Source organism: Bacillus salitolerans (genome assembly GCF_042680805.1).
In the GTDB taxonomy this organism is placed as follows: domain Bacteria; phylum Bacillota; class Bacilli; order Bacillales; family SA4; genus Bacillus_CJ; species Bacillus_CJ salitolerans.
Window position 1 is genome coordinate 8623 of record NZ_JBHUEM010000055.1, and the last position, 56965, is coordinate 65587.

The following is a 56965-nucleotide window of genomic DNA, read 5'->3' on the forward strand; positions in this document are numbered from 1 at the left end:
AATTGAAAGACTTAGCAGGCAGTAAAAGAAATTAAAAACCTTTACTGTCTTTTTATATTACTTAAATTCAAAAGTATTTACTAAACTAACGGGTGCGATAATGTAATGGAAGTGGTACTGATCCATGAAGGATTAGTACCACTTTTTGTGGAAGTATAGAGCGGGACTTGGAGCGGGGAATTATGAAAAAGGGTGATAATATGATACGCAGTTATAGATTAGAAGACAAAGATTACATAGTAAATTCTCACTATGATTTATACAATAAAGAATTTGGATATGATTTATCTTTTAGAGATTTTGTAGAGCAAAGTGTCAGAGGGTTTATTGAGCGAGCAAACTCAGACGAAAACATTTTCATTTTAGAGATTGATGAAAGACAAAGTGGTTCGGTTAGTATTAAAAGGGTTAATGACACTACTGCACAATTGGGTTTATTTCTAGTTGAACCTAATGTTAGAGGTACTGGATATGGGCAAAGGTTAGTCGAAAAAGCTATTAACTTTAGCAAAGAAAATGGATTTAAGAGTATAGTTCTTTGGACAAATTGCGAACTAAAATCAGCCAGACGAATTTACGAGAGATTTGGTTTTGAATTAAAGGAAACTCAAACTCAAATGCTGTCAAATAAAGAACTTATCGAAGAGAAATGGGAATTAACGTTAGTGGACAATTAAAAAATACTATTCAAGTAAACCAGCTAATAGTTTGTCAACATCTTTCAATAAAAAGATTAATAACATCATGATATACTAAAATTGAACATGCCAAATAACCTTCCTCAATACTGTAATTGGAAGGTTTTGTTGTATTTAGTTAGATATAGTTCTTAAGCTATATCTTGGAAAGTAGTTCTGCTTTTTAGTAAGGCATAAATCCAATGTAAGAGTTTATTAACACATGCTATAACGGCTACTCTAAAGGGTTTTCCTTCTTCACGTTTCTTATCGTAAAACTCTCTAAGTCTTTTATTGCGTGCAATGATTTCATCAGTTGTTTTCTTTTTACGAGAATCACGAATACCACTTTGAACAGCCATATACAAGGCATGACGAAGCCTACAAGAACCACGTTTGGTAATTCGGTTAACTGATGCTGTAAACTTTCCAGAAGAATAGACACTAGGATCTACCCCAGCGAATGCAACAAGTTTTTTGGCATCATTGAATCGATCTATCTCTCCAACCTCGGAAATAATCGTGGCGGCGATTTTTTCTCCGATTCCAGGGATAGACTGGAGTATATGATATTCTTCAATTTCTTTAGCGAGGGCATCTATTTCATCTGCAATCCTAGATAGATGCTCTTGGTATTGAAGAACAATCTTAACTAACATTTCAAGGTTGAAAATATGACTCTGGTATAAGTTGTTTTGAAACGGGTTACTAAGGGCTGCCTCTCTTAATTTGAGTGCTCTTTCAGCTGCCCATTTATCTGATCGACTTTTACATAAAGAAGCGATTTTCTCAGCTAATTCTTTTTCACTCACACTCATGACAGCTTCAGAAGTTGGAAATGCAAGTAGAGTAAGCAATGATACTTTCGAATACAAGCTGCCAAATACCCCTCTATACTCAGGGAATACTTGGTCTATTAGAGAATGTAGCTGTAACTTAGTTTTTGCTGATATATCTGCCAAACTCTCCTGTTGTCTAGTAAGATTACGAAGGTTTAAGAGTTGTATCCCACGCTTCTTATAAGGCTCTAACTCTTCTTTATAAAACAACTCGCAAAGGTGATAAGCATCAATTGCATCTGTTTTTACCTTCCGTAAACTTGAACTCTTTGCTCTGTGCGAGATAAGAGGATTGACCACAATATAAACATAGTTTTGCTCCTCCAGGAATTGAATGACTGGAATATGGTAGTGACCAGTTGATTCTAAAACGACCGAAGGTTGCCGACCTCCAGCTGAACTCTCTACTTCATGAAGGAAATCTAATAAACTACCTAATCCTTCAGTAGTGTGTTTAATACTAAAGCTCTTACGGTATGGCTTACCTTTATCTAAAAAGGCTTGGATCTGACTTTCTCCTTTTGAAACATCCAGACCAATGACTGGATTCATATACTATCTCCTCCTAGAATTTAAATTAGTCGGTATTCCCCTAAAGGCTTCTTGTAATGTCATAGGTTCGCTTGTTAAACGGGATCACAATGTCCCAACCAGCCTGAAACATGTTTATACAAGTAGGGGGTGAACAGTTTAGCTAACGGGATCAAGTCCCACGGGTGCGACGTTCTACCCCGACTACCGTAATAATAAGACCATATAGAAAAAGGTCAACCAGAAATATCTGGCTAACCTTATATTACGAACGGGTGCGAATGTTGAATAACAAAAAGGGATTAGCTGCTGCTGATCCCTTTTTGTATATTTGGTTGTTTAGTTGAAGAGGAATAGTTAAATTAGTAAAGGAAAAAATGAGGCTAAAGTATCTTTCAGGAGGTAGAGATGTATATAAAGCCAGCGTATATTTATATTTTATTGCTAGTAGTTTCGAGTACAATTTACTTTTTAAAAGAGATAAAAAAAGAAAATTCGCTTTATAATAGGTTTCGAAAATATGCTTATTTGGTTTTTGGATATGGATTTGCGTTTGGATTAATATTAGATCAATATTTCTTTGAGGATATATTGATTCCTTACTTCATTATATTAATGGCAATAGTGTTGGTAATAGCTACATTTTCTGAAAAGAGTTATTATCGTTTAATTAATAAAAAATGAATAATTTTTACTTGTTTTGTATGAGATGAGTACGATTTAAGAAACAGGGGCTGTTTGATTATGAAGGGGTACGACTTGATTAGAAAAATGGGATTTTCTACTTGAACCCTTTGTATTTCAAACAGTTCTTCAAAATGGATATAATATTGATGGAGTGCTTTATGGTATTATTTGGATTATAGGGGTGAATTCATGTTTTTGGAAGAAGAAGTTTACGGAATGCTACATTGGGGATTTCTTATTGTTATGTTTATTCAGTTACTATATATAATTAGTCTTTGGAAGACTAAACAACCTGACAGAGTTGCATTTATATACTTAATAGTTTATTTATCATTATTCTCTCTAGCAGGGGTAAATTTATTACAAGCTATTAATACTTTTGAGCATCAAAACCCAATGGGGTCGGAAACGGCTTCTTTAAATATGGGGTATGCTGGTATTTTATGGTCGTTAAGTGTTTTATTCTTACTCAGAGGAATATCTCGATTAATTTGGATTAAAAGGTAGCTTTAGCTTTGGTATAAAAGTTAATTATTATTGTTATTTCCTCTTCAACAAACGGGTGCGAGTGTTCAATATGAGCATTCGATTTAGACTAACGGAGCAGGATAATGGAATTAAGGATGGTATTATTACTTAAAAAAGGGGAATTAAAAAATGGGAAGTTTAATGGCTTTTGTTGGAGTTTATTTAATGCCAATTCTTTGTATTATATTTATTGTGAAGGGTGTAGAATTAGCGAAACAAATTAAACGAGACAATGAGAATACAGCAAACCTAACGGCATGGGTTGCAATTTCATTTACTCTAATTGTTTATTCTTTTGTTTGGCTCGGAATAGACTAACGGGGGCGAATGTTAAATAGCGGCATAATATATTTCTTGAATCAAGGAATTTAAATCATAAAGTGAAAGGGTGATATTAAGTAGTGGTAGTGGATCAAAAGGAGGGGTATATCTAATGGGAGTAGGAAAAATATTAATAATAGCATTATTCGCAGGGATTTATGGTTTTATTTTTTCCAAATATGAAGAAGATTTGGGGTTAAATGTAATTACACAATCAATATTAATTGGGCTTTTAACAGGTATTACAGCCTATACATTGATTAAATTTAACAATAAAAAATAAGAGTGAATATAACTGTATTCAACTAACCGGGTACCAATTTCTAAAGGCATACCTTTATGTTTTCTTAGAGGTAGATAAAATGATAAAGCATTAAATATCCTTACCTTTCAATCCAACAGGCTTGGAGATACCTATTCTATTTTTTATATTTATTATGTAGTAAAAAAGTTAATTTCAATTATTTATTAAGTTTTGAAAATGTGAAATAGTGTACTTATAGTAAAGGGTGCGAATGTTGAATAACAAAAAGGGATCAGTTGCGTCTGATCCCTTTTTGTAATTGGGTTGTTTAGTTTAATTACATAGGGCGTTAGGTTTATGAAAGTCGATTTGGAATTTAGTTTTAGTCAAAGGGTAAGATACATACAAACTACTTCCAAAGGCGGCGATTACGATGAAAAAGTTAGTCTGGTCAGTCACTATATATGTAATGTTTACTGGATTATTCTCATCAACACAATTAGCAGTCGCAAGTTTTCAACCAACAATAAATCCACACGAAGTTTTATCCATGCAAGTAAACCGTTTAAACGGAGGTCCTCGTATATTTAAGTTTAGTGATGGATATGAAGAAGTAATCATAGATAAGGTAGTTAAATGGATAAACGCATCAAGTCCTACTGAAGGATCAACTGATATAAAACTAAATAACACTCCCATCTCTAAATTGAAAATAAGAATGAAGAATGGGGAAGTTGCAACTGTTGAACCTGCCTATAATTGTATTTCTGAAAAACAAGCGAAGAAATGCATAATAGCAGATAGTGAGGTCATATATACAAAAAATAAAGTGAAAGTCCGATTAAAATCATTAGAACTATTTGATTGGATTTTAGTTGGCTGGAAGTTTGAAAGTGTGGGTGCACCAAAAGAGGAGTTGCTTGAAGAAACCCTATATACAAGGTATTTTGCCCATTTGGACTTGGAAAAATCTTATTCAGATTTTATTATGTGCCCCAAAATAGATAAAGTCGAAAGAATAAATGGTGATACAAGGAGACATATAATCCATGCAAGTGCACTAAATTATAGTGCTCACCACGGTGACAAACCCTATGACAGAATTTATATTACGTTAACTGACACTCCAGATAATGGAGTTAAGTTAAACAAAATTAAAATCGAAAAAGGTATTTCTGGTAAAGAAAGTCGTATCCAATGTAGACGAGAGAATTAAAAAATTAATGAGCTAACGGGACGATGATCCAAAAAGGAGGATTATCGCTTATTTAAATTGAAGTTATTAAACAAACGAAGCAGGTTAGTTTAACAAGTTGTCGAATTGAAAGCGGGGATAAAATGGATGAAACACAATGGGATATACAAGAAGTTAAGTATTTAAAAAAGATGCAATTAGTCCAAGGCAATCTTGTAATGCTGTTGTTATTCGTGCCTTTTGGTTATCTTGCTGAGAACGGAAAGCCATTACTCCTCTTTGGAGCATTTTGTGTACTTTCTTGGATAATAGTAGCTATCACGTTGTACACCCTAAAGACAGGAAGACCTATCGGTACAAAGACGAGTAGACGTGTGCGGGCATTTGACAGAAATCGTTTGGGAGAGAAAAGGTGGAAGCGAAGAAAAATAACTGAGATTGTCTTCATCAGCGTTATAAGCGTTTTTCTTACAGGTTTCATTTTTGTTATGGATTTTGACACTGTAAGATTGGACTTTCCTATCGATGCTTTTCCATTTATCGGTGCTTGGATAGGCTATAACATCGGAGAGATTATCAGAATGAACAATTTGTAAGGGTAACCGAAAAATAAGTAGAAACTCTTCTTCAAGTAACGGGGGCGAATGTTGAATAACAAAATGGGATCATCTGCGCTGATTCTTCTTTATTAGAGTATCGATTAGTTGAATACTAGTGAAATTAATTAATGTATTCGAGGGAAAATAGTCTAAGTTTTTACAAATAGGGGGCGTTGATAATGTTCAAAAGGTATTCTCTTATGGCTATATTGTTCAGTACATTTATATTTGCATCAACTAATGGATTGGTATTTGCATCGGTAAGTGATAAACAAAGACCTTATGAAGAAATATATCCTGAAGTTGGATATAAAACAGTAGAAGAAGCTGTGGCAGAATTTGAAACGCATTTTAATGAAGATTTAAAACTGCCTCTCAGAGTGCCACCGATCAACTTTACACATTACTTTGGAAGATTCAGTAATCTAGACGGTGATATAAATGACTCTTTTGATATTGAGTTTGTTAATGACCAATCACCTCAAAACCATTATAAAATTGATGTTCGTCCTATAAAAAATAAAATCACCTTAAAACCCAGACCCAATCAAAAAGAATATACGCTTAAAAGTGGAGAAAAGGCTATATATATTGAGGATCTGCTGTTTAATTTCCTTTTTGTGGACAAAGGTAATTGGCAATACATATTTGGAATTGATAAAAGAGTTTCCGATAAGGTCACTCCAGAGGTAATGGTTAATATAGCGGATTCTATTGAATGAGCATAATATTAAAGAAGGAATAACGGCTTTACTATGGGAATTATGTCCTTAGAAAAAATTTGAGGTGATATGAGTGGGAATAATTGTTGTTTTGTTTTTATGGCTTTTAGCAGGTGCATTTGCATTAATAATTATTTATTATGGGGTAAAATACGGTATTGATAATTCTCAAACAAGTAAAGACATAAATAGAATTCTTCAGCTCTTGGAAGAAAAAACAAAGAATGATGAAGAGTAATTACAATTAGAGAAGCTTTCTCTAATTGTAATTAAACCAGCTAATAGTTTGTCAAGATTTTTCAATAAAAAGATTAATAACATCATGATATACTAAAATTGAACATGCCAAATAACCTTCCTCTACACTCTAATTGGAAGGTTTTGTTGTATTTAGTTAGATATAGTTTTTAAGCTATATCTTGGAAAGTAGTTCTGCTTTTTAGTAAGGCGTAAATCCAATGTAAGAGTTTATTTACACAGGCTATAACTGCTACTCTGAAGGGTTTTCCTTCTTCACGTTTCTTATCGTAAAACTCTCTTAATCTTTTATTACGTGCTATTATCTCATCAGTCGTTTTCTTCTTACGAGAATCACGAATACCACTTTGAACAGCCATATATAAGGCATGACGAAGCCTACAAGAGCCTCGTTTGGTAATTCGATTGACTGATGCAGTAAACTTACCTGAAGAGTAAACACTAGGATCTACTCCAGCGAATGCAACTAGCTTTTTGGCATCACTGAACCGATCTATCTCTCCAACCTCGGATAAAATCGTGGCGGCGATTTTCTCTCCGATTCCAGGGATAGACTGAAGTATATGATACTCTTCATTTTCTTTAGCGAGGGCATCTATTTCAGCTGCAATCTTAGATAGATGCTCTTGATATTGAAGCACCATACTCACTAATAGCTCAAGATTAAAGATATGACTCTGGTACAGGTTGTTCTGAAACGGGTTACGAAGGGCTGCATCTCTTAATTTCTCTGCCCTTTCCTTTGCCCAAGTATCAGACCGACTTATACATAATGAACCAATCTTTTCGGTCAGCTCTCTTTCACTTACACTTAATACAGCCTGAGAGGTTGGGAAGGCTAGTAATGTAAGCAACGAAACCTTTGAGTATAAACCACCAAATACACCTCTATACTCAGGGAAGACCTGATCTAATAATGAGTGAAGTTGTAGTTTAGTTTTTGCTGATACTTCAGCGATGCTCTCTTGCTGTCTAGTAAGATTACGAAGGTTTTGAAGTTGAATACCTCGCTTTTTATAAGGCTCTAATTCTTCTTTATAAAACAATTCACAAAGGTGATAAGCATCTACTGCATCTGTCTTTACCTTGCGAAGACTTGAACTCTTTGCTCTATGTGAGATAAGAGGATTGACGACAATATAAACATAATTTTTCTCCTCAAGAAACTGAATAACAGGAATATGGTAGTGTCCAGTTGATTCTAAAACGACCGTAGGTTGGTTACCACCAGCGGAATTTTCAACCTCTTCAAGGAATTCTAATAAACTACCTAATCCTTCAGTAGTGTGTTTAATACTAAAGCTCTTACGATAAGGCTTGCCTTTATCCAAAAATGCTTGAACCTGACTTTCTCCTTTTGATACATCCAGACCAATGACTGGATTCATACAATATCTCCTCCTAGAAATCATATTTTGTCGGTAACCCCTAAACCATTAGTGGAAAAGGACCGAAAGTTAAAGACGAATATTAAAAAGAAGCTAAGGGGAATTCGAGATATCGAGAGAAAAATCGAAGAATCAACTTCAGAAAGCTTGGAAGAAGAAATCGCAAGTGAATATGTGGCAGCCATTCGTTCTGTATTATTGGAAGATGGTAAGCCCCCGTTTGAATTACCAGGTACTCGAGTCTTTGAACGTACAAAATCAATCAAAGACTCGATTGAAAAATGCCTGGATAAAAAAGGGGACTCCTTTACTTGAAAAGCTGTTCAGAATAGTCAGTAATGTTGATAACTTTAAATCAGATTATCAGCTTGTGAAACGTTGGGACCTGCGTTTTAAGCGTATTGCCACTATTATGGAACCATCTGAAAATAAAACAAGTTCATGGGTCGAACATAGATTAAAACAGTATCTAGATCAAATTAAACAAGAGCTTAATCGGGAAGAAGATCATGCGTTTGTAGATAACCTTTTAAGATATAGTAATGGCTTTTGGAAGGGTCTATTTACTATATACGAATTCCCTCTCTTACCTAGGACGAACAATGATTTAGAACTTTTCTTTAGACGAACAAAAGTAAGGCATAGGCGGATAACGGGTAGTCGAACTTGGAATCGTTATATTGTTCGTCATGGTGAAAACATTGTATTTGTTGAATGTGTTACTAATGAGCAAGACGGATTGAATAAGATAAAGAATGCCAACTACTCTACCTATAAGAATGAGGCTAGTAAGTGGAATAACCGAATACTTGAACACACAAAACAGCGAAGGTTTAAAAAGGATCCAAATGCATATTTACTCAATATTGAGAGCACATGGAACAAGCACAACTAACTTATTGTGTTAGTTGTGCCGCCTAAGAAAAAAATACCAGTCCTCGGACTGGTTTTTCACTTACTATTCAGTTTTTGGATCTTCCTCTAGAATTGTATCATTGTTCTTCATGGCAAATACAAAGTACACAACCACAATGGCTAAGTACACGAACCAAGTAAGGTTGATACCTATCATCATAAGGAGGATGTCGATAATGGTCGGAAGTGTAATCGCATAAAGCCCCATGCTGTACATGGTTCCGAATGAATAGCCCTTCTTAAAAATAGCTGACACAATTAATCCTACCAAAGCATAGATAAGACCCATTATGAGCTTGCGAATAAAGAACCAGAAGACAACACCGATTCCTAAAAGAATAGGTAGAAATGATAAGACAGGGAGGAAATCGAGCACCATCTGTTTATTTAGATATAGTGCATCTCCTAGGTCTGAGAAACGGAATTCTCTTGTTTCAAACGGTTTAGCTGAAATAAATTCATATTTAGTAAGGAGAGTAACCGTACCGTAATCAGATAACAAATCATTCACGTTGTCACGGGTATACGTACCTGTATCATCGATAATGAACACTGAATTCGGATCCTCTTCAAAGATTAGTGGCTCATCACCTTCTATTTCCAATTCTCCATTTTCTAACACGAAATGAGGTAGATCATCGCTCACATCTTGAAGGAAGCGATTAAAATCCAAGGATGCACGAACGGATTGGAATACTCCGCTAATGAGTCCTAACGTCAACGATAATAAAAGTAAGTACAGAATAGCTCTTCCTGCTCCCTCTCGAGCCATTGTTGGTAAAAGGGAAGGCTTTGTGGTGGAGTACCCCAATTTTTTGAAAAATGAAATCTTCGTTTTTTGCTCCAAACTTCTCACCTCTTAGTCATAGATATTTGTATTATAGCAAAAAGTAAGTAAAGACAATTGTAAAATTTTGTGTAGTTTGATTTGCTTCTTATTTTCAGACAATGTTTAGTTTATCCCGTTCCAACTGGCGCTAAGCCCCACCACTTCAAAACTTTAGATGAATCGAGAAGTTTAAGAATTCTTGTCCCCGAGAAAGTAAGGGCTAGGAGACCAAAAAAAATGTGCCCTTGTACTATGGGAATTGAAATATCTTTGTTTTTTATAAAAAGTAGGTTGTTTTAGTGAAAAAATTTGATGATTTTTTAATAAACTGAGCTTTTTTAGTGGTGCAGTCATTTGGCATCTAGATTCATGGATTTTTTGATTATAGTTGAAAGTCTTATTGGCTGTAATTTTACTCGTATCAGCAACTTATTTAAATTTATCATCAACTTTAGAAAATTTATCAGCAACTATCAAGTTTTATCATCAACTTTACGAATTTATCATCAACTTTCTTTTTTGTCATCAACTTTTCAAACTTTATCAGCAAGTAGAAAAAGTTTATCATCAACTTTGACTTGTTTATCATCAACATCATGTAGAGCAGGCAACCCGGGTCTTTCCTTGAACATTGTTTTCATGAAATAGAATTAGATTTCTTTTCTTCCACCCGCCTTCATTGTACTAGACCACAATAAAACAAACATTCGGAAACATCAGAACGTAAGCATGTACAATAATTTGTCAATTATCTAATACAAACCGGTATGTTATAATGTCCATATTATATTGAATAAAGAGGTTCTAGCACCCCTCGTTAAAAAAACTAAGGAGAAGCAGTACTTCTATCTTGGGAAGTACTGTCTTTTTTTTGAAAGGAGCTTTACTCATCATGAAAAACGAAAAAGCGGTTGTTGTTTTCAGTGGAGGACAAGACAGCACGACTTGTTTGTTTTGGGCGTTAAAGCAATTTAAAGAAGTTGAAGTGGTAACGTTTGATTATAACCAAAGGCATGCGACTGAAATTGAGTGTGCAAAAGCGATCGCAAACGAAGTAGGTGTGAGACATCACATTTTAAATATGGACTTATTAAACCAATTAGCACCTAATGCACTGACGAGAAATGATATCGAGATTAAGGATGGGGAAAACGGAGGTTTACCTTCAACCTTTGTCCCTGGTCGTAATTTAGTTTTCCTATCGTTTGCGGCGATTCTTGCGAGTCAAGTGGGAGCAAAGCATATCATAACGGGTGTTTGTGAAACCGACTTTAGCGGTTATCCTGACTGCCGAGATGCGTTTATCAAGTCGTTAAATGTTACGCTTAATTTATCCATGGATCAGCCATTTGTGATCCATACACCGTTAATGTGGCTAAATAAAGCAGAAACGTGGGAGCTGGCTGATCAACTAGATGTTTTAGACTTTGTCCGTGAAAACACACTGACCTGCTATGATGGAATAATCGGAGATGGGTGTGGGGAATGTCCAGCTTGTGTGTTAAGAAGGAAAGGCTATGAAACATATCAACAGATGAGAAAGGAGTCACAGCAATGATTCAACAATTTTATCCTCAGGTTCAACATGATTTCAGGTATGAATTGAATAAGGATATGAATTTTGCAGCGGCTCATTTTATCCCTCATGAACAAGCAGGTGTTTGTAAAGACATTCACGGTCACACGTATTTTGTCAACATTACGATTGGCGGGGACGAATTAAATGATTCGGGGTTTTTAATTAACTTTAAGAGCTTAAAAGATGCCGTTCACGGACGTTATGACCATACATTATTAAATCAATTGGATGAATTTAAGCAGCAGGATCCTCACCATTTTCCAACAACAGAAGTGGTAGCCAGAACGATTTGGCAAAATATCCAAAACCTTCTAGATACATTGTCAAATCAACCAAAGTGTTTACAGGTAATCGTAAGAGAGACACCAACGAGCTATGTGGTATACAGACCGAAAGCTGGTGACTTTCGTGATTAAGAAAATACCCGTCATGGAAATCTTTGGCCCAACCATTCAAGGAGAAGGAATGGTGATCGGAAGGAAGACGATGTTTGTACGAACAGCTGGCTGTGATTATCAATGTAAATGGTGTGACTCAGCCTTTACGTGGGATGGAACCGGTAAGGATGACATTCAGCTAATGACAGGAGCGGAAATTCTCGAGGAGTTGGAAAAAATAGGCAGCAATTGCTTTGACCATGTCACCATCTCAGGAGGGAATCCGGCGCTTTTATCTTCACTAGGGGAATTAATCTCCCTTTTAAAAGAGAGGAGTATCGAAGTGGCTCTTGAAACGCAAGGGAGTAAGTGGCAGCCATGGTTTACAGATATCGATGACTTAACGATTTCCCCAAAACCACCTAGTTCAGGAATGAATACGGATTTCACGGTGTTAGACGAGATTGTCTCTAACTTACAGGCATTGCACCGGAACTTTAGTCTAAAGGTCGTTGTGTTTGATGAACGCGATTTTGAATATGCGAAGGAAATAAAAAGCAGGTACGACCTTGCTCCATTCTTTTTGCAGGTTGGGAATGAAGACATCAAGACTGAGAACACGCAAGAATTAATACAAACGCTCTTAGCAAAGTATGAATGGCTAATTTCCAAAACGATTGAATCTCCCGAGATGAATGCAGCAAGAGTATTACCACAGCTACATGCCTTCGTATGGGGAAATAAGCGAGGGGTGTAACATAAAACCAGGAGGATGATTCCCCTGGTTATTTAGAAAGTATAAAAGTTTTCAGCAAGAGAAATGGGCTAGTGACTTGGAATATAGCTCCAGCACCCAGCCAAATAACCAGGCATGAATAAATGGGAAAACCACCCTTTTTTCATGCCGGAACATTTGCATGTCGTGGCTAAACGGGGCGCCCCTGAGCCTTTTGTTCTTTGCAAAGGAGTTTTGCAAAAAATAGATAGTTGGGAACATTCCACGATCGTTTCCTATTTTGCCTACCTGACAGAAGTGGAATAGCTTTTTGTGTAATCAGCATTTACTAATCTGATCATATCTCGTCCAGATAACCTTTCTGTTTCCTGGTAACCTTCTTTATCATCGACACTTAAGTACCAGTTGCTATTGTTATCTTCATTTAACTTATATTGCTTATTTGAATGAACATTTGTATAATAGTCCCCATTTTTTAGCCTCATGTGATTCCTCCTCGGATGTGAGTAGTTGTAGTATGCCCAAGATATATTATAAAATCAAAGAAAATGCGACTGGTATTGATTTTGAATTCAAAGATTAAGAATGAAGGTGTACTTACAAATGTATAGTGAATCTATTTAAGTTTTAAAATAATGATTGATCAAAATCTCCTTTTAGCCCTTAAAACAACAAATAGAAAACAGTAATTTTGATTAAAAACCAATTTTATAATAAAGTTTGATTATTTATCTCTTTAAAATATCTTTTCCGATTTCTGCATTTCTTCTGTAGGATCCGCACATTTACGAGCCTCATCCTTTGGGACTTGAAACGTGAGAGATAATAATAAGCCAATAATATAAAATAAACTTTTTCATATTGTCATCCAAGCTGTTTAAAATTACATTTAATTAACCTGGAACTTACTCTTAGCCTCTTTAGCTGAACAAGAATGGTTTTTATATACCACTCAATTCTGCTACTAAATTTACTTGAAAAAACTCCAAATTATTGCAAAAAGAAGTATACCAACAGAGAAAGCATAAATAATATAATCAATTACTAGTATGTCTTAGCTTATTCGGTAGATCTTTCTTTTCAAAGTGAATGGACCCTTCAATTTTTTTCAAAATGGTCTATTACATCATTAAACGGCTTCTTTTTTCTGGTATATATTCCAATTAACTATCCCCTTTTTTCTTACTGATATTCAAAGCCGAACTGAATTCCTGCTAGATAATGAAAGGGCGTTTCCGCTTGTTTCAGAAACGCACCCTGTAGTATAAAAATCTATTTATGCCCTGAATATAATAAATGCACCAATTATGAACACTAAAGGAAATAATACCAGTGTAAATTTAAGAAATAAAATATCTAACATGATACCTAATAGAACAAAAGGTAGGCCAATCATAGCAGTTAGTGATGCAAATTTAGTATAATGAATGATTTCTTTGGATAGTTCCGGTCTTTCTTTATACTTCCACCTTCTACCAAACAATAAACTTTCTACTGGGTCAAAAAAAGTCCATAGTAATATCGCATAGAGAGGTATTATCACAAAAAACATAATAATTATATCAGCTAACATTTTTCCCACCCCCACCAAGAACTCCATAAGATTCTCTTTTAATAATTCAATTCCTTCCTCCACTAATCAACCCTTTATAGTAAGCACAATTTTTTACAATCTCAATAATTTCAATCATAAATATCCATTAAAAACATCTCCCTATGCAATCTTCAGAAGGAGATGTTTTTAATCAAACTTTATTAAAAATGCTCAATCTTTTTACAATGCTACACTATAAGTTAAAACATGCTTTATTTTACCTTATTCCTTTTCGCCATTTCTTCAGAGACAATAAATGCTAGGTCGTCATTTCCAAATAAGGAAAGAACATTGAGTAATGTTTCGTAACTGATATCACCAGCTTCCTCTTTTGGTACGGTTAAGGACAGTGCCTGTTTTAGAGCTGGGTTAGTGGCTTGGTTTGGATAAGCCTTTAAATAAAGCTCCTCCGCATTAAGATTATGGTTCACACACCACTGTGCAAAGACTAGAATCATCATATTTTCTTCATTTTGATAGTTTTCAATTATTTTTTCTTCTAATGCTTTTCTACTCATGTTTTACTCACCTCAATCTACTTGTCTATTATAGTATGGATAGGTGCAAGCATAAAGAGTATTGGAAGCTTGATTTTGGAATGGCGGAGGAGAAAACATGAATAACGTTAATGGTTCAAATGATTCGTGAGGTGTTTTGTAATGGAACGAATAGTTTCAATAGGTAGCAGGGCTCCTCTGAACTGAAAGGTTGTAATGTTTTTAAAAGGCCATAAGTGCAAAAGTGACAAAGTCACATGTGGAAGAAATTGCATCTCTCTTTTCTCATGGGTGAGACATTAGTATATGATAAAATGGAAGAAGTTAGGGGGTGAGGTTGATGAATGTAACAGAGTTAAAGAATATGAGATTGAAACAAATCGTGTTTATGAACGTAATGATCGTAACGGTGAGTATCATCTATTTTATTGTCATTCGTACCTTTGGCGCCACTCAAGCACAGGTTTTTGTCATACTTGGAATTATATTATTATGTCAAGCGGTATATGGACTTGGTAAAGGGAACTCAACTAAATCCTTTATCCCGATATTTGAGAAAGTAGCCATCTATGAACGAGAGAAGATGGGGAAAGAGTGGGATAAACAAAGAAAAACAAGTAGTATCATGAACCTGTTTTTAGGTGCTTTAATGTTTTTTCAAGCCTTTATCAATCGTGATTCGGACGCTTACTTTCATCAAATAGAAGTTGGTTTTATCCTCTTTTTTGGTTTTATGATCGTAGCACTGGTGAACATTGGTCTCTTTATTCACATAAGGAAGGTAGATCGCTCTCATTCAATAGAGGAATTAAAAGGGTACACAAGGAAGTTGTGGATTCAAGCGTTTATTCTCGGCTTCTTATTTACCATTGTGCTCCTTGCGGTTACCTTCACTTATATTTTTTCTTTGTAAGCCTTTCAGCCAAAAGCATTTTTAATGTAGGGCGTGGTGAATGTCACTATCGATGGGGTGTGAAAATTAGCTGGTCTTAAAGCTTTATATGTATGTAACGAATTGCATCTAATAAGGAAGTGAACAACAATGAATATAACAACAGTTATAGTATATATAGTTATCATGGTCATTTTTAGCATCCTGTCTGAAAAGTGGCTAAGATGGAAACTAAAGATGGAAAAGAGAACATGGATTCTTTATCAATGTGTGAATTCTGTTCATAAGTGGATAGAAAGATTCATCCTGATGGGATTCTTAGTTGGAATCTTTTTTGTCGATGTCACCCATCATTGGACATTTTCCTTCTTTCTCGTAGTATTTAGTGTTCGTGCCTTTTTTGAGTGGAAATATGACAGAGAGTCCAAGGAGTATATCTTGACTGCCTATTCCGTCATCCTTTTTCTAGTCTTTATCGGGGTTGGTGTAGTATTTGATATCATAAGCTTTTAAATGGGGCAAATAGGTTTATTTTTCTACCTACTTTTATATTGATGTATCCATCTGGATGGAGTCAAGTCAAGCAAGAGCCTAGCGAACCACTTCGGTATCTGGATTTTTGAACTAACGACTATCATAGCAGCTCCTCCAAACGAACCTGACAATATTACGCCATTAGAGGAAGTTTGTCACGATTATACCAATGGTAAATTTAATCCATACGGAACCAATCCAACCATTAGTAGAATTTTTGTTGAGGGTCAACCGGGGTGTTTAATTTATCCTTTTAGTGATCAGTCATCATATCGAAAATGGACAATATCTCATCCATGTTTACGATGTGGTTGACAACCATACGGCTACAAGAGGTTGGTATTTAGTAGATCCTGTTACAGGGCAGATATCTGAGTTTATATAAACATACAGAGAACAATGGTGAAAACGAACAAAACCATTGTTCTCTGTTTTTTATCCCGCTCCAACTGGCGCTAAAACCCCCACTTCAAAACTTTAGATGAAACGAGAAGTTTAAGTGGGGGATAAGCGCCAGTAAGAACAAGAAATTAGGTCGACAAGAACTCCTCCACCAATTCGTTGAATCGCTGACTATGCTCCCAGAACATAAAGTGGCCACCGAGCACCTGTACAGCAGTTTTAGGTGCTAGTTTTTGCAGGTAGGATGTTGCTGTCTCTGCCCAATGCTCGGCGACAATCGTAAGGGTAGGGACGGATTCACTTGCAAGCTTTGCTTCTTCGCGGTAATCACTGAATAATCCAGAAGCAAACAAGTTGGCCGCAATATAATAAGGGGTTTGCATGGATTGCTCAACAATCCAATTCAGTTCCTCTTCCGTCAACTCTCTTTGTACCATGACACCTTTTGCATAGGCAGAAATGAACTCTCTTTGCCCTTGAGGGTTTCGTAAATAAGCATTATAGGCCCCAGCCAAATCGTCAAGTGGCCCCTCAACCCAGTCCTGATCTTGCTGAAGCGATAATGACTTAGGCGGCATATCTACTAGGACAAGGGACTTGATGTGATCTGTACCAAACTGACGAATATACTCCCATACTGTTAAACAACCAAATGACCAGCCGACAAGAGTAGCATTTCTAACATCTAACGCTTCTAGAACCTTTGCTAAATCCGTGCCGTGCGTTACATAGTCATTTCCATGAAGGGTCATGGTCGATTTACCATGACTTCTAGGATCCACCACAATCGTTCGGTGTGTTTTCGAGAAATGACGAAGCTGTTCCTGAAATACCTCTGTTGTAAACGTAAAACCTGGAATAAAAACAATCGGATCTCCGTCTCCTGCTTCTTGAATAAATAATTCTACAGCAGGGTCCACTTCTATGTATGTTCCTTTTATGACTGTCATATTCGTTCTCCTCCTTCAATTATTTTTTGATGATTGTCTAAACAAAACAAAGCAGTCCTTATACTATATTCAAGTAAACAGAGATAACGACCAATTCATATAGAAGAATGTAAAGAAGGATTTTGTTTAGATTCGAATCTTTGAAGGAAGCGGGAGAACGGTGCTTAAGTGATGATATGGTCTTTAATGGATGTCTGGTTTAATGAAAGAGGAAATGGTTCAAAAACAGTTCAAATTGATTGAACTGATTAGTATAGAGAGTAAGGATATTTTAGTAAGCCGTGATATAGAGGCTTTTTTACTCGGAAGCATTTAAACCATCCCTATCGTTCTTTTTCCATTATGATGGTGTTTACAAATAGCAATAGTACCGTTAGAGAGAATAGATAGATCGGTACAGAATATAAGTATTTGTAGCCATTTTTATATGTAAACAGATTAAAAGATATACATATATACTCAAACAGCATACCAAATAATGTCCAGGCTAAAATATATGCAACCGTTTTAATTCCACGGATCTTATATTTGTCATACATGTAATAAAAAAAATATCCAAAAGGCAAATAGAGTAAGTAAGCGACTACATCCATTATCGTATACTTCGGTCCATCTAAAATATCATAGTAATCAAAGTTGTCTGCACCAATGGAATTGTCAAACACGCTTGCCACGACGACACTAAATAAAAATAAAAGTGTACTAGAACCCTTTGGGATTCTTTTTGGAAAAATAACAATAAGGAAGAGAAAGAGGCATATTAAAAAAAGTACAAATATATCATTCATTCCAAAATTTTTTTCAACAAATGGTATATACGTAGTCAATGGTTTTTGCACATCCTTTGAAATAGCTTAAGGAACCAAAAGGCCATTATCGTCACCAATATCAAAAAGATAACCATTAAAAAGGTATTCCAGTTTTTGTAAGTGAAGAGACCTAATGAATGGGATAATTTAATAATGAACGTAAATGAAATGATAGCACCAATCATCACCCGAATTTTTAGCTTAGTGGATTTTACATGGAGGTAGAAGTGTATTAATAGGGAGATAGTAGCGGGTAATAATGCACTTCTTAACAATAAATAAGCGATATATTTCACGTTTTCTTTCGGCAGTGATATGAATTTAAAGTTAGCAGAAAATATCGTATAAGCATGTGTGGTAATTAATGCAGTAAATAAAAGTAAAAATGCGATATCCTTCTTACAATAGTAGTCTGATTGTGAAAAAAGAATAGCGAATGATAACCAGCAAAGGAAAAGCATGACTACCAACTCCATCACTTTCCACTCCTATCCTTGATAAACTCCTATCATACAACTTTTCCCGAAAAAGAAATGAGTTATACGTTTTAGTACAGACTAGGATTAAGTATAGGGAAAGATATGGTGAAAGGCAGGTATTCAAAACCTGCCTTCTCATTTCATTGACTACTTTCTTTTTTGGCTCTTCAACTTATTCATTTCAAGTTCTGCTGCATATTCCTCATATGATTTTCCTTGTTTTTGACTTTCCGATTGAATTTTTCTGAACTTATTATCATTTAGATTAGGCATCGATACACCTCCCTTTTGAACATACCTATCTTTTGCATATGGAATTATATTCATTCGTTGTTAGAAGCACGGGGAGGTGTTGTGTGCTTCCGATTTAGAAGAAATATTTATAAGACAAAGTAGTCCTCACTTACCTAACATCTTAATAATAATATTAATAGGCATGATGGTGATAATACTAAGAGTCACATGACCGGAGGGTATAGGTATGGTGGTATTTTATTCTCATAAGATTAACCGGAAAGGTCTGAAATATAGAGCCATTATAAAAATAACAACTGATTATTCACTAGTTACAGTTAGTTACGATTTAGGGCTTTATGATTCGGAAGATGAAGCGACAAGGGCTATTGTAATGGCAAAACAGAAGCACGCAGAGGATATAACCGACTCAAACCAAGAAAAGTCAAACTTACATCTAGAGAATTTTATAAAGGAAATGGTGAATCGGAAAAACTAGTTTTTGGGTGGAAGAGCATAAAAGTGAGAGGCTACATTACGTTTCGTAAGGTGGTGAACCATTCGAAAGAGAATATTCAAGAGGAATTCGATAATTGAAGCAGTTAAACAGGTGTAGATTACGATTGAATGTTCCAAATATATACAAATAGAGACAGATTTATCATACTATAAATGCCATATTAAATTACAAAAAAGAGATACTGGAAGGTTTGAACAAATATCAGCTAAATAGCGGATCTATAAGGGATCGAAGGTATCTATTTCGGATAGGGTCTCGGTCCCCTTACCCTCTCGTGTGAATATTGTACGTGCTATAACAAATAATAGTACCGATTAAGTCGAAACAGATGGGAGGTACAACGTTGGTACGCTCGAGACAATGGATAAGGAAGCTACAAATTGTTTGGGTATTTACACTAATAGTAACGGTTGGCTGTCAAAACGAGTTAGAGCCGATTCGTGAAGAGGAGTTACCTGTAACCCCCCTTTCAACTAAAGAAAGCGATAAAAGTAGAACGGTGCCACAATCTATGGGCGAGCAGGAGGTCATTAATAAAGATCTATATTATAGAGTGGTGGACTGGGAATTTGATGACAAGGAAGAGTACATTTATGCAGCCGCTTATGCCACAGTCGACTATGATGAAAATGTGTTATTAAAAATTAATGCAGAGACTCTTGAAGTGGAGCATACCGCTATATTAAAGCCGAATATTCGAGCAGTTGACCTTGAATATGGAAACAACAAAGTGTTCATTGCAACCAAAGATAATCTGATGGTGTATGACACTAAAACAAATATGGTGCCGGATAAGGTGGGTGAAAATTTCTTTTATACTCATGTCAATCAGATTACAGATATAGAATTTGCGGGGGACCGCCTTTATTTTATGAATAGGGCTTATGATAATGGACATATTTATCATCAGCTTCGATATCTTGATCTTACAACGAAGGAAATTGAAATCGTTGCTGCAGATGAAAATAAAGGTCGTTCTTATTACACAAAATTCACTCAGTTTCTACTGCCTGAAATTGAAGTGGACGAAAAGGGAAGACGATTGTTTTTAGGGGAAATGGGGGCAGGAAGGAACCCACGTGTCCTCACTGTTAGTATGGACACCCTTGAAATCTTAGACAGTGCTTCATTCCCACCATATGAAGGATATATTGCTCCAATTGTACTTCACTATAATGGAGGGGATCTTGTCTATGATAAGTACGTACTCAATTCTCAAAAATTAAGTGAAGTTCTAGGGCAATTTCCAGATTTTGAACGGGGCAATGAGCTAAGATATGCAAACGATAAATATGTCGTTTCACTAGATGCAATTTTTAGGCGGCACCCATTGAAAAGAATGGATGAGCATCATTTCGAGCCTCCTTATCTCATTAAAGAGGATACTATTATTTATAATTCGTATGGTTATATGGGTCAAACGACAAAGCTTGAGAAACAAAAAATAGCTAGTGATGTGTTCACAGACCTCTCTAATTATGAGGCTGAAATTACATTTTTACATGAAAAGGGGATTATCAATGGATTTCCCGACGGATCCTTTAAGCCATTACAGCCTTTAAGTCGATTGCAAGCCGTCACAATGATCTTAAGAGCTCTAGACATTGATCCGACCAAGGATGTAAAGAATCCAGGCTTTACTGATTTAAAACCTGGTGAGAATGGGTATGAAGCGATTGCGAAAGCAGTTGAGCTTGGGATTGTGACAGGGAAACCAGATGGTCGTTTTGATCGGTATGGTCAGTTAACACGTGGACAAATGGCGAAAATTTTAGTCAATGCCTTCTCTCTTAGCGGAACCACAACGATTGATTTTAAAGATGTAAAGGGGCATTGGTCGAAGACATATGTGGACAAACTAGCAGGGGCACAAATTACAAAGGGGTATCCGGGGAGCTTGTATAAGCCAAACGAGCAAATTTCTAGGCAGCATTTTTCATTGTTTATGTATCGTGTACTGAAAGAATAAAGCTGGCGTAGGGACAGATTTCCTGCTTCTAATGGAAATCTGTGTTCGCTGTTTTTCATATAACAAGATGTTAAGGGGATAAAGTATAGCTTTTTGGGACAAGTTCTTGAACAGCACCTCCAATAGTTAGTTGTAATAACAATTGGGGTTCAGTTCAATTCTGTCCCTTTTGAACTTTTATTTATCAAATATTGGGACAAAGTTCTTAACCCATGTACTCCCCTAACCCTTGATAAAGACCATATACATCCGCCCAAATTTCTTTTAAAATGACATTATACGACATTTTTTTTGTAGTGCGTTTTTTAAGGGATATAGGGGGGATCGATATGAGTAAGGAACGGCAAAGGATTGAAGAGCTAGAGCACCTTGTGAAGCAATTGAAGAAAGCGCAGGAAGAGAGTGCTTCGGCGATTGCGATGGATGACCGAAAATCGAAATCGTTCCCTTCGTTTCGTATTAAAGCTTGGAAAGTAAAGGCACTGATTCTGGCAATCATCATCATCGCTGTGATTGTGGGTACTGTACTTCTCTCGGGTAGTACGTTTAAGAAGGATACGGCTACATTTGTAGAGCAGGTTCAAGAGATGGCTACGCTTGCAACGGCAGAGGCTCATGTGAAGATTATCATTGAAAAAGAAGATAATAAATTATTCGGCAAAGACATATCCGTTAACTTTCCAGGTACAAAACAGGAATTGTTGTTAATCGTCCCTGCGACCGTTGTAGCTGGAGTGGACTTAAATCGTCTCTCAGATTCTGATATTCTTGTGAACGAAAAAGAGAAACAAGTAAGCATCTCATTACCAAGGGCAAACTTTATCCAGGAACCAGCTATCCAAATGGATCAAGTGGTCACATACTCTCATCAAGGATTGTTCCGAGGAGACGTAAACTGGGAGGAAGGGTTCAACCTCGCTGCAGAGGCTCAAGCGGAAATTAAAAAGGAAGCAATCGCAGTGGGAGTGTTGCAAACAGCGGAAAATCATGCTGAAAAAGTAATAACGGATTTTTTTGGCCACTTAGGTTATGAGGTCAAGGTTTCATATAAATAGCATTTTGGGGAGTTCATATAGGGGACAATTGAAAGGCACAACTAGTGGAAATGCTAGTTGTGCCTTATTACGTCTTTTTGGTAGAAGATTGGAGTAACACTCGTCTACTCATTCCTGAAAACTGTGTTGCTATAAATGTGAAGTTGATTGTACGGATTATTTGGTAGCTACAATCATTTAAGTATACTCAAGTATTCGTTCCACGGCCCAACATCTTCAGAGTATCTCTTCGCCATGACTCTTAGGATTTGGGAGATGTGTGTGAAGTCATGGACCACCCATGTAGATAGCAGTTGTTTAAGTGTTATTTCGCCGAATGCAGGATGGATGCCTTTCATGTTTAGGTGAAGCTGTGGATCAACGAGTTCTTTTAGTAGTAGTACATTTTTTTCTCGATACGTTTTAAATGTAGAGATACTTTCCTTAAAGGAAACGGGTTTGTCTTGTTGTAAGTGTGCGAACCTGTCAAATGGAGGGAGTGGTGTTACTTCATTTCCATCCAAAATTGAATTGACTCGAGGAATCCAATTTGTTTTTTCACATTCGATGAGGTGATCGATGACTTCCTTTACTGTCCAAGTACCTTCTCCTTCATGACATTGAATCCATTCCTCTGATATGTCTGATAAAAGCTGTTCGAGCGAAAAGGGTGTTCGTTGTAATCGTTCTAGTGCTTCTTCAAATTTGAAATTCATAAATAATTCCTCCTTATTCCTGATTAAGCTGAATGATTTTTTCCATACCCTCTTTAATTAGTTTTTCATTCGAAAAAGAATAGCTTAATCGTATCCATGACTTATATTGCTTAGATGGATCGAACACTTGTCCTGGAACAAATGAAATGTAATGGGCGAGTGCTTTTGATAGCAAGGAGTCGGTAGAAATTTCATCTGATAGTTTTACCCATAAATTTAAGCCTCCATTTGGACTATGCCATTGCCAAGTCGTGTTGGCAAGTTCTCCTTCCATCCATTCCTTTCTTATTTGTAAGGCAATTCGTAATTTGTCCAAATGTTGCTGTAACCTGTCAGAATGAAAATAGCGTAGAAATATTTTTTGATTCAATAATGGCGAGCCGTTATCCATTAAAAAGCGTGCGGAGACAAGTGGCTCCATGATGGAATGGTGACAAATGATGATGGACATTCGTAAACCAGGAGAGATATATTTACTAAAGCTTCTAAGGTAAATAACAGTGCCGACTGTATCATATGTGAAAACAGGAGTAGGAGGCTTTTCAGAAAAATAAATATCATGATATGCATCATCTTCTACTAATAAGCACCGATATTTTTCTGCAAGAGCAACCAGCTCTTTTCTTTGAAATGTCGGGACGGTATAGCCGGTTGGATTATTAAAAGTAGGGGTTAAGTAAAACAAACGAGGCTTATGCTGCTTCATGATATGTTCAAGACACTCCAAATCATACCCAGTAGGTGTAATGTCAATCGGTACAATTTTTGCCCCTTTACTTTCAAAAATATCGATAGCTGCACTGAAACAAGGTCGCTCAATGATAACTGTGTCTCTTGGTTTGATAAATGTCTGGGCGACTAATTGGATACCTTGCTGGGACCCCGATAAAATCATAACATTATCTCCATGCACGTAGGTTTTGTATTCTTTTTCAAAATAGGCTGCTAACGATTCACGTAGTTCTTCGTCTCCCTTTACACTGGAATACGTGGATAAAAGTTTCGGATAATCATCAAAAACTTGTTTCACATAGTTTGAAAAGTATTGATTAGGTAATAGGCTGGGGTCAATCAATGCTTGAGAAAAATTGTACTTTACTTTTGCTTGATGAATCTCCGATAAGGCATTTTTTTGAACATAGGCAGTTACAATCGGATTATTCAAATTGTCTAAATCTACAAGGGATGGTAAGGGTGTTTGCACATAGTAGCCCACCTTATCTTTGACATACACTTTGTTATGCTTCTTTAGGAGCTGATAAGCTTTGAGAACGGTTAGCCGATTTACTTGTAGCTCTTCAGCTAGCTGCCTGACAGAAGGCAGCTTGTCGTGTTCTTTCCATTCCTTACTTCCGATTCGATTCACGACATAGTCATACACTTCATGGAAAAGATGAGCCTTATCCTTATAAAGTTTTCCCACCACAAATCCCTCCTCGTTTAACAGCGTATCACACTCTACTTTTCTATCTGGTCTATTCGACAGTACCTGGTCTATTCCTTCTTCGATATGATGAAAGCAAGAAGATTATTAGTAAACAACGAGATGGCTAGACAACTATTTAGTAAAAAGGAGGCTTATTTATGGGGAAGCGTAAGTTAAAAGCTTTGTTAGGTGGGACGATTCTCTTATTCGTTTCTTCTTTGATCGTATTGATGCTTGTTTTTGAGAGTGGTTGTGTTGAGACAAGGAATGAATGTTCTTCTGGTCGTAATGGTATGGTGATAGAAAGATTGATAAATTGGGTTCCTTTAGCGCCTTAGGGTTATCCCGTTCCAACTGGCGTTAAGACCACCACTTCAAAACGTTAGATGAATCGAGAAGTTTAAGTGGGGGATAAGGAAAACCCCCACTGATTGAAGTTTCACTTTATAGGATACACGTGGGAGCTAAAACGACAATTAATAATTTGATTGTTGTTTGTTCCCATTTTTTCTTATGTGTCCAGAGCAAACAATACGAAACTCTATAATTCGGTTTCTCTGGTTCCCTCTGTCTGCTAGGAGACTGTCCAACGATTCTAATGCCTTAGCTTACTTGGAAACAGGTGCCTAGTTGAATATAGTGTTGTTTTGAAACTTTTGGAAATCCCTCCCGTATACCTTATGTGAGAGGAGTGGGAGGTAGTATGTATAAATGGCTTATTAGCTTTGTTATTGCTGTCATTTTGTTAACCGGTTGTTTACCAAGTACGGTAAAGGTATCAAACGAAACTTCTGAAGTGACGTTTACGCTCGTCAATAAAGCGGATTTATCTTCACAAGAAATGGCTGACTATAAAAAGGAAGTCGAAGAAGCCTTTCATACGATTACGAATTTACTACATACAGACTATACACCAGCTAAAGAAATTGAGATCACCTTTTACGCTGAAAGTGGTCCTTCCTATGGAGATGTAGACAAAATAACGTTATATCAAGACCATGGGAGTTATCACATCTATCATGAATTGACACATTCACTGCTTGGACACGGAAAGGTTATTGATGGGGAATTTGGCGGATCATCTGGATTCTTCACGCAGGAAGGCTTTGCGATGTATGTAGAAGATCAATACACTGACATGAAGGTAATTCCAGGATATGATATAAGCTTTCATCAAATGGTTAGACAGTGTATCGCATTGGAACGAAACCTGCCACTTAAACGTCTAACAGACAACTATTTGAGTTTTGAGTATTTTCGTTCCTATACTGACAGTAATGAAGAGTCCCTTCTACAAATGCTCAGCTACCTTCATGCCGGTTCCTTTATCACCTATTTAATCGATCAATATGGTATGAAAACCTTTGAAAAAGTCTACAATACTCCCAATCTACAACTAGCTGTAAAAGAAGTGTACGGAAAAGATATCATCCAACTTGAAGAAGAGTGGCTTCAATACATCATTCAAACAGAAAATGAACTTAGCTTGGAAGAAAGACGTGAGCTTCCAGGCTATCACCATTTGGAGAAAACGATTATGAATATTAGTGACCGGTACTTCTAAGAATTTGGGTGCTTCCCCCGGTACGTTAATGCTTTAGCGTATTAGGGGAAAGGTACCATTTTTTCAATAGTTTCTAGTTGTTTGTTTACTAAATATAGGATAATGTTTAGTTGATATACACGTCCGGAACAAGAGGTGAAAAGAATGATAGATGAAACAGATAGATTAATCATAAAGGCGTTAAAAGAAAATGGACGAATGATGATGAAAGAACTAGGGAAAAGCGTGCATTTAACGGGACAAGCGGCGGCTAACCGTGTAATGAAATTGGAAGAACAAGGTATTATAGAAGGGTATACAATAAAAGTGAACAATGCGAAAATCGGTAAGCCTATTCAAGCTTTTCTAAACATTTATACAAGAGGACTTGAACATAAACCATTGCTAGATTTTTTTCAAAATCAAGACTGTATTCAAAACATATATAAAATCAGTGGAGAAGGTTGCTACATGATTGAAGTATTCAGTTCTTCTCACCAAGAGCTTGATACTTTTTTAGAAGAGCTATCAATCTATGCAAATTATAAGGTTAGTATTATCTTAAACTCCTTAATGGATAAACTATAAAAACAGACATAACCGAATTAAATTGTCTGTTTTTTATTTTCATAAAACAAATCAGCCTTTAAGCTGATTTTTATTGTTGTTGCTTTCGGTAATCATCTGTTAGGATACCGGCATAACCCCAATTTTCATCTTCTATCTCTTGTATGACGATATGAGTGTGTTCTGGCTTTTTACCTAAGACATTTACTAGTGTTTCAGTAAACTCTTTCACAATTTGTGCCTTTTGGTCTCGGCTTGCTCCTTTTGTAATTTGTACATTAATATAAGGCATTAAAAACCCCTCTTCTACTATCGATTTTTAGATATCTTCTTTATGCTACCACCATTTCTCCATCTTCCAAAATAAAAATATTTTTGTTCATTTCCATCTTTAGTAAATAGTTACTTAATTCTTCCCTAGATAATAAACAATGGTTGAGAGCTTCCATATGCGAGACGAGGACTAGTCCAGATCCCATTACCTTGGAGGTTTCTACAATATCTTCCTTTGTCATCGTAATAGGTCCTTCTAAAAATTGAGCCGCTCCTCCATTTACAACCATCACTCCAGGCTGGTACCTTTCTATGGCTTGAGAAACTTCTTCACACCAGATTGTATCTCCAGCCATATATAATGGTTTATCAAGATTTGAATGAAAAACAAATCCTGAAACCTCACCCATTAAGGCTCCTATTTCACCCACACCATGCCTACCTGACGTTCTACTAATTGTGAGTTCTTCCCACATCAAAGAATCAGGGACACCTTGAACATTTGTAAAACCATCTTCCCTAATCGCTTCAACATCACCTGGTTGAGCAAAAATAAGGATATCCTTCCTTAGAAGTTCCTTTGCTTTAGAATCAAAATGATCAGGATGTAAATGGGTGATGATTACAGCATCGACGTTGAGTATTTCGTTTAAATCTATGGAGGGTGGTAAATCTACTGTTGGGTTATTCACATCCTGGTTTGGTGTATGAGGAAACGCAGGAAAAACTCCTTTATTCGCTAGAAATGGATCAACCAATATTTTTTTTCCGCCGTAATGAACTAGTAGGGTCGCATTTCTAATTTGTAGAATCTTCATGGATACCTCTCCTTTCTTTACTTTAGAATATGGTCTGTGACTGTATGAGTACAGTACTTCATTCAAGTATTTCTGCTCTTTTACTTGAACCGTGAAAGTGTTTTGGTGAAGGAAGCTCGTTCTGTCTCTTCAAACCCGTGTTTTCCTTTCAAATGTGGACAAAGTTACCATACGGCTACGAGAGTTGAATTTGATGGCCACCCCAATATACGGTGATTCTATTTATTAGCTAAAAATAGGCCAAGAAGAACCGACCCTACACGTACTCACAATTACTTATCTAAAAATTATGAATTTTATAAAGATTTTGTATTGATATGATAAATTGATTCATATATAATGGGAAAAAGCATAGACTTCATAAAAGGAATAAATATAAAGTGTAGACTTCAAAGTCAGAATTTTCACCATTTTTAAGGAAATTCATAATCAGAAGTGAAATGGAGGTAAACGATGACTGTTCGAAATGACATCTCCTATAGAAGATTGGAAGAGTTAGAGGATATCAATCAGGCTGTCAGGCTCCAAGCTGAAATATGGGGTTTAGAGGTTGTTTCCCCTCAGCCGCAGTTAGTCGCTTCTATTCATCATGGTGGAGTTGTGATTGGAGCTTTTACTGATCACCAGCTAGTCGGTTTTTGCTACGGATTTGCTGGCTATAAGGATAAAGAGGTCTATTTAATCTCTCATATGACTGGGATATTGCCAGACTACCAGAATGCCGGAATTGGCTACCAGCTTAAAATCCAGCAGAGAGAATGGGCTATCGATTACGGGTACAAAAAAATCGTTTGGACCTATGACCCTCTAGAAATAAGAAATGGTTACTTTAATATTTGTAAGTTAGGTGCGTATTCAAAGCACTATATTCCCTCTTATTACGGTGAGATGAATGATAAATTGAATAAAGGACTCCCAACTGATCGTTTGTTAATCGAATGGGATATTTGTTCGAAACGAGCCGAAGCTGCCCTTCGTGGCGCTTTCAAAAATCAAACCGAAACCAACTATGAATCCCTTCTAAGCTTTCATCAAAACAGCGATGATCCAACCCCATTACAGCACGAGATACTAGTCAAAGAGAATCAAGGCGGATACCGTGTTCCTGTTCCTTCAACTATTCAACTCATCAAGAAGCAAAACCCAAACGTAGCACATAAATGGAGATATGCCGTTAGACATGCTTTACATGAAGCTTTTTCAAAAGGCTATATGATTACTGGAGTTCAAAGAGAGCTAGATTCAAAGATTCATTTTTACATACTAGAGAAACGAGGAGGCTGAGATGAAAGACAACATAAACCGTTGGGTTACCCAGCACGAAGAAACCATTAAATCTACGTATCATTATTTACATACAAATGCTGAAGTAAGCTGGAAGGAAGTTGAAACGACAAAATTCCTCTGCTCGAAGCTAGAAGAGATCGGCATTCCTTATGAAACATTTGATCACCATACAGGAGTGGTTGGATATTGGGGGAGCAAAGAGGAGGGGCCAATCGCCGGGATCAGAGCAGATATGGATGCTTTATGGCAGCTTGTGGATGGGAAGTGGCAGGCGAATCACTCTTGTGGTCACGATGGGCATATGACAACCGTTCTTCATGCGATTACGTGTTTGAAGGAAATTGGCTATCAACCAAAGGGCCTAATTAAGATTATTTTTCAACCAGCAGAAGAGTCTGGAAAAGGAGCAAAAGCAGTCATTGAATCTGGCGTCATAGCGGATCTCGATTACTTACTGGGTCTTCATGTTCGTCCGATTCAGGAAATGCCTTTTGGCGTTGCATCTCCTGCCATCTATCACGGAGCCACGACCCTACTAAAGGGCGAAGTAAAAGGCGTGCAGGCTCACGGGTCACGGCCAAATCTTGGCATCAATGTTGTGGACTCACTAGGAGCCATTATACAAGCTGTTAATTCGATCAAGTTGGATCCAACTCAATCCGCATCGGTAAAGCTCACCATGGTTCGGGCAGGTGGAGATAATCTCAATATCATCCCGGATTATGCAGAGTTTGGGCTCGATGTAAGGGCAGCACAAAACGATGTGATGGCTGAAGTACTCGAGAAAGTCCATCATGCGGTAAAAGCCGCCGGCTCTTTTAATCATGCAGAGGTACAATTGGAACCACAAGCCTCCATGGTTGCTGCCGAAACGAGTCCGGAGTTGGAGGAAATCGTTAAAGAGGCGATTGTTGAAGTACTTGGGGAGGAAGGACTTGTTCCAGCACCTGAAACCCCAGGGGGAGAGGACTTCCATTTTTACAAAATGACGTATCCAAACCTGCAAGCAACGATGGTAGGACTAGGGACTGGATTATCACCTGGCTTACACCATCCTACGATGAGCTTTAATTTAGATGCACTTTTAAACGGTGTCAAAATCATGAGCCTTGCACTTGTGAAGGTGTTGGAGCAGAAGGTGTAGTCGATCCGAAGTTCTCAAGCGGTTCATCACGAAAAACAGGTAAGAAGAAAGGGTTCACATTCATGGAAAAATATACAGAAAACATAAGAAAAAATTATAACAACATGACGAAGCGCCAAAAGATGATTGCTAAGTATGTAATGGATTTCCCTAAGGATGTGGCGTTTCAAACCGCCAAACAAATTGGGAAAACGTGTGGGGCTAGTGAGACCACTGTCATTCGTTTATGCTACATACTTGGCTATTCGGGATTTAGTGAGCTACAAAAGGAAATTCAAACGAGCTTACTGGAAGACACGACTACTAACACGAATCCCATCGATAATTTCCGAGAAAAGTCCAATACATTAAAGAATACAAACTTAATTCAACATGTGATGGAGCAAGATAGCGCCTATGTGAAAGCCACGTTAGAGGATATGGATGCGATCCAATATCAACAAGCCATTGAAAAGCTGATTGAAGCAGACAACCGAATTGTACTCGGTTTCCGCTCTTCCTATGGTCCAGCGAGCTGGCTCATGTTTGCCCTGAATATCGTCATCGGAAATACGATTCAATATCGTGGAGAAATAGAGGATGCCAATTATTTATTATCCCATGTAGATGAAAACACGGTGATGGTGGCCATCTCCTTCCCGCGATATGTTCAAGAGACGCTCGCATTTGTGAAGGCAGCAAAGAAAAAGGGGGCATGTATTATTGCCATCACAGATGATCGACTTTCCCCTATTGGACAGTATGCTGATTTCGTATTCAGAGTCATAGCCGAGGTACCCATTCCGTTAAAAGGAATCACACCTACATTTTCACTCTTAAATTTGCTCGTAACGAGTATTGCAGCATCCGATAATCCGAAGGTACAAAACCATATGGCCGAATATGGCCAAAGTAGTAGTGAATTTTATCCATTTACGCAGAAAGAAAAAAAGGACGTGTAAGTCAATCTTAGTAAGGAGAGAAGACTCATGAACGATTTCCTGCATCACACTTTAGTGATAGATGGTCATTTTGATTTATTAATGGATGTTCAAATTCAACGTGAGAGAGGGAGAACAAAGGTCATTGAAACCGACTACTACCCCAGGTTCATCGAAGGTGGTGTAAATATCATTGTTGCCTCTTTATTTGTAGATAGTGGCTTCTTACCAGAAATGGGACTTCGAAAAGCGCTTAGTCAAATTAGTGCTTTATATGAAGAGGTGAAAGAATCTCCTGATAAGCTCATGATTTGTTTGAACGGAGAGGATATGAATATCGCCAAGCAAAGCCGAAAGATTGGATTCCTTCTATCACTTGAAGGGGCTGAACCAATTGGGACAGATCTTAGCTTGTTACGTGTCTTTTACGAGCTAGGCGTTCGGAATCTAGGACTTGTATGGAGTCGCCGTAATGCCGTAGCGGATGGAAGCTTCTTTCAGCAGACGAAGGAAGGGAGAAAAGGTGGGATCAGTAGCTTTGGAGTGAAGGTGATAGAGGAAGCGGAACGCCTAGGGATGACGATTGATGTATCTCACTTAAATGATGAAGGCTTTTGGGATGTCATCCAGCTCTCAAGTAAGCCCGTCATTGCTTCACATTCGAATGCTCGCGCGCTTTGTTCTACGATGCGAAATGTAACCGATGAGCAAATCGAAGCGATTGCCAAAACGAATGGGGTAATTGGTGTCAATGCGGCTAGTATGCTCGTTGGAGATGATGACGAAAGCTCGACATTGGACCATTTTCTAAACCATATTGATCATCTCGTCAAGGTAGCAGGGATTGAGCATGTAGGCCTTGGGCTTGACCTTTGTGAGGACTTTATGAAATATGTCTCTCCTGATGATTTAGCCAGTTTACCTAGAAAACCATTTGATGTCGTGTCAGGTCATTCCTCCCTTCCAGATCTAGTAGAAGGGTTGATGAAGAGAGGCTATTCGAAATCTCAGCTCCAAGCATTGCTGGGTGAAAATTTTAGGCGAATCTTCTTAAGGTAAGTGATACGCGAACGAGCTAAGGAGGAAGTACGATGACCAGTAAACCAATTTCCATACGAGAAGTGACTCTTCACCGTCTCGTGATGCGATTAAAGAATCCCTTCACGACCAGCTTTGGCACCTTCCAGGATAAAGAGTTTTTCGTCATTGAAATGGAGGATGAAGCGGGAGAAAGTGGTTTCGGAGAGTCTGTCGCCTTTTCGAGCCCTTGGTATAGCGAGGAAACGGTTGAAACAAACAAACACATGATGGAACAATTTTTAATCCCATTATTAGTAGAATCGCCTATTGACCATCCGGATGAAGTATCTAAGCGTTTTGAAAAGATTCGTCGAAACAATATGGCAAAGTCAGCATTAGAGGGAGCAGTCTGGGATTTATATGCGAAACGAAATCAGAACCCCTTATACAAGGAGCTCGGTGGAACGAGACAGCAAATCGATGTAGGCATTAGTATTGGAATCGAGCCAACAGCGAAAAAGCTTGTGCAAGTAGTCGAAGGCTTTGTGAATGAGGGCTACAAGCGAATGAAAATAAAAATAAAGCCAGGTGCTGACTACGAGATGCTGAAGGAAGTGAGAAAACATTTTCCTGACATTTTTCTGATGGCAGATGCCAATTCAGCTTATACGTTAAAGGATTTGGATCTACTAAAAAAACTAGATGAACTGGACCTCATGATGATTGAACAGCCGCTTTCACATGATGATATTATCGATCACGCCACCTTACAGTCAGCGCTTTCAACCCCCATTTGCTTAGATGAAAGTATTCATTCCTTTGAGGATGCAAGAAAAGCAGTCGAGTTAGGAAGCTGTAAAATTATTAATATCAAGATTGGTCGTGTAGGAGGACTCACAGAATCAAAGAAAATCCATGATTATTGTGCGCAGAAAGGAATTGCGGTGTGGTGCGGTGGAATGCTGGAAGCTGGTATTGGCCGCGCCCATAACGTTGCCTTAACCACGCTTCCTCAGTTCACATTACCTGGAGACACGGCTGCCTCTACAAGGTATTGGGTGAAGGATATTATTGAGCCAGAAGTCATGGTGGAAAACGGAGTCATTCATGTCCCGAATAAACCGGGAATTGGCTATGAGGTCAACCGCCAGGCACTAGAGTCTTATCGAGTAGACAAAACCGTGTTTTCCAATAAAAATATTTTGGCCTGATGGAAGGGGATGGGTGTGTGAAGGTGTTCATTTCAGCCGATATGGAAGCTGTATTCAACGTCTCTGGTATGTCACCAATGACGTAACCTGTGGCTCAAGTGTTAATGGCCATTTTCTACGTGCCATTCAAGGCTCAAATTCGATGAATGTTTAAAACCAATCACTGGTTGTGAATTGTACGCTTTCGTACAATTTTATAATAAAAAAATGATGGAAAAGGGAGAGGTTATGCATGACTCAACAAACAGTTAACCGTGAATTCGAACAGTATTGCCAAGAGATTGTAGAAGAATATGAGATTCCAGGCTTTTCAATTGGATTAGCGAAGGATGGACAGTTATTCTATGAAAATGGTTTTGGATACCGCGACGTTGAAAACAAACTCCCATTGTCTGCTGATACGGTTTTTGGAATTGGTTCAGTAACAAAATCCTTTACATGTGTGGCCATTATGCAGTTACAAGAGGCTGGAAAGCTGAATGTACACGATCCAGTCGTTAAATATTTACCGGAATTTAAGACGCCAAATGAAGAATATACGAAGCAAATGACCATTCACCACTTTATGACTCATTCAGCGGGACTACCACCATTACCAACACTATTTAAGGCGTTAAGCAAGAGTGTAGCCAATGATCCAACGTTTGATGATGGTGAGAAACCAGGCGGTGATATTGGGTTGGTACAGGAAGAAGCGACGAAGGAACAACCAAGTGTGGACACATATGAAGAGCTAATGGCAGACATAGCGGAGCAGGATTTCACCTTACTTGGCGAACCTGGAACTGAATTTAGTTACTCGAATGATAGCTACGCCATGTTAGGAACGATTATTGAACGGGTAAGTGGTGTGACGTACGAACAGTATATAAAGGATTACATCTTGGATCCAGCTGGAATGAAGAACAGCGTGTTTCATCTCGAAGAGTTAGACGGTCATGACGATATCTCTTGTCTTTATAACTCTCGCAAAAAGGATGATAAAACGATTGTTTTCGAATCGAATAATCCATGGGATGCACCATCCATGCGTGCAGCCGGATTTTTAAAATCTACGGTGAACGATATGCTGAAATATGCTGAAATTTTCCGTAATAAAGGGAGAGTAGGAGAGGCACAGCTTTTATCACCTGAAAGTGTGGAAGCGATTACAACACCACATATTGAGTGTGATAAGGATCGTTACTATGGATACGGTGTGATGGTGACTCCTGACTTTTATGGGTACAAACTCGTGGATCATGGTGGTTCGATTAAAGGGGTTGCAGCTCAAATGCATATCCTACCAGAAGTAGGACTGACAGGGGTTGCATTTGCGAATTTGGCAGGTGTACCAGCTACGAAACTATTATATAGTGCCTTTGCGGACTATTTAGGACAGCCAATTAAAGACTCTCATAAGTCTTATGAGGAAGTAGAGCTTTCAGAAGAGGAGTTAACCCAATATGTAGGTGAATATGCTTCTGGAGAAGGAACGAAATATTCAGTGGTGGTTGAAGAAGGTAAACTCTCGGTTAAGGCAGAGGGTATTACGTTATCTGATATTAAACCAATTGGAAACGATACATTTATGGTCGCCTTCAGAGAATCAGAGCTTGGCCTCAGGTTTGTGAAAGATGCTGACAACAAGGTAATACGCTTAGCGTTTGGATTTAGACAAACACCAAAAGTTCAATAGGGAGGACTTTAATCATGCTTAAGAAGCGTCCAGTCAAATCCTTTTTGTTTGTAACGATTCTCGTTCTTTCCATGCTCTTACTGTTTGGATGTAGTTCTGATTCGAACTCCACCACAACGGACGATGCGAATCCTGACAGTTCATCCACTACAGATGCTAATACAGATACGAATGAGACGGCTTCAGGACCTCAGTCAGGTGGTACAATCACCATTGCTTCCATGCAAGAGCCTGATACGCTAGATGTTCATAAAACAGCGATGAGTATCGCCAGTAATGTTGCGAGTCATTTAGGCGGGACATTGCTTGCCGTAAATCCAGAAACGAATGAATTAGAACCTTATCTAGCCGAAGAGTACAACGTATCAGCAGATGGAAAAACACTTACCTTTAAAATCCGTCAAGGAGTAACCTTCACAGATGGAACGCCATTAACCGCACAGGTGTTTAAAGATACATTTGACCGTATTTTAAATCCAGCTACTGGAGCAACGGTTGCAGCTAGTCTCATTGGTGGAGTAGAGTCCACTTCCGTTCCTGATGAGTACACGTTTGTCATCGAGCTCATAGCTCCATCTGCACCATTTTTACGTAACCTAGCAAGTCAAGGCTATTTACAGCCGTTATCCATGTCAGCTATTGAACAGCATGGGGATGATTATGGTCGAAACCCAGTTGGAGCAGGCCCATTTATTTTCAAAGAGTGGGTCACAGGACAATCCGTCACATTAGTAAGAAATGAAGACTTTAAATGGGCACAAAGATATGCTGAGAACCAAGGAAAAGCGTATCCAGAACAAATTGTGTATAAATTTATTGCAGATGCCCAAACGATGCTCGCTGCCCTAGATAGTGGTTCCATTGATGTAGCAATAGGAGTAGCCCCAAAGGATGTTCAAAAATATCGCGATAATCCTGATTTCTATGTGTTAGAAGCAGATCGTCAAGGCTTAGGATTATTTTTAGAAATGAATGTAGAGGATGAAATTCTAACAGATCTTTCTATCAGAAAAGCGATCAATATGGCGATTAATAAAGATGCCATCATCAAAGCCGTTCTAAATGGTGAAGGATCACCTGCCTATGGTCCAATTCCAGCTACAATTTTTGGTTATGACCCAAATGTTGAAAAGTATGGTCATAAACATAATCAAGAAGAAGCCGCTTCCCTATTAGAAGGTGCTGGATTTACAAAAAACAGTAACGGAATCATGGAAAGGGATGGGAAGGAGCTTTCCTTTGAACTTTCGACTATGGCTCAATATAACCAAGCGGCACAAATGGTTCAAGCGATGCTGAAGGATGTTGGGATTCATGTCAATATTCAATCGCTGGAAGCAGGAACGTTAATTGAAAAGGTATCCCAGGGAGAATATGATTTATCCTTCCTTGCGTACTCATACCCAGACCCTGACATCCTATACATGTTATTCCACTCAAGTCAAATTGGTGGATTAAACCACGCTCGAGTGAAAAACGCCGAGCTTGATGAGTTGTTAGAAAAAGGTAGAATCACGATTGATCCAGAAGAAAGAAAGCAAGTATATGCCCGTGTACAAGAGATTATTGTTGAAAACGCCTATTGGGCTCCCATCTATGCAGAAAAAGTTTTTTATGTTGTAAACAGTAGAGTGCAGGACGTGAAACTATCCAATGTCTCGCTAGAATACCAGGATGCTTGGGTGAAGCAGTAATGAAACAGTTCATTATTAATCGGATATTATCTGGTATTCTCGTTATCTTTGGAATTTCCATCTTTTCGTTCTTTTTGGTTCACTTAATTCCAGGTGATCCTGTTAAAATCATGCTTGGAATGAATGCATCACCAGAACAAGTGGAAAAACTAACACACCATTTGGGGCTTGATAAGCCCCTTTTGGTGCAATATGGGCAATATATGATGAATGTGTTTCAAGGTGATTTCGGGACATCGTTAAAAACAGGTAGGCCCGTATTAATCGAAATTCTCGATCGTTTTCCAGAAACAGTGAAGCTAGCAGTGTTTGGGCTGTTTGTTGCGGTAGTCATTGGAATCTCACTTGGAGTTCTAGCTGCTAGATTTAAAGATTCCTGGATTGACAAACTTTGTACCGCCCTTGCCACATTAGGGGTATCCATTCCAAGCTTTTGGTTAGCCATTCTATTAATCATGGTATTCTCCGTACAGCTCAAGATGTTTCCGATTGCGAATGGGACAGGGTTTCGAGATCTCATTCTTCCGGCAGTAACTCTTGGTGTCGTCGCCTCTACGATGATTATGAGATTAACGAGAAATGGGATGGTTGAGGTCCTCTCGAACGATTACATTCGGACGGCGAGGGCAAAGGGACTTGAGGATGGTCTCATATTATTTCGGCATGCGCTTCGAAATGTATTAATCCCGGTCGTAACGGTCATCGGTTTACAATTAGCCGCTCTACTAGGTGGAACGGTCATCATTGAACAGGTGTTTAATTGGCCTGGCCTTGGTACGTTAGCACTTGGGGCCATCACGTCGAGAGATTTCCCCATTATTCAAGGGACGGTTTTATTTATGGGAGTTGTGTATGTAACGATCAATATTTTAGTAGATCTCTTATATAGCTTCATTGATCCACGGGTGGAAATGGGTACAAAGGAGGCATAAACCATGGCAAAACTTGAAATGTATAAACCCATTCAAGCACGCGTTACACATAAGTCTCCATTGAAGATCAAGTCAGAAACCTTAAGAAAAGTAGCTCAGGATAAACGAGCCGTCGTTTGCCTCCTGTTTCTTTTCATTGTGGCATTAATCGGCGTATTCGCGCCGTTACTTGCACCGTATAATCCTGAAGAGCTATTTTATGAGTCCATTTTAGAAGCACCTAGCAAGGAACACTTATTAGGAACAGATGCGATTGGAAGGGACCTCCTTTCAAGGCTCATCTACGGAATACGTGTCACCATATCGGTTTCTTTGCTGGCGGTGGCGATTACGTTTTTTCTTGGAACATTCATTGGGTTAGTATGTGCCTATGTAGGCGGATGGGTCGACAATGTGTTAATGCGAATTATGGACATTTTGTTAGCGCTACCGAGCATTATACTGGCACTTGCGATTGTGGCGATTTTAGGACCTAGCTTAACGAATGCGATGATTGCGGTTGGAGTTGCTTCCATACCAGGCTTTTCAAGATTAATAAGAGGAGCCGCTTTGACCATTAAGTCATCTGGATTTGTTGAAGCAAGTCAATCGATTGGCAGCTCACACCGCTGGATTATCCTTAGACAGTTTTTACCGAATATAACAGGTGTATTGCTCGTCTTTACCACACTTTTTATTGGGGTTGCGATTTTAGATACAGCTGCTCTAAGCTTTATTGGTCTTGGTGCACAGCCACCTACTCCAGAGTGGGGAACGATGCTGAGTGAAGGGAAAAATTATATGAGCGATGCGTGGTGGCTGGCGACGTTCCCAGGATTAGCGATCACTATGGTCGTATTTGCCGTCAACCTGTTAGGTGATGCCCTGCGCGATATTTTTGATCCGAAATCATCACAGTAAACTAAAGGGAGGTGGGGGAAGCATATGTCAAACTTGTTAGAAGTGACGGGATTAACCACTCAATTTGAAGGGAAAAAGGGTCCATTAACAGTCGTCGATCAGGTGGATTTTACCGTGAAAAAAGGTGAGATCCTCGGATTAGTAGGGGAGTCGGGCTGTGGAAAAAGTGTCACATCCCTTTCGATTCTTCAGTTACTTGATAAAAACGGGAAAATTTCAAGCGGAAACGTCTTTTATAAAAACATCGATCTCGTTCAAAAGTCCGAAAAAGAAATGAAGAAAATTAGAGGAAAAGAGATTTCAATGATTTTCCAGGATCCGATGACCTCTTTAAATCCGGTCTTAACGATTGGGAAGCAAATTGGTGAAGTAATCGAAAAGCATGAAAAGATAAAAGGCAAAGAAGTGAAGAAAAAGGTGATCGAGCTTCTTAAGCTAGTGGGGATTCCACGGGCAGAGGATATTTACGATGAGTATCCCCATCGCCTATCGGGTGGAATGAAGCAGCGTGTCATGATCGCAATGGCGATTGCTTGTCATCCGGCAATGCTGATTGCCGATGAGCCCACAACCGCGTTAGATGTCACGATTCAGGCACAAATATTAGATTTGCTACGGTCGCTGAAGGATGACCTCGATATGTCGATATTGTTGATCACCCATGATCTCGGTGTGGTTGCGGAAATGTGTGATCGGGTTGTTGTCATGTATGCGGGCCAGGTTGTTGAAGCAACGGATACGAGAACGCTCCTTCGGAACCCAAGACATCCTTATACCGTTGGCTTAATCCAATCCACTCCCCACCAATCAAAAGGGGAAAAGCGTCTAAAATCGATTGTCGGGCAAGTGCCAGCTCCTGACCAATATTCTAAGGGCTGCCGGTTTGCCAATCGTTGTCCAAAAGCAATGTCGATTTGTGAGACGGCCGTCCCTCCATTATTGGAAGTAGACGGTCAAACATCCTGTCGTTGTTGGTTATATGAAGAGAAAGAGGTTGGTGTTTTATGACGACAGCTTTACTCGAAGTAAAGAACTTAGAGAAAAAATTCGCAGCTAAATCGGTGTGGTTCCAGAAAAAGCAATATGTTCATGCCGTGAATGGTGTAAGTCTTGCGTTAGATGAAAAAGAAACTATCGGGATTGTAGGGGAATCAGGCTGTGGGAAATCAACGACGGGCCGGTGTATACTCCGATTGATTGAGCCAACGAGTGGTGAGGTACTTTTTCAAGGGAAGGATATCACGACGTTAAGCAAGCGGGAGATGAATGAGATTCGGAAGGATATTCAGATGGTCTTTCAGGATCCAATGGCATCCATGAATCCAAAGCTAAAGGTCAGAGAAATTCTATCGGAGCCGCTAATTGCCCATAAGATTCCAAGACTTGAGCACGAACAGCTATTGAGTGAAACGATGAGGCTGGTAGGGCTATCAGAGGAGCATTTGTCACGCTTCCCTCATGAACTTTCAGGAGGACAAAGGCAACGAATTGGAATTGCGCGAGCGATTATTTTGAGGCCGAAAATAGTGGTATTAGATGAGCCCGTGTCCGCACTGGATGTATCGGTGCAGTCACAAATATTGAATCTCTTGCAGGACCTACAAGATGAGCTCGGTCTTTCTTATCTATTTATTTCGCATGACTTAGGGGTCGTTGAGCATATTGCCCATACAGTGGGTGTGATGTATTTAGGAGAAATGGTCGAAATAGCGAGCAAAGAGCAGCTATTTGAACAGCCCCTTCATCCTTATACAAAAGCCTTACTTTCAGCCATTCCCAAAACCGATCCAGACGAGGTAAAGGAACGAATCATCTTAAAAGGAGAACTTCCCTCACCATCCAATCCTCCAACAGGATGCAAATTCCACCCTCGATGTATCTTCGCCATGGACATCTGTAAAACAGCTAAACCAGACTTGCGACAAGTCGAAGGAAGACAAGTGGCTTGTCATTTAGTTTGATGGTGAAGCATGGGGACGGTTCTATTGCTTTCTTGTTAGGAAGCAGAAGAACCGTCCCCGTGTTTTCGAAAAGTTTAAGAGGGAGTTGAACTTTATTGAACATTCATTTGTTTGATTTTAACTTAAATCAAGAGCAAGAAGATAGAGCGAAACGATTACATGAGGAGAGCATCATTATCGATATGCTTTTTCAAGGACCGATGTCTCCATCTAATTTCAACGATGAAGTAACAGAGGAATTGAAAAAAAGATGTGAGAAGTATAAAAATGATCCAACTGAATATGTGTTTCGTATCATGCTTGAATCGTATAACATGGCATGTATGGGTGAATTACCTGCCTTTAAAGAAACATGGCTCCAATCTGGAATCACGGCCGGGAACAGACAAATATCTGGTGGTAAAGATAGTCGTTCCTTTGAAGATTCGATTAAGTATGTAACAGCCGTACAACAGCAGTTTGACTCATTAGACTGGCTCGTAAAAGCAACAAAAGGCGAACATATTCGTCAAGCGAAAAGAGAAGGTAAAGTAGCGGGAATGGTCACCACACAAGATACAGAGTGGCTCGGCACAAACCTAGATAATCTTGAAATGATGTATAAATTTGGACTTCGAGTGGTGCAACTTACTTACAACATGCACAATCATGTCGGAGCTGGCTGCACAGAACGAAATGATGCAGGTATCTCTAACTTCGGCGTGAAGTTTATTAAGAAAATGAATGAATTAGGAATTGTGGTGGATACAGGTCATACAGGAAGGCGGTCTACTTTGGATGCTTGTGAAATTTCAGATGCTCCTGTCATCGCTTCCCATACAGCATGTAAAGAAGTAAGCGGCCATGCAAGAGGGAAGGATGATTACACCCTTGAAGCGATTGCCAAAACCGGTGGAGTGATAGGCGTGGTGACAGTACCTCAATTTCTAAATCAGGAAAAAGAGAGACCAGATATGAATGACTTCTTAGATCACGTCGATCATTTAGTTAAGCTCGTTGGGGTAGAGCATGTCGGGATTGGAACAGATTGGCCCATGAATATGCCACTACTTGTCCAAGAAATGATTGCCACACAAATCGCCCCAACCATTGGCTTTCGAAAAGAAGACAAATTACCAACAACCGACTCACTTCTAGGATTCGAGCAATACATAGAAGCCATCAACATTACGAGAGGTTTAGTGAGTAGAGGGTACAAGGACGAGCATATCAAATTGATTCTCGGGGAGAATTGGATGAGGGTTATTGAAAAGGTATGGTAAGGAGAACTAGAAAAAAAAACCAGGGAAGGTCCGAATGGGGTCAATCAGAAGTTTTGCTCACTAAAAAGGCACAACTAGCGGAAACATGCGGGTTGTGCCTTCGGTTATTTTTAGGGCGCGATCTCTCATCTACTCTTATCTTATCTACATTATTCGGTTATTTTTTTGATCGTGATTCATCCGTTAGTCGGAGGTGTTAGCGCTTTTGGTATCATTGCTGGAGTATTATTTCGAGGACTATATTTACTGAATTGCATAAATATTAGACTTGTAAAAATCTTCCCAAAGACTGATAAAGTGCAAGATACATATGAAAAGTGTTTAAGTGAGAAGGAAGAGGGTTCTTCATTCCCCTCTTCTTTCTTGTTGGTAACACTTGTTCTGCTAGGCATGAAATAAAAGGTAGACAGGGTACTATTCGCTATACTTTCATATTACTTAGGTTTTAGGACAAAGTCTCTGTCCCCTCGAACCTTTTAACTACCTTACTCATTCCATTCCCTTAACTGCTCATCACTTGGCAACAAAAAGGTTAGCAATCCCAGTAAAGGTAAGAACGAAACACTGATCATGGTCGGCGTTAAACCCACAGCATCAATCAGTGTACCAAGTGCCACAGAACCGATAGCCCCCATTCCAAATGCAAGACCTACAATTAATCCAGACATCGTTCCAATTTTCCCTGGTAACAGCTCCTGTGCATAAACAACCGTAACGGAGAAACTTGATAATAAGATGAGTCCGATTATCGCTAATACAACGAATGATATCGTTGGACCGACATAAGGTAGAGCTAATGTTAGAGGTGCCGATCCTAGTAAGGAAAATACGATTACATTCCTTCTACCGAACCGATCCGCCAGTGGACCTCCAAAGAAGGTACCAACCGCTCCTAATAATAAAAACACAAAAATATAGATTTGTGCCTGTGCAATGGTGACACCATACGATTCCATGGCGAAGAATGTAAAAAAGTTAGAGATGGCGCTACCGTACCAAGAACGCGCAAAGACGATAATGACTAAGATAAGTAAAGCAAGCTTAATTGCTTTTGAATGAGCTACTTTGTTCTCTGTAGAAATCTTCGTCTTTTTAACCGGAGTCTTTAAAGATAGTCTGCTTGCATACCAACTTGCTATATAAAATAGTAGAATTACGGCAACACCGGCCACAAGTGTGAACCAGATGGCTCCAAATTGTCCAAGCGGAACGAGAACAAGGGCTGTAATCACAGGTGCCAATGCTTGACCGGAATTCCCTCCAACTTGATAAATCGATTGAGCTAACCCTCTGCGATGTCCAGCTGCCATATGGGTGACACGTGAACCTTCTGGGTGGAAAATTGCCGATCCAATTCCGATAAAAATCACGCTAATAATGATCATCCAAAAGGAAGGAGCAAGAGCTAATCCTAAGATACCTAGTAAGCTACTAGAAAGACCAATGGGTAAAGCATACGGCATCGGGCGTTTATCTGTGTACCATCCAACCGCCGGTTGCATCACCGATGACACCATGTTTAACGCGAATGCAATCAAGCCAAGCTGCGTGAACGATAGTCCCATTGATTTTTCTAAGATCGGAAACATCGCTGGAACCACTGACTGCAGCGTATCGTTTAACAAATGGCACAAGCCTAAAATAAACAGTATCGAATACGCTGTTTTCGAATTTTGATTTCCTTGTGGGGCTTGTTGGTTTGTAGACGCTAAAGCCATTTTCATCTTCCCCCTTTATATCCCGTTCCAACTGGCGCTAAGACCCCCACTTCAAAACTTTAGATGCATCGAGAAGTTTAAGTAGTGGAGGATAAGCACCAGTAAGAACCTTGTATAGGAACACAGACTAAAGTCGCCACCTCCTGTGGCAACGTCTGTGTGACCCACAGTGTGGGCCTCAACTAACAATCAGTGGGGATGAGGAACCCCCCTGATTGAAGTTTCACTTTATCAATATGTAAAGTATACGTGGTGAGAGGGATGGATGTCACGGGTTAAATATTGCTTAAAAAGTTTAGGTTAATTATCTTTGTCAATAACCAACTAGTGATAGATTGGAGGTTTTTTATAGGAATTGTCGAATTTGTGGTAGAAAGACGATTAAGGTAACCTGGTATAAGGAGGTGGATATGATTGTGGAGTGTTAGTTTCAATATCATAGATTTAGTAATTGGTATTTTTGGATGGTTAACAGTAGGGTATCTAGCTTATCGCATATTTGCGAGACTACCGTATAAACCTAAGGTTTGGAAGATCGTAATCGTTATTGTAGTGGGACTTTTTACTTTTTCAATTAATTGGAATGCGTGGGATACTCTCATAAGAATTCCTATTTTACCTCTAGGTGTCTGGATTTTGTATGCGGTTCTAAAAAGAAAGGAAGGAAGATGGGAAAATTATCGTTTATTCGCTTGGTTAGGATTTGGGGCTAATTTCATTTTTATCTGTTTTCATTTCATTTCTATTCCTATACAACATGGATTCTATCCTCCTGATAAGCCGTCCACCTACATATCAGATGTAACCGACGCTTCAGTTGTTCAATTCCATCCATCAGCTAATGATTGGTCACTACATCAAGAAATACTTATGGAACAAATGGATGAGTTCAAACCAGATAGAATTATGAATCAACAATGGTATGAAGAGACTTATATGAATGCTGAATCAAACAATAGAAGAGAACGATTTCCATACCTTTTAGCCAACTCTAAACCAAAATGGGGTAGCGGTATTCATTGTACCATTTATATTGAGGATGATGGAAAAGGGATTTTAATTGGAACCGCTAAACAACAGCTTTATTTTCGCTCCGAACGATCCATCTTAAGGGAGGGGAAGCAAAGTGAATAAGAAAAAAATAGTATATTTTGGAAGTGGAATCGTAGTCGCATTATTTTCCGTTATGATTTACAGCTTTTATTTTTCATCCCCTTCTCCTTTTCCATCAGAAGAGGAGTTAATTGAAGAGATGACGAAGGTTTTTCCAGAAGCCGAAGTAAGTCAAATAAGAGAAGTTATTGATGTAACTGACCGTGAAAAGTTCGTTCCGATCGTTACAAAGAAAGATAGCTATGGCAAAAGCTTCTGGGTATGGGACAAATATAAATGGCAAGTGACCTATATTGATATGACTGGGAATCCACTTATTTGGAAGGCGAATGAAGAAGATCCATCAACGTATCATATTGTTTGGAACATCCATCCTGATGATCAATTGAAACATATTAAATTCTATATGGTTAGAGATAGAGGGTATAGAACAACAGAAGGTACATATGAAACGTACTACCCAAGAGTACAAATGGATCAAACCATTTCACTGGAAAAAAAGTCTTATGGTGTTATGCAAATCCCTAAGGAGTGGTCTGTCTTTATTACCTCTTTAAACAATGCGCAATTTGTTCAGCAACCAGACTTGTTCTTTACTAATTTCTATTCTGAACAGCAGGTTTTTTATGGCTGGACTCCATATGGTCAAGATAACAAATTGAGTTTCCCCGAAAACTCTGTAAATGGTACTGGATATTCAAATGGTGGAGTAAATACAGAGCATGTCATGATATTGGATGAAAATGAAATAGAAATATGGAAGGAAGAATAGTAAGCAGGGACGGTTCTTCTGCTTCCAAAAGGAAGCAAGAGAACCGTCCCTACTTTTTTTCTAGCAAAAAGAGATAATATTCTGATAAATTAAGTAATATAAAGAATATAGATTAGTAGGAAAGAAAGAAGAGGTAGAGTATCGTAGCTAGCTGTTTTTACCGAGGAAACTAAACCCTAAACCCAAAAAACAAGGAGAATCCAAATGATTAGTGATTCCTTCTTTACGTTTATGATCTTCATTGGTGTTATCATCCCTATTGTTAGTATGGCGCTTTTAATGGTGTTAAATCTATTTGAAGAGGAAATGGATGTGCTAGAGGTCGAGAATGCTAGGGTGAAGCTGGAGAAGGAGCTGCAGCTTAGTGAGTATGCTCAGTTAAATCAGCAGATTCAGCCCCATTTTTTATTTAATACACTGAATTCCTTTATTTCGTTAGGTAGATTAGGGCGTTCCAAGGAGATAGTCGCAGCCATGGAAAGGTTCTCACTGTTTCTTCGTTATCGTTATAAAAATAAACAAACGCTCGTTCCATTTCGATTAGAGCTTGAATATACAAAGCATTATTTGTATATCCAACAATTAAGGTTTGGAAAGAAGCTGTTCGTCTATTTCCATATCGATGAGGATGCTATTGAAACGACGATTCCCCCTTATACGCTGCAAACGTTGACTGAAAATGCCTTTAAGCATGGACTTGAAAAACGAGAAGGTGAAAAAGTGCTAGAAATTGAGCTTACGAGAGAGGGGAATTGGGTGCTACTCAAGGTGAAGGATAATGGGGCGGAAAGCATCCCCTCAAACTACGAAAAAAGAGGAATTGGGCTCATCAATCTTAAGAAACGACTAGAGCTGCTGTTTGACTTATATACGTATGTAGATATAAAGAAGGACACTGATGATCATACGGTCGCAGCGGTGTTATTTCCGTATACTCCTGAGGAGGTTTTGGAGAATGAACATTCTATTAGTGGATGATGAATACCTAGAGCTTGAACAGCTTCAATATTTGATTAAAACAAAGTTTCCGATGTGGAATATTTATGTAGCTGAAGATGGAAGCAAGGCGTTATCGATTGCCAGGGCTGTGACCTTCCCTTTAGCACTCATTGATATTCAGCTTCCAGGTGATTCAGGTCTTACCCTAATAAAAAAGCTTCGAAACATACAGCCTAGTATCTCTACGATTATCATTTCGGCTCATCAGGAGTTCCAATATGCACAGGAAGCGATTATGCTCAATGTCACCGGCTATGTGGTAAAACCGGTAATAGAAAATGAGCTTTTTGAAGTCATACATAAGTTTTTACACGCATCGAATCAAGTGTATGGAAAATCAAAGGTTGTCCAGCAGATGCTAGACCGAATTCATGAAGATTATCAGGAAAAACTGAGTTTAACAACGATTGCCCATCAGCTCCATATGAATGCTCCGCATTTGAGTAAAAAGTTTGCCGAAGAAGTGGGTATGAACTTTAAAGACTACCTGATCAAATACCGAATTGAACAAGCCAAGGTACAAATGAAAAGAGACCCACACGCATCCATTAACGATATTTCAGATGCCGTCGGTTTTACAAGTCAGCACCATTTTAGTAACTCTTTTAAGAAACATGAGAAAACCACTCCCACCAAGTATAAGGAACGATTTGTATGACGGATATCACGGTATTATTTGCACTTGCGATTGTTTCATTAATCATCGTCATGCCTGTTGTGGCAGAGGATCGCCTCATCGCTCATTATGTACGTCTGCCTAAACCTATAGGTGTCGGGAAGGGGACGACTTTGTTACTTGGAAGATTGGTATCAGGATTTTCCATTGTGGTCCCGATGTATTTAACCGTTCAAAATGGCGTATTAGCCGGAGGAGTGTTTGCCCTAGGGGTTGTAAGCTCGATCTTCTTTTACTCCTATATTATTTCTAAATCAGGGAATAGCTTATTTGATTTCTTGGATCAATTAGCCCCGTTATCAAAAATCCAATTAACGATTATTTGCCTAGGGAGTAACCTAGTGTATCTTTTTTTACAGGTCGTGCTAGTGGGTGTAACATTACATGAATTAATCGGAACACCATATCGTGTCACGATTTTCATCGTGACCTTATTTTGTATGATCTATGCAGGGATAGGAGGCATTCGTGGAATCAGGATGTTATCTTTTCCGTTTCTAGCGATCCTGTTTTTCTCCGCGATGGTGATTCCGTTAACCTTATTTTTAATCAAAGGGATTCATCCTGTTTATTCTAATTTATCCATGACGAATTCCAATTTAATAATCGAGCCATTGTCAAACCTACTCATCTATTTTATTACCTTTGTTTGTACAACTAGTTTTTTGTTCTCTGATCTTTATCTTCGAATGCGAGTGTTAGATATAAAGGAAAAAAGACAGCGTGCTTCTCTTTCCTATGCCAGTTTTTGCTGGAGTGCCATTCCACTTGCTTTTACGGCTCTCACCATTTACGTTCTCTCCCAAATAGGAGAGGCATCATTTGAAAACGTTTTGAATGCAATGAAGGACGAGGTCTCAGGGTTTATCTTTTTATGTGTCCTGTTATCGTGGGTGATTTCATTTGTCGTCGGAATTGGAACCTCCCTACAAGGAATCATTAGTCACCTACAGCTATTACATGTTCCAACAGAAAAAGAGCAGTGGCTGAGATTAAAGCTTGGCTATCTATTTGGATTTATCATCGTAATTTTATTAATAATACCGGATGTCAGTATGAATGGAGTCCTTTCGTCCATAAAATGGTACCTTTTCTTCTTAGTGGGGATGAGTGTTCCGATTGTGACAACTATGATGTTCACTCATCGCTTTAACTTCAGCCTTCCCCTTACTTCTGTTGTTTTATTGTCGAGTGTTTGGGTAGTAGCAACGATTGCCCTTTCATTTTATGTCCAATTACTTCTTACCTTTTTGATCTCGTGTTTACTATCATTTGGATTTATTTTTATAAAAATTAAAATATTGCAAAAACAACAAAAATGAATGCAAAAATGAAGATAAGCCTTCCGTTATAATGAAGAAAAATGATGGGAGGCGATTTATTTTTGAGTACGTTACTTGAGTGTAAGCATTCATTTTACGCGTTCAGTAAAGAAAACAAACCGTTTATGGAGGTTTCATCCGGCTCAAGGATTACAATTGAGACGTTTGACTGTTTTCAAAATCAAATCCGTTCCAATGACACATCTGTAACTTCTATTGATTGGAATAAAATTAATCCTGCAACTGGACCTGTTTACGTAAAGGAAGCAAAGGTTGGAGATGTGTTAAAAGTTAAAATTGAAAATATTGAATTAGATGACCTTGGGGTAATGGCTGTTGGGCCTGATCTTGGTGTGATGGGACATCGAATTGAAAAGTTTGAAGCAAGGGTAATTCCAATTAAGGAAGGGAAAGCCATTTTCAATGAAACCCTTCAAATTCCTCTGAATCCGATGATTGGAGTAATTGGGGTAGCTCCAGCAGGGGAAGAGGTATCATGTGGAACACCTGGATCACATGGTGGAAATATGGATACTACCTTGATTACAACAGGGGCAACCCTTTATTTTCCAGTGTTTGCAGATGGAGCGCTTTTTGGTCTTGGTGATTTACATGCAGCAATGGGAGATGGAGAAATCGGTGTTTCTGGGATTGAAATACCAGGAAAGGTCACGGTTACTTTAGAGGTGATTAAAGGACACACTATCCATCATCCAGTATTAGAAAATGAAGATGGAATGGCTTTTATTGTCTCAGCGAAAACCTTAGATGAAGCGGTCAAGACATCCGTCGAGGTTGCAATTGATACCCTGCTGCCACAAACTGATTTAACATTAAATCATTTTACCATGGCGATGAGTGCAATGGGCCAAACACAGATTTCTCAGGTAGTCGATCCTTTATTAACCGCGCGATTCTTTGTTCCAAAATCCTTCTTAGACGCTTATCAGATTACGTTATTTCAATAAATGTTTTAAGATGAAAGCATTTGAAAGGGGAAAAATGGATGGAACCACAAGTAAAAGAAACAAAGCTAGAAAACTTTGGTTATAAGCAGGAGCTTAAGCGTTCACTTACATTTTGGGATTTATTAATTTATGGTCTTGTGTTTATGGTACCGATTGCACCGTTTGGAATTTATGGGTATGTGGCTCAAGGGTCGAATGGGATGGTTGCCCTTGCTTATTTAATCGGTATGGTGGGGATGATCTTTACGGCATTAAGCTATGCAAGAATGTCTGAGGCTTTTCCAATTGCAGGTTCCGTTTATTCCTATGCCCAACGCGGTATCAATGAAACGGTTGGCTTTTTTGCAGGATGGGCGATTCTATTAGACTATATTTTGATTCCAGCTTTACTGTACTTAGTGAGTGCAGCAGCGCTTGCAGATATTGTTCCGGGTGTTCCAATGTTTGTGTGGTTAGTTGTGTTTATTGGAATTAATACCGTGATTAACGTCCTTGGGATTGAAATTACAGCTAAAGCGAACAAGGTCATTGTCGTTTTAGAATTAATTGTGCTTGCTGTTTTCGTTGTAGCTGGGATCATTGCGATTAGTGCCGGTGTAAATGGGGCAGAATTTTCGTTTAAGCCTATATATGATGGTGATCATTTCAGTTTGGGACTTGTGATGGGAGCTGTTTCGATTGCGGTTTTAAGCTTCTTAGGCTTTGATGCCATCTCTACTTTAGCTGAAGAAACAAAGGGAGGAAGAAAGGTTGTCGGAAATGCAGTTATTTTTTCATTACTAGTCGTAGGTGTTCTATTTATTATTCAAACATGGGTAGCCGCCCTGATATGGCCAGATTATACAACCTTTGAAAATGCAGATGTTGCCTTCTATCAAATTGCAGAACAAGCAGGTGGTCCATGGTTAAAATGGACAACAATTATTGCCACTGCTCTCGCTTGGGGTATTGCTGACGCCCTTGTTGCACAAGCGGCCATCTCCAGAATTTTATACAGTATGGCGCGTGATAAGAAATTACCAAAAATTCTATCAAAAGTACATCCGAAGTTCCAAACTCCATATGCAAGTACGTTAGTCGTTGCCGTCATTTCTTTAATCGTTACAACGGTCTTTGCATCTAAGATTGGTAGCTTAGCTTCGCTTGTTAACTTTGGTGCCTTAACGGCATTTTTATTCTTACACATATCCGTCATTTATTACTTCTTAAAGAAACAAAAGAGTAAAGATTTCTTTAATCATTTGATCTTGCCGGGAATTGGTCTGTTAATCATCGGCTTTGTTTGGTTCAGCCTGGATGCTACCTCGAAGCAATTAGGCTTTATCTGGCTCGGCCTAGGTATTCTTTATATGATTTATTTAAAGTTAGCGAAAAAGGATTCGTCTATTTCAGAGGACTTGCAATAATCGTTTGGTTAAAGGGGTACAGTTTATTTCTGTCCCCATACCTAACAATAACGTTTGGAACAGGGGACGGTTCTTCTGCTTCTAGTATGGAAGCGGGAGAACCGTCTCTTCGTCTTTATTTAGTTGACTTAGTCAACTAAATATTTTATGCTATAGTTAGTTGTAATTTTCAAACTATTGATATAGAGGGGTGGTAGTGAGATGGATAGGCTTCAATATGCAGAAAAGATTAGGAAATTCAACCGTTATTATGCGAGCGTTTTAGGTAAAATCGATCAAGAAATTTATCATCAACCTTATCCATTAACGGAAGCAAGTGTCATTACTGAAATTAAGGTTAGGAATGGTTGTACAGCAACAGAAGTGAGAGAAGATCTAGGAATTGACCGTGGTTATATGAGTAGAATCCTTCAAAAGTTTGAAGATGAAAAAATTATTTATAAAGAGCAATCTTCTGTTGATAAACGGCAATACCTTCTTTATCTTACTGTCGATGGTAATGAAATTTATCAAAAGCTAGTAGAAACGGCCAATCGTGAAGTTGGAAAAATGATAGAATGCATACCTACTAATGAATTAAACCGGCTAATCAGTTCAATGGAATCCATAGAATCCATTTTTTCAACCGAACACGTTCTTCAGCCAAATGTCTCCATTCGACCTTTTCAACCAGGAGATGTTGGTTTCGTCGCTCACCTTCATGGTAGGTTATACGAACATACATATAAATTTGGGGAAATGTTTGAATATTACGTGATGAAGGGTTTAACAGAATTTATGATTAATACCGATGGGGGAGAGCTATGGATTGCCGAAGTGGATGGGAAAATGGTTGGTTCCATTGCCATCACAAAATCTAATGATTCTGTTGCCCAGCTAAGGTGGTTTATTCTCGATGAGAACTATCATGGTATGGGTATAGGGAAGAAGTTGATGGAGACGGCTATTCATTTCTGTAAAGAACAAGGTTACAAACATATATTTTTATGGACAGTCAATATTTTAGACACAGCACGTTATCTTTATAAAAAGTATCAGTTCAAATTAACTGAAGAAAGACCAAATCATGAATGGACAGGAACAAAGTTAATCGAAGAACGATGGGATTTAAATCTTACTTAAGGAAAAGTAAAGAAAGTACGATTACGAATAGTAGTGAGCGATACGTCTATGCAGTTATGAAGAAAAACAGAAGGTGGAACATGTTTTAAAGGAGTACGTTTCCGTTTATCCCGTTCCAACTGATGCTAAGACCCCCACTTCAAAACGTTAGATGAATCGAGAAGTTTAAGTGGGGGATAAGCGCCAGTAAGAACCCTGAAAAGGAACACAAACTAAAGTCGCCACCTCCTGTGGCAACGTCTGTGTGACCCACAGTGTGGGCCGGGGCTAACAATCGAACCCCCCCACTGATTGAAGTTTCACTTTATAAAGTAAGTATGTTATGAAATAAGATCGTTTAATGGTTTGTTAGGGTAAAATTATACAAAAGGGGATTGCCATGAAAACGACAAAACCACATCAAAAACGTTGTGGGCTATAAGTATAGCTGCAAACATTCTCTAATCTGTTTATTGCTCGGATTACTATCATCTAATTTTTGGGTATTATTGATTGGATTGGTTATCGTTTTCCTTTTATCTATAGAGATGGTAAAAAAGACTATTGAAGAAATAAGAGTGAAGTAAGCAAAATTTCTCCAAAAGGGAGTATGGAACTTAATACTTATTTATGGGATCTTCCTGTACGGTTTTCCTTTTGGTCTATTTATGGCATTTGAAAGCTGGGGCCGTACAGCATTATTAGCCCATTAAGTGGAGGCAGTATTTACGGTTCACTCATGTATTTTTTTATGAAAAATAATTACAATAAACATACAAATGTGAACTTAAAATGAAGAAAGCAGGTGACGGTTCTTCAGATCCCATAAAGGAAGCAAGATACCGTCCATCTGCTTCATGGCCATAAGGTCTTCGTATATAGGAGGTGTTGTCATGTATTTACTCTTATCTATTATCTTATCTACATTATTAGGTTATTTATTGATTGTGATTCATCCGTTAGTCGGAGGTGTTATCGCTTTTGGTATCATTGCAGGTGTATTATTTAGAGGACTATATTTACTGAATAGCATAAATAATAGACTTGTGAAGAGTTATCCAAAGACGGATAAAGTTCAAGATGCATATGAACAGTATTTAAGTGAGAAAGAAAAGGGTTCTTCATAATGACGAGGAGACGGTTCCAATAGGAAAGAAGAGACAGGAGATGAACTGAACCCGCAGTTACTTGGGATTGGATCCTGTATTGTAAAGGACTCATTCCTTTTAGTTTTGCTTTCATACGTTTATTGTTGTAATAGGTGATAAACGGTGCGCTTTGTGCTTTTTGTCCAATTGGGTCAAATGTAGTAGCAAAGTATGAATGGGTTGATTTCCACAACTATCGAAACCCCTGAACTGAATCGTGCAAGAGTTTTCCCACGAATCCATGCATCAGTATGGGAAATAACCGTGGAGTTTAATAGTTTTATATAACTAGAGGGACCGTTCTTCTGGCTGTTATCTGTTTGAAAATGTCAATAGAAATCGTCCCTCTGGTACTAAACGAATTGGGCATGCATCTATATCCAACGATGGAGGTCGACGAAACCACCATTTCAAATAAGGAGAATTCAGCTGGGATTATTCATAAACATTTTAAATAATCCCTTTATTTCATACGTTTATGAAAAAGAGAGTTAGAGGTATCTCAAAGGTTGAGGTTGAAAATAATGAGTGATGTAAATAGGAGGTGCTCAATCTGAAAATTTATGTTGATGCAGATGCCTGTCCGGTAAAAGATATAATCATTTTTGAAGGAAGGAATGCGGATATTCCAGTTATCCTTGTAACGAGCTTTTCTCATTTTTCTAATGCCGAACAACCATCAGGAGTGGAAACCATCTATGTTGATTCTGGAGCAGATGCTGCAGATTATCGGATTATGAAGTTAGCAGAAAAAGGAGATATTATTGTTACACAAGATTATGGTCTTGCTTCGCTAGGATTAGCAAAAGGAATGATCGTTGTCCATCATAAAGGATTTAGTTATACAAATGAAAACATTGACCAATTATTACAAACACGTTATTTAAGTGCAATGGCTCGAAAAAGTGGAAAGCGGACTAAGGGACCAAAACCTTTTACAGCAGAAGATCGGGAGCAATTTAGGAGGCTTTTTAAACAAGTTATTTCTCGTGATGAATAACATAGTCTCCCTACATAAAATGTTTTCTAGGGGACTTGAATGGGGGAATATAGTGCTATCCCTTAGTTTAAGGGCTTTTCAATAAAAATTTATTCGTGCTGTTCATGGGGAACGGATTGGATATGAAAGGAGATAAATACGTTGAAGTATATGAAATCGCAAATGCAACAGCTAATCAAAGATCATAAAGAACTACATACACGCTTAAAAGAGTTAAAGGTAGAACACGGCCTTGGAAAGAACGATGCCATCAAGGCTCTGTACCATTCAGAAGTTGCGGACGGAGGAAAATACCAGCTAGCCTACCAAGCACTTGACCAGCCTAAGAAGTAGAGTTAAAGATATGAAGGATCCTATTATCAATGTTGGAGCAGGCTTAAGTGGACTTCGTGCGCGTCTTTGCTAATTTCACAAGGTTTTGAGGTTAGGGTTCTAGAGGCGCGGGGGCGAATCGGAGGAAGAGTTTTAAGTTAAGTGGCCCTGGAAGACAGACCTAAAATCGGCACGTTTGATTTAGGACCAACTTGGTTCCCGATTATGATTTACCAACAGGTGCTAATGTATGGGAAAAGAAAAGCATTTTTGCTGGGACAGAAACATCCTCTGAACACGGGGGGCATCTTGAAGGCGCCCTTAGTTCAGCTGAACGAGCTGTTTTTGAAGTGAAGGAAGTATTCAAATAAATTCATAAAATAGGAAGCAAGAGAACCGTCCCACTGCTTCTAAAGGTGCCTGCCCCCCCCTGCGTTAATGCTTTAGCTTTCGGGAATCAGGCACCTTTTTTCTTGCTTCTTTCAGACGGTTATGGGGGCATAGCTTTTCTTACGTTGAATGCTAAACAATCAGTTTGATTATCCTTATCAAAATGAAGATGAAAATCAGATTGTTGAAAAACAATACGAGGCTTAATAATCATGTAGGTGCTAAGGGACAATGGGTTTAGTTATCCCTGTCCCCTTCGGGTCTTAAGATATGCTATAGTAATGGTTAAATTCCAAGCTAGGAGATCAAAATGAAACTCACGAAAGAAATGGCTTATCCAATATTACAGAAGTTAACAAACACGTTAAATTATAATATCAACATCATGGACGAACAAGGAATCATCATTGCGAGTGTTGATCCAAACCGAATGGACTCGTATCATGAAGGAGCAATTGAAGTTCTGAAAACAAAGAAAGCCCTTATTCTAACGAATGAAGAGACAGGACGTTTTTCTGGAACAAAAGAAGGGGTGAACCTTCCTGTTGAATTTATGGGGGACATCATTGGAGTGGTTGGGATTACAGGGAAGCCGGATGAAGTGTTAGAGCTAGCACAAATCACAAAAATAACGGTAGAGTTAATGCTGCAACAAATGTACCTACAGAGACAAGCTCAATTTGAAAAGCAGTTAACCCATTCTTGGGTGCTTGACCTGATAAATCCAGATTTTGAAGATGAAAAAAGATTATCCAATCATGCCAAGCATTTTTTGAAGATTGAAGTTGAGAAAGAACTATTTGTGATCTTGATAGAAATGCCGATGTTACATTCCATACATCCTTTGACAGATTTGATGAAAAGAACGGAACTAATAGAGCAAGTTGATCGTCATGTGAAAGCAATTAACCATGATATTGCTTTCATGGATGTTACCCATCATGACTTCATGATAATGGGTATGAACCTTCATCATCATCTTACAGAAGAGGAAGTAGCGAAATCATTATTTCAGTCATTGTGTAAAATGGACAAAAATCTTTACATCGATAGTACAATAGCGGTTGGAAAACCGTATTCAAACATAAGTGGGTTTAGGAAATCCTATTTTGAAGCAAAACAAACGTTACATCTTATGAAAAAATTTAACAATAGCTCAAGGGTTAGTCACGTTAGTGAATGGGGCATTATTCGACTGTTGGACCAAGTTCCTGCTGCTGAACGGGGGGAATTCTTACACCAGTATTCAATAAATGATTTACCGGTTGATTTAAAAGAAACATTGAACGCCTTATTAGAGTGTGATCAAAATTTGACATTAACGGCAGAAAAGCTTCATATTCATCGGAATACATTAACATATCGATTAGAAAGTATTCGACAAATTCTTGGTCTAAACCCTAAATCTCTGAATGATTTAACGACATTAAAAATCCTTCTGATATTACAACAATTGGATACATAAGATCGTATTTGTGCATTTGCACAAAAAATCTGAACATTGGGGGCATAAACTTTGGGGCAGCTCCCAATGTTTTTATTATTGAAATATTGTTAAATATTAGATAAGTAAAAAAAAAAGAAAAGGTGTTGTATATGAACATAGTAGTTGCACCAGATTCTTTTAAAGGGAGTTTATCTGCCTTGGAGGCTGGAACAATTATTCAAAAAGCCTTTTGCACAGTATTACCACAAGCACATATTGATGTTATTCCAATGGCTGATGGTGGTGAAGGCACGCTTGAAACCCTTTTATTTTCAACAAAAGGAAAACGCTTTCAAATAGAGGTAACAGGTCCATTAGGAGAAAAGGTGCTTACAGAGTACGGTGTTTTTGGTGACGACGATACCGTTATCATTGAGATGGCGAAGATTTCTGGCCTTCCAATGGTGCCAGAAGAAAAAAGAAACCCTCTGGATACGACAACTTTTGGTATTGGTGAAGTCATACAAGAAGCCATTCAAAAAGGTTACCGTAAGTTTATTGTTGGGCTTGGTGGAAGCGCTACCAATGATGGAGGGCTCGGGATGCTTCTCGCATTAGGGGTAACCTTTCTGGACCGTAATGGTCAAACCGTTTCTCCATTCGGTTCTTCTGTACAACAGGTAGCAAAGGTCGATTATTCAACAATGAATCCTATTGTCAGAGAATGTTCATTCCAAATTGCAAGTGATGTGGAGAATCCTCTTTGTGGTGAAAACGGTGCTTCAGCTGTTTTTGGACCTCAAAAAGGGGCAACTGAAGAAATGGTCCATCAGTTAGATGCAGCCCTAGCACACTATGGTCAGGTAATAGAAGAACATTTGAAGCATCCCTTTATGGCCAAGCAAGGGGCTGGAGCTGCGGGG

General features: G+C 38.4%; 64 protein-coding genes and 1 pseudogene (1 of these 65 cut by a window edge). 49 read left to right on the plus strand and 16 right to left on the minus strand.

The window, feature by feature from the left end; genetic code table 11:
- Positions 1-182: 182 nt before the first annotated feature.
- A complete protein-coding gene (locus ACFSCX_RS23360; RefSeq protein ID WP_377930665.1) occupies positions 183-677 on the plus strand; it encodes a GNAT family N-acetyltransferase in 495 nt (164 codons plus the stop codon).
- 152 nt (positions 678-829) lie between these two features.
- Here the strand turns inward: ACFSCX_RS23360 and ACFSCX_RS23365 are convergent, their stop codons facing one another.
- Positions 830-2068: an IS110 family RNA-guided transposase gene (locus ACFSCX_RS23365; RefSeq protein ID WP_377930666.1), complete on the minus strand. Its 1239-nt coding sequence runs from the start codon at positions 2066-2068 to the stop codon at positions 830-832.
- A 387-nt stretch (positions 2069-2455) separates the two neighbouring features.
- On the opposite strand from ACFSCX_RS23365, the gene ACFSCX_RS23370 reads away from it, so the two are divergent.
- The 8 genes from ACFSCX_RS23370 to ACFSCX_RS23405 all read left to right on the plus strand — a co-directional run bounded on the left by ACFSCX_RS23370 (position 2456) and on the right by ACFSCX_RS23405 (position 6581).
- On the plus strand, positions 2456-2731 hold the full coding sequence (locus ACFSCX_RS23370) for a hypothetical protein (protein WP_377930667.1): 276 nt from the start codon (positions 2456-2458) through the stop codon (positions 2729-2731).
- Positions 2732-2923: 192 nt separating this feature from the next.
- The gene (locus ACFSCX_RS23375; RefSeq protein WP_377930668.1) at positions 2924-3241 is read left to right on the plus strand and encodes a hypothetical protein; all 318 of its coding nucleotides are present in this window, start codon (positions 2924-2926) and stop codon (positions 3239-3241) included.
- 150 nt (positions 3242-3391) lie between these two features.
- A complete protein-coding gene (locus ACFSCX_RS23380; protein ID WP_377930669.1) occupies positions 3392-3580 on the plus strand; it encodes a hypothetical protein in 189 nt (62 codons plus the stop codon).
- Between the two features lie 115 nt (positions 3581-3695).
- Positions 3696-3866 (plus strand): hypothetical protein, encoded by a 171-nt coding sequence (locus ACFSCX_RS23385; protein WP_377930670.1) that lies wholly within the window; start codon positions 3696-3698, stop codon positions 3864-3866.
- A gap of 394 nt (positions 3867-4260) precedes the next feature.
- On the plus strand, positions 4261-5043 hold the full coding sequence (locus ACFSCX_RS23390; RefSeq protein ID WP_377930671.1) for a hypothetical protein: 783 nt from the start codon (positions 4261-4263) through the stop codon (positions 5041-5043).
- A gap of 122 nt (positions 5044-5165) precedes the next feature.
- Entirely contained in the window at positions 5166-5618 is a 453-nt protein-coding gene (locus tag ACFSCX_RS23395) for a hypothetical protein (RefSeq protein WP_377930672.1), read from the plus strand.
- A gap of 182 nt (positions 5619-5800) precedes the next feature.
- Positions 5801-6343 (plus strand): hypothetical protein, encoded by a 543-nt coding sequence (locus tag ACFSCX_RS23400; protein ID WP_377930673.1) that lies wholly within the window; start codon positions 5801-5803, stop codon positions 6341-6343.
- A gap of 73 nt (positions 6344-6416) precedes the next feature.
- Positions 6417-6581 (plus strand): hypothetical protein, encoded by a 165-nt coding sequence (locus ACFSCX_RS23405; protein WP_377930674.1) that lies wholly within the window; start codon positions 6417-6419, stop codon positions 6579-6581.
- Positions 6582-6750: 169 nt separating this feature from the next.
- Here the strand turns inward: ACFSCX_RS23405 and ACFSCX_RS23410 are convergent, their stop codons facing one another.
- Positions 6751-7989: an IS110 family RNA-guided transposase gene (locus tag ACFSCX_RS23410; protein ID WP_377930675.1), complete on the minus strand. Its 1239-nt coding sequence runs from the start codon at positions 7987-7989 to the stop codon at positions 6751-6753.
- A gap of 27 nt (positions 7990-8016) precedes the next feature.
- Here ACFSCX_RS23410 and ACFSCX_RS23415 point away from each other — a divergent pair, with 27 nt between their 5' ends.
- Positions 8017-8304 (plus strand): hypothetical protein, encoded by a 288-nt coding sequence (locus ACFSCX_RS23415; protein WP_377930676.1) that lies wholly within the window; start codon positions 8017-8019, stop codon positions 8302-8304.
- Positions 8234-8884, plus strand: coding sequence for a hypothetical protein (locus tag ACFSCX_RS23420; RefSeq protein ID WP_377930677.1), 651 nt, complete (start codon positions 8234-8236; stop codon positions 8882-8884). Before ACFSCX_RS23415 ends, ACFSCX_RS23420 begins: the two co-directional genes overlap by 71 nt.
- 63 nt (positions 8885-8947) lie before the next feature.
- On the opposite strand, the gene ACFSCX_RS23425 is transcribed toward ACFSCX_RS23420, so the two are convergent.
- Positions 8948-9751: a DUF1189 domain-containing protein gene (locus tag ACFSCX_RS23425; RefSeq protein ID WP_377930678.1), complete on the minus strand. Its 804-nt coding sequence runs from the start codon at positions 9749-9751 to the stop codon at positions 8948-8950.
- Between the two features lie 874 nt (positions 9752-10625).
- Between ACFSCX_RS23425 and queC the strand changes: the two genes are divergently transcribed.
- From queC to queE, 3 genes are read left to right on the plus strand one after another with little or no spacing between them, the layout of a single operon-like run.
- Positions 10626-11291, plus strand: coding sequence for a 7-cyano-7-deazaguanine synthase QueC (queC, locus tag ACFSCX_RS23430; protein WP_377930679.1), 666 nt, complete (start codon positions 10626-10628; stop codon positions 11289-11291).
- A complete protein-coding gene (gene queD, locus ACFSCX_RS23435; protein ID WP_377930680.1) occupies positions 11288-11728 on the plus strand; it encodes a 6-carboxytetrahydropterin synthase QueD in 441 nt (146 codons plus the stop codon). Before queC ends, queD begins: the two co-directional genes overlap by 4 nt.
- Positions 11724-12446 carry a 7-carboxy-7-deazaguanine synthase QueE gene (gene queE, locus ACFSCX_RS23440; protein WP_377930948.1) on the plus strand — a complete coding sequence of 241 codons (723 nt, stop codon included), beginning with the start codon at positions 11724-11726 and terminating at the stop codon, positions 12444-12446. Before queD ends, queE begins: the two co-directional genes overlap by 5 nt.
- Before the next feature lie 263 nt (positions 12447-12709).
- On the opposite strand, the gene ACFSCX_RS23445 is transcribed toward queE, so the two are convergent.
- The 3 genes from ACFSCX_RS23445 to ACFSCX_RS23455 form a co-directional block, all read right to left on the minus strand.
- Positions 12710-12910, minus strand: a complete 201-nt coding sequence (locus ACFSCX_RS23445) for a hypothetical protein (RefSeq protein ID WP_377930681.1) — start codon at positions 12908-12910, stop codon at positions 12710-12712.
- A 791-nt stretch (positions 12911-13701) separates the two neighbouring features.
- The gene (locus ACFSCX_RS23450) at positions 13702-13998 is read right to left on the minus strand and encodes a hypothetical protein (protein WP_377930682.1); all 297 of its coding nucleotides are present in this window, start codon (positions 13996-13998) and stop codon (positions 13702-13704) included.
- Positions 13999-14231: 233 nt separating this feature from the next.
- The gene (locus ACFSCX_RS23455) at positions 14232-14537 is read right to left on the minus strand and encodes a hypothetical protein (RefSeq protein WP_377930683.1); all 306 of its coding nucleotides are present in this window, start codon (positions 14535-14537) and stop codon (positions 14232-14234) included.
- 319 nt (positions 14538-14856) lie between these two features.
- Between ACFSCX_RS23455 and ACFSCX_RS23460 the strand changes: the two genes are divergently transcribed.
- Both ACFSCX_RS23460 and ACFSCX_RS23465 read left to right on the plus strand, forming a co-directional pair.
- Positions 14857-15429: a hypothetical protein gene (locus ACFSCX_RS23460; protein ID WP_377930684.1), complete on the plus strand. Its 573-nt coding sequence runs from the start codon at positions 14857-14859 to the stop codon at positions 15427-15429.
- A gap of 129 nt (positions 15430-15558) precedes the next feature.
- Positions 15559-15921, plus strand: coding sequence for a DUF4181 domain-containing protein (locus ACFSCX_RS23465; protein WP_377930685.1), 363 nt, complete (start codon positions 15559-15561; stop codon positions 15919-15921).
- 551 nt (positions 15922-16472) lie between these two features.
- On the opposite strand, the gene ACFSCX_RS23470 is transcribed toward ACFSCX_RS23465, so the two are convergent.
- From ACFSCX_RS23470 to ACFSCX_RS23485, 4 genes are all read right to left on the minus strand, one after another.
- Positions 16473-17294, minus strand: a complete 822-nt coding sequence (locus ACFSCX_RS23470; RefSeq protein WP_377930686.1) for an alpha/beta fold hydrolase — start codon at positions 17292-17294, stop codon at positions 16473-16475.
- A gap of 323 nt (positions 17295-17617) precedes the next feature.
- Positions 17618-18121, minus strand: coding sequence for a hypothetical protein (locus ACFSCX_RS23475; RefSeq protein ID WP_377930687.1), 504 nt, complete (start codon positions 18119-18121; stop codon positions 17618-17620).
- Positions 18118-18579: a hypothetical protein gene (locus tag ACFSCX_RS23480; protein WP_377930688.1), complete on the minus strand. Its 462-nt coding sequence runs from the start codon at positions 18577-18579 to the stop codon at positions 18118-18120. Before ACFSCX_RS23480 ends, ACFSCX_RS23475 begins: the two co-directional genes overlap by 4 nt.
- Before the next feature lie 150 nt (positions 18580-18729).
- On the minus strand, positions 18730-18855 hold the full coding sequence (locus ACFSCX_RS23485) for a hypothetical protein (protein WP_272914203.1): 126 nt from the start codon (positions 18853-18855) through the stop codon (positions 18730-18732).
- A gap of 208 nt (positions 18856-19063) precedes the next feature.
- Here ACFSCX_RS23485 and ACFSCX_RS23490 point away from each other — a divergent pair, with 208 nt between their 5' ends.
- The 3 genes from ACFSCX_RS23490 (at position 19064) to ACFSCX_RS23500 (ending at position 22360) form a co-directional block, all read left to right on the plus strand.
- The gene (locus ACFSCX_RS23490) at positions 19064-19315 is read left to right on the plus strand and encodes a hypothetical protein (protein ID WP_377930689.1); all 252 of its coding nucleotides are present in this window, start codon (positions 19064-19066) and stop codon (positions 19313-19315) included.
- Between the two features lie 364 nt (positions 19316-19679).
- The gene (locus ACFSCX_RS23495; protein WP_377930690.1) at positions 19680-21305 is read left to right on the plus strand and encodes an S-layer homology domain-containing protein; all 1626 of its coding nucleotides are present in this window, start codon (positions 19680-19682) and stop codon (positions 21303-21305) included.
- Between the two features lie 329 nt (positions 21306-21634).
- Entirely contained in the window at positions 21635-22360 is a 726-nt protein-coding gene (locus tag ACFSCX_RS23500) for a DUF4230 domain-containing protein (RefSeq protein ID WP_377930691.1), read from the plus strand.
- A gap of 173 nt (positions 22361-22533) precedes the next feature.
- Here the strand turns inward: ACFSCX_RS23500 and ACFSCX_RS23505 are convergent, their stop codons facing one another.
- Positions 22534-23055, minus strand: coding sequence for a DinB family protein (locus ACFSCX_RS23505; RefSeq protein WP_377930693.1), 522 nt, complete (start codon positions 23053-23055; stop codon positions 22534-22536).
- A 13-nt stretch (positions 23056-23068) separates the two neighbouring features.
- Complete coding sequence (locus tag ACFSCX_RS23510; protein ID WP_377930694.1) at positions 23069-24478, minus strand: aminotransferase-like domain-containing protein; 1410 nt, start codon at positions 24476-24478, stop codon at positions 23069-23071.
- Between the two features lie 161 nt (positions 24479-24639).
- Between ACFSCX_RS23510 and ACFSCX_RS23515 the strand changes: the two genes are divergently transcribed.
- The 3 genes from ACFSCX_RS23515 (at position 24640) to ACFSCX_RS23525 (ending at position 26612) form a co-directional block, all read left to right on the plus strand.
- Positions 24640-24819 (plus strand): hypothetical protein, encoded by a 180-nt coding sequence (locus ACFSCX_RS23515; protein ID WP_377930696.1) that lies wholly within the window; start codon positions 24640-24642, stop codon positions 24817-24819.
- A gap of 365 nt (positions 24820-25184) precedes the next feature.
- Positions 25185-26045 (plus strand): gluzincin family metallopeptidase, encoded by an 861-nt coding sequence (locus ACFSCX_RS23520; RefSeq protein ID WP_377930697.1) that lies wholly within the window; start codon positions 25185-25187, stop codon positions 26043-26045.
- Between the two features lie 144 nt (positions 26046-26189).
- Entirely contained in the window at positions 26190-26612 is a 423-nt protein-coding gene (locus ACFSCX_RS23525) for an Lrp/AsnC family transcriptional regulator (protein ID WP_377930698.1), read from the plus strand.
- A gap of 70 nt (positions 26613-26682) precedes the next feature.
- On the opposite strand, the gene ACFSCX_RS23530 is transcribed toward ACFSCX_RS23525, so the two are convergent.
- Together ACFSCX_RS23530 and ACFSCX_RS23535 are read right to left on the minus strand one after the other, a co-directional pair.
- Positions 26683-26883 carry a tautomerase family protein gene (locus ACFSCX_RS23530; RefSeq protein WP_377930699.1) on the minus strand — a complete coding sequence of 67 codons (201 nt, stop codon included), beginning with the start codon at positions 26881-26883 and terminating at the stop codon, positions 26683-26685.
- Positions 26884-26923: 40 nt separating this feature from the next.
- On the minus strand, positions 26924-27682 hold the full coding sequence (locus ACFSCX_RS23535; protein ID WP_377930700.1) for an MBL fold metallo-hydrolase: 759 nt from the start codon (positions 27680-27682) through the stop codon (positions 26924-26926).
- A 453-nt stretch (positions 27683-28135) separates the two neighbouring features.
- Here ACFSCX_RS23535 and ACFSCX_RS23540 point away from each other — a divergent pair, with 453 nt between their 5' ends.
- The 12 genes from ACFSCX_RS23540 (at position 28136) to ACFSCX_RS23595 (ending at position 41691) form a co-directional block, all read left to right on the plus strand.
- On the plus strand, positions 28136-28966 hold the full coding sequence (locus ACFSCX_RS23540; RefSeq protein ID WP_377930701.1) for a GNAT family N-acetyltransferase: 831 nt from the start codon (positions 28136-28138) through the stop codon (positions 28964-28966).
- Position 28967: 1 nt separating this feature from the next.
- Entirely contained in the window at positions 28968-30113 is a 1146-nt protein-coding gene (locus tag ACFSCX_RS23545; RefSeq protein WP_377930702.1) for a M20 peptidase aminoacylase family protein, read from the plus strand.
- 62 nt (positions 30114-30175) lie between these two features.
- Entirely contained in the window at positions 30176-31054 is an 879-nt protein-coding gene (locus tag ACFSCX_RS23550; RefSeq protein WP_377930703.1) for a MurR/RpiR family transcriptional regulator, read from the plus strand.
- A 27-nt stretch (positions 31055-31081) separates the two neighbouring features.
- Entirely contained in the window at positions 31082-32092 is a 1011-nt protein-coding gene (locus ACFSCX_RS23555; RefSeq protein ID WP_377930704.1) for a dipeptidase, read from the plus strand.
- Positions 32093-32124: 32 nt separating this feature from the next.
- Positions 32125-33264 (plus strand): o-succinylbenzoate synthase, encoded by a 1140-nt coding sequence (gene menC / locus ACFSCX_RS23560; protein ID WP_377930705.1) that lies wholly within the window; start codon positions 32125-32127, stop codon positions 33262-33264.
- Positions 33265-33496: 232 nt separating this feature from the next.
- The gene (locus ACFSCX_RS23565; RefSeq protein WP_377930706.1) at positions 33497-34942 is read left to right on the plus strand and encodes a serine hydrolase domain-containing protein; all 1446 of its coding nucleotides are present in this window, start codon (positions 33497-33499) and stop codon (positions 34940-34942) included.
- Positions 34943-34956: 14 nt separating this feature from the next.
- Positions 34957-36636 carry an ABC transporter substrate-binding protein gene (locus tag ACFSCX_RS23570; protein WP_377930707.1) on the plus strand — a complete coding sequence of 560 codons (1680 nt, stop codon included), beginning with the start codon at positions 34957-34959 and terminating at the stop codon, positions 36634-36636.
- Complete coding sequence (gene nikB / locus ACFSCX_RS23575) at positions 36636-37568, plus strand: nickel ABC transporter permease (RefSeq protein WP_377930708.1); 933 nt, start codon at positions 36636-36638, stop codon at positions 37566-37568. Before ACFSCX_RS23570 ends, nikB begins: the two co-directional genes overlap by 1 nt.
- Positions 37569-37571: 3 nt before the next feature.
- Positions 37572-38468 (plus strand): ABC transporter permease, encoded by an 897-nt coding sequence (locus tag ACFSCX_RS23580; protein WP_377930709.1) that lies wholly within the window; start codon positions 37572-37574, stop codon positions 38466-38468.
- 24 nt (positions 38469-38492) lie between these two features.
- Entirely contained in the window at positions 38493-39476 is a 984-nt protein-coding gene (locus ACFSCX_RS23585) for an ABC transporter ATP-binding protein (protein ID WP_377930710.1), read from the plus strand.
- Complete coding sequence (locus ACFSCX_RS23590) at positions 39473-40429, plus strand: ABC transporter ATP-binding protein (protein WP_377930711.1); 957 nt, start codon at positions 39473-39475, stop codon at positions 40427-40429. The genes ACFSCX_RS23585 and ACFSCX_RS23590 overlap by 4 nt, the downstream gene beginning before the upstream one ends.
- A 95-nt stretch (positions 40430-40524) precedes the next feature.
- Complete coding sequence (locus tag ACFSCX_RS23595) at positions 40525-41691, plus strand: dipeptidase (RefSeq protein ID WP_377930712.1); 1167 nt, start codon at positions 40525-40527, stop codon at positions 41689-41691.
- 485 nt (positions 41692-42176) lie between these two features.
- On the opposite strand, the gene ACFSCX_RS23600 is transcribed toward ACFSCX_RS23595, so the two are convergent.
- A complete protein-coding gene (locus tag ACFSCX_RS23600; protein ID WP_377930713.1) occupies positions 42177-43409 on the minus strand; it encodes an MFS transporter in 1233 nt (410 codons plus the stop codon).
- A 414-nt stretch (positions 43410-43823) separates the two neighbouring features.
- Between ACFSCX_RS23600 and ACFSCX_RS23605 the strand changes: the two genes are divergently transcribed.
- From ACFSCX_RS23605 to ACFSCX_RS23645, 9 genes are all read left to right on the plus strand, one after another.
- A complete protein-coding gene (locus ACFSCX_RS23605) occupies positions 43824-44543 on the plus strand; it encodes a hypothetical protein (RefSeq protein ID WP_377930714.1) in 720 nt (239 codons plus the stop codon).
- Positions 44536-45294 (plus strand): hypothetical protein, encoded by a 759-nt coding sequence (locus tag ACFSCX_RS23610; protein ID WP_377930715.1) that lies wholly within the window; start codon positions 44536-44538, stop codon positions 45292-45294. Before ACFSCX_RS23605 ends, ACFSCX_RS23610 begins: the two co-directional genes overlap by 8 nt.
- A gap of 204 nt (positions 45295-45498) precedes the next feature.
- A complete protein-coding gene (locus tag ACFSCX_RS23615; protein WP_377930716.1) occupies positions 45499-46272 on the plus strand; it encodes a sensor histidine kinase in 774 nt (257 codons plus the stop codon).
- A complete protein-coding gene (locus ACFSCX_RS23620; protein WP_377930717.1) occupies positions 46250-46951 on the plus strand; it encodes a response regulator transcription factor in 702 nt (233 codons plus the stop codon). The genes ACFSCX_RS23615 and ACFSCX_RS23620 overlap by 23 nt, the downstream gene beginning before the upstream one ends.
- Entirely contained in the window at positions 46948-48291 is a 1344-nt protein-coding gene (locus tag ACFSCX_RS23625) for a hypothetical protein (protein WP_377930718.1), read from the plus strand. The genes ACFSCX_RS23620 and ACFSCX_RS23625 overlap by 4 nt, the downstream gene beginning before the upstream one ends.
- Positions 48292-48335: 44 nt before the next feature.
- Positions 48336-49259, plus strand: a complete 924-nt coding sequence (locus ACFSCX_RS23630) for an acetamidase/formamidase family protein (protein ID WP_377930719.1) — start codon at positions 48336-48338, stop codon at positions 49257-49259.
- Positions 49260-49297: 38 nt separating this feature from the next.
- A complete protein-coding gene (locus tag ACFSCX_RS23635) occupies positions 49298-50665 on the plus strand; it encodes an APC family permease (protein WP_377930720.1) in 1368 nt (455 codons plus the stop codon).
- Between the two features lie 201 nt (positions 50666-50866).
- Positions 50867-51787: a bifunctional helix-turn-helix transcriptional regulator/GNAT family N-acetyltransferase gene (locus ACFSCX_RS23640; RefSeq protein WP_377930721.1), complete on the plus strand. Its 921-nt coding sequence runs from the start codon at positions 50867-50869 to the stop codon at positions 51785-51787.
- A gap of 872 nt (positions 51788-52659) precedes the next feature.
- Positions 52660-52893, plus strand: a complete 234-nt coding sequence (locus ACFSCX_RS23645) for a hypothetical protein (protein ID WP_377930722.1) — start codon at positions 52660-52662, stop codon at positions 52891-52893.
- A gap of 52 nt (positions 52894-52945) precedes the next feature.
- On the opposite strand, the pseudogene ACFSCX_RS23650 reads toward ACFSCX_RS23645, so the two are convergent.
- Positions 52946-53035: pseudogene (locus ACFSCX_RS23650) on the minus strand (IS3 family transposase); the annotation flags it as partial.
- Between the two features lie 432 nt (positions 53036-53467).
- Here ACFSCX_RS23650 and ACFSCX_RS23655 point away from each other — a divergent pair.
- From ACFSCX_RS23655 to ACFSCX_RS23680, 6 genes are all read left to right on the plus strand, one after another.
- Positions 53468-53914: a YaiI/YqxD family protein gene (locus tag ACFSCX_RS23655; protein ID WP_377930949.1), complete on the plus strand. Its 447-nt coding sequence runs from the start codon at positions 53468-53470 to the stop codon at positions 53912-53914.
- 141 nt (positions 53915-54055) lie between these two features.
- The gene (locus tag ACFSCX_RS23660; protein ID WP_377930723.1) at positions 54056-54247 is read left to right on the plus strand and encodes a hypothetical protein; all 192 of its coding nucleotides are present in this window, start codon (positions 54056-54058) and stop codon (positions 54245-54247) included.
- 66 nt (positions 54248-54313) lie between these two features.
- Positions 54314-54388, plus strand: a complete 75-nt coding sequence (locus ACFSCX_RS23665; protein ID WP_377930950.1) for an FAD-dependent oxidoreductase — start codon at positions 54314-54316, stop codon at positions 54386-54388.
- 50 nt (positions 54389-54438) lie between these two features.
- Complete coding sequence (locus ACFSCX_RS23670) at positions 54439-54597, plus strand: hypothetical protein (RefSeq protein WP_377930724.1); 159 nt, start codon at positions 54439-54441, stop codon at positions 54595-54597.
- A 329-nt stretch (positions 54598-54926) separates the two neighbouring features.
- On the plus strand, positions 54927-56081 hold the full coding sequence (locus ACFSCX_RS23675) for a CdaR family transcriptional regulator (protein ID WP_377930725.1): 1155 nt from the start codon (positions 54927-54929) through the stop codon (positions 56079-56081).
- 131 nt (positions 56082-56212) lie between these two features.
- On the plus strand, positions 56213-56965 hold the 5' portion of the coding sequence (locus ACFSCX_RS23680; RefSeq protein WP_377930726.1) for a glycerate kinase. 384 nt of this gene lie beyond the right edge of the window; only the first 753 of its 1137 coding nucleotides appear in the window; the start codon lies at positions 56213-56215; its stop codon lies beyond the right edge, outside the window.

What these genes read in the sequence shown, in the direction of transcription:
- ACFSCX_RS23360 (WP_377930665.1), top strand. Translation starts at nt 183, where the DNA reads ATGAAAAAGGGTGATAATATGATACGCAGTTATAGATTAGAAGACAAA.
- ACFSCX_RS23365 (WP_377930666.1), bottom strand. Translation starts at nt 2,068, where the DNA reads ATGAATCCAGTCATTGGTCTGGATGTTTCAAAAGGAGAAAGTCAGATC.
- ACFSCX_RS23370 (WP_377930667.1), top strand. Translation starts at nt 2,456, where the DNA reads ATGTATATAAAGCCAGCGTATATTTATATTTTATTGCTAGTAGTTTCG.
- ACFSCX_RS23375 (WP_377930668.1), top strand. Translation starts at nt 2,924, where the DNA reads ATGTTTTTGGAAGAAGAAGTTTACGGAATGCTACATTGGGGATTTCTT.
- ACFSCX_RS23380 (WP_377930669.1), top strand. Translation starts at nt 3,392, where the DNA reads ATGGGAAGTTTAATGGCTTTTGTTGGAGTTTATTTAATGCCAATTCTT.
- ACFSCX_RS23385 (WP_377930670.1), top strand. Translation starts at nt 3,696, where the DNA reads ATGGGAGTAGGAAAAATATTAATAATAGCATTATTCGCAGGGATTTAT.
- ACFSCX_RS23390 (WP_377930671.1), top strand. Translation starts at nt 4,261, where the DNA reads ATGAAAAAGTTAGTCTGGTCAGTCACTATATATGTAATGTTTACTGGA.
- ACFSCX_RS23395 (WP_377930672.1), top strand. Translation starts at nt 5,166, where the DNA reads ATGGATGAAACACAATGGGATATACAAGAAGTTAAGTATTTAAAAAAG.
- ACFSCX_RS23400 (WP_377930673.1), top strand. Translation starts at nt 5,801, where the DNA reads ATGTTCAAAAGGTATTCTCTTATGGCTATATTGTTCAGTACATTTATA.
- ACFSCX_RS23410 (WP_377930675.1), bottom strand. Translation starts at nt 7,989, where the DNA reads ATGAATCCAGTCATTGGTCTGGATGTATCAAAAGGAGAAAGTCAGGTT.
- queC (WP_377930679.1), top strand. Translation starts at nt 10,626, where the DNA reads ATGAAAAACGAAAAAGCGGTTGTTGTTTTCAGTGGAGGACAAGACAGC.
- queD (WP_377930680.1), top strand. Translation starts at nt 11,288, where the DNA reads ATGATTCAACAATTTTATCCTCAGGTTCAACATGATTTCAGGTATGAA.
- ACFSCX_RS23445 (WP_377930681.1), bottom strand. Translation starts at nt 12,910, where the DNA reads ATGAGGCTAAAAAATGGGGACTATTATACAAATGTTCATTCAAATAAG.
- ACFSCX_RS23450 (WP_377930682.1), bottom strand. Translation starts at nt 13,998, where the DNA reads ATGTTAGCTGATATAATTATTATGTTTTTTGTGATAATACCTCTCTAT.
- ACFSCX_RS23455 (WP_377930683.1), bottom strand. Translation starts at nt 14,537, where the DNA reads ATGAGTAGAAAAGCATTAGAAGAAAAAATAATTGAAAACTATCAAAAT.
- ACFSCX_RS23460 (WP_377930684.1), top strand. Translation starts at nt 14,857, where the DNA reads ATGAATGTAACAGAGTTAAAGAATATGAGATTGAAACAAATCGTGTTT.
- ACFSCX_RS23465 (WP_377930685.1), top strand. Translation starts at nt 15,559, where the DNA reads ATGAATATAACAACAGTTATAGTATATATAGTTATCATGGTCATTTTT.
- ACFSCX_RS23470 (WP_377930686.1), bottom strand. Translation starts at nt 17,294, where the DNA reads ATGACAGTCATAAAAGGAACATACATAGAAGTGGACCCTGCTGTAGAA.
- ACFSCX_RS23480 (WP_377930688.1), bottom strand. Translation starts at nt 18,579, where the DNA reads ATGGAGTTGGTAGTCATGCTTTTCCTTTGCTGGTTATCATTCGCTATT.
- ACFSCX_RS23485 (WP_272914203.1), bottom strand. Translation starts at nt 18,855, where the DNA reads ATGCCTAATCTAAATGATAATAAGTTCAGAAAAATTCAATCGGAAAGT.
- ACFSCX_RS23490 (WP_377930689.1), top strand. Translation starts at nt 19,064, where the DNA reads ATGGTGGTATTTTATTCTCATAAGATTAACCGGAAAGGTCTGAAATAT.
- ACFSCX_RS23500 (WP_377930691.1), top strand. Translation starts at nt 21,635, where the DNA reads ATGAGTAAGGAACGGCAAAGGATTGAAGAGCTAGAGCACCTTGTGAAG.
- ACFSCX_RS23505 (WP_377930693.1), bottom strand. Translation starts at nt 23,055, where the DNA reads ATGAATTTCAAATTTGAAGAAGCACTAGAACGATTACAACGAACACCC.
- ACFSCX_RS23515 (WP_377930696.1), top strand. Translation starts at nt 24,640, where the DNA reads ATGGGGAAGCGTAAGTTAAAAGCTTTGTTAGGTGGGACGATTCTCTTA.
- ACFSCX_RS23520 (WP_377930697.1), top strand. Translation starts at nt 25,185, where the DNA reads ATGTATAAATGGCTTATTAGCTTTGTTATTGCTGTCATTTTGTTAACC.
- ACFSCX_RS23525 (WP_377930698.1), top strand. Translation starts at nt 26,190, where the DNA reads ATGATAGATGAAACAGATAGATTAATCATAAAGGCGTTAAAAGAAAAT.
- ACFSCX_RS23530 (WP_377930699.1), bottom strand. Translation starts at nt 26,883, where the DNA reads ATGCCTTATATTAATGTACAAATTACAAAAGGAGCAAGCCGAGACCAA.
- ACFSCX_RS23535 (WP_377930700.1), bottom strand. Translation starts at nt 27,682, where the DNA reads ATGAAGATTCTACAAATTAGAAATGCGACCCTACTAGTTCATTACGGC.
- ACFSCX_RS23540 (WP_377930701.1), top strand. Translation starts at nt 28,136, where the DNA reads ATGACTGTTCGAAATGACATCTCCTATAGAAGATTGGAAGAGTTAGAG.
- ACFSCX_RS23545 (WP_377930702.1), top strand. Translation starts at nt 28,968, where the DNA reads ATGAAAGACAACATAAACCGTTGGGTTACCCAGCACGAAGAAACCATT.
- ACFSCX_RS23550 (WP_377930703.1), top strand. Translation starts at nt 30,176, where the DNA reads ATGGAAAAATATACAGAAAACATAAGAAAAAATTATAACAACATGACG.
- ACFSCX_RS23555 (WP_377930704.1), top strand. Translation starts at nt 31,082, where the DNA reads ATGAACGATTTCCTGCATCACACTTTAGTGATAGATGGTCATTTTGAT.
- menC (WP_377930705.1), top strand. Translation starts at nt 32,125, where the DNA reads ATGACCAGTAAACCAATTTCCATACGAGAAGTGACTCTTCACCGTCTC.
- ACFSCX_RS23565 (WP_377930706.1), top strand. Translation starts at nt 33,497, where the DNA reads ATGACTCAACAAACAGTTAACCGTGAATTCGAACAGTATTGCCAAGAG.
- ACFSCX_RS23570 (WP_377930707.1), top strand. Translation starts at nt 34,957, where the DNA reads ATGCTTAAGAAGCGTCCAGTCAAATCCTTTTTGTTTGTAACGATTCTC.
- nikB (WP_377930708.1), top strand. Translation starts at nt 36,636, where the DNA reads ATGAAACAGTTCATTATTAATCGGATATTATCTGGTATTCTCGTTATC.
- ACFSCX_RS23580 (WP_377930709.1), top strand. Translation starts at nt 37,572, where the DNA reads ATGGCAAAACTTGAAATGTATAAACCCATTCAAGCACGCGTTACACAT.
- ACFSCX_RS23585 (WP_377930710.1), top strand. Translation starts at nt 38,493, where the DNA reads ATGTCAAACTTGTTAGAAGTGACGGGATTAACCACTCAATTTGAAGGG.
- ACFSCX_RS23590 (WP_377930711.1), top strand. Translation starts at nt 39,473, where the DNA reads ATGACGACAGCTTTACTCGAAGTAAAGAACTTAGAGAAAAAATTCGCA.
- ACFSCX_RS23600 (WP_377930713.1), bottom strand. Translation starts at nt 43,409, where the DNA reads ATGGCTTTAGCGTCTACAAACCAACAAGCCCCACAAGGAAATCAAAAT.
- ACFSCX_RS23615 (WP_377930716.1), top strand. Translation starts at nt 45,499, where the DNA reads ATGATTAGTGATTCCTTCTTTACGTTTATGATCTTCATTGGTGTTATC.
- ACFSCX_RS23620 (WP_377930717.1), top strand. Translation starts at nt 46,250, where the DNA reads ATGAACATTCTATTAGTGGATGATGAATACCTAGAGCTTGAACAGCTT.
- ACFSCX_RS23625 (WP_377930718.1), top strand. Translation starts at nt 46,948, where the DNA reads ATGACGGATATCACGGTATTATTTGCACTTGCGATTGTTTCATTAATC.
- ACFSCX_RS23630 (WP_377930719.1), top strand. Translation starts at nt 48,336, where the DNA reads ATGGGAGGCGATTTATTTTTGAGTACGTTACTTGAGTGTAAGCATTCA.
- ACFSCX_RS23635 (WP_377930720.1), top strand. Translation starts at nt 49,298, where the DNA reads ATGGAACCACAAGTAAAAGAAACAAAGCTAGAAAACTTTGGTTATAAG.
- ACFSCX_RS23640 (WP_377930721.1), top strand. Translation starts at nt 50,867, where the DNA reads ATGGATAGGCTTCAATATGCAGAAAAGATTAGGAAATTCAACCGTTAT.
- ACFSCX_RS23645 (WP_377930722.1), top strand. Translation starts at nt 52,660, where the DNA reads ATGTATTTACTCTTATCTATTATCTTATCTACATTATTAGGTTATTTA.
- ACFSCX_RS23675 (WP_377930725.1), top strand. Translation starts at nt 54,927, where the DNA reads ATGAAACTCACGAAAGAAATGGCTTATCCAATATTACAGAAGTTAACA.